The sequence below is a fragment of the Hyphomonas polymorpha PS728 genome, assembly GCF_000685315.1.
In the GTDB taxonomy this organism is placed as follows: Bacteria; Pseudomonadota; Alphaproteobacteria; order Caulobacterales; family Hyphomonadaceae; genus Hyphomonas; species Hyphomonas polymorpha.
In genome coordinates this window covers 1-55353 of record NZ_ARYM01000010.1, presented here as the reverse complement: position 1 = coordinate 55353, position 55353 = coordinate 1, and the positions used below count along the sequence as shown (strand labels likewise).

Below are 55353 nucleotides of genomic sequence, written 5' to 3'. Positions count from 1 at the left end.
AATGGCCCCCCAGAGCACAAGTTCGGGAAGAGACACCGAAGACGCCAGCGTCGAGGCGATTGGAATGGCCAGCCCCCCGATGGCCCCGGCCAGCGCCACACCGGCGGACGCATTGCCATCCTTGACGAGGGCAAGTTCCTTCCACGGCGTGAGCAGAACATAGACAGTCGACGCGATCAGCAGCATCACCCCGGCCATGCCCGTTGACATCAGGAAGCGCGGAAAGGCGGCATCAAAAGCGCTCAATTCTCCCAGTATCACCCTTGTTTATCCTCGCTTGCGGGTCTACGCCCGGCTTCTGGAACCACCGGTTCGACCCTATCGAGTGCGCCCCCCAGCCTCAAGGAGAGAGGAACATGCTCGCCGGAAAAACTGCCCTCATTACAGGCTCAACCAGCGGCATCGGTAAGGCCATCGCGCTGCAGCTTGCAGCCGGCGGGGCTAACATCGTGCTGAACGGTTTCGGTGACGCAAAGGAGATCGAGACACTTCGCGCCGGCATCGAAAAGGATCATAAAGTAAAAGCCACCTTCTCCGGCGCAGACCTGACAAAACCAGACGCCATTGAGGCAATGATGCGGGAAGCCGCCGATACGTTTGGCGGCGTCGACATTCTCGTGAACAATGCCGGCACGCAATTCGTCGCCCCGATTGACGAGTTCCCGGTCGACAAGTGGAACCTGATCATCGCGCTGAACCTGTCAGCCGCCTTCCACACTACCCGGCTCGCCCTGCCCTACATGAAATCGAAAAAGTGGGGCCGCATCCTCAATATGGGCTCGGCCCATGCCAAGGTCGCCTCCCCCTTCAAATCGGCCTATGTCGCGGCCAAGCACGGCCTTTCCGGGCTCACCAAGACGACGGCGCTGGAAGGCGCTATCCATGGCGTCCGCTGCAACACCATCTGCCCCGGCTATGTCTTCACCCCCCTGGTCGAAGGCCAGATCGCCGACACCGCCAAGGCCCGCGGCATGACCGAGGAACAGGTCAAGAATGATGTCCTTCTCGCCGCCCAGCCGACCAAGGAATTCGTCACCGCCGAGGAAGTCGCCGCCTTTGCCCGCTTCCTCTGCTCCCCCGCCGCCGCTCAGATCAACGGGGCAGACCTCTCCATCGATGGCGGCTGGACCGCACAATAAGTTTATTTGACGCTTCGGGCAGACCACGGCACTTTCCTCTGCGATGCTGGCACGCATTCTCCTTCTCTCCCTCAGCCTATGGCTGATGATCGCCGGTGGCCTTGCCGCCCATGCGAGCCCCTGCCATGTGCAGGATGGGATGAAGTCCATGACGGCCAGCGCGCCCGTGGAAGCAGGCGCCTCCCATGATCATTGCGACATGATGGCCGAAGCCGCGCCAGAACACCCTTCTGGTGATATGCCAGGCAAGGCGCCTGCGGCTGACGGCATCTGCTGCTGCCCGGCCGTGCTTGCCGCGCTGCCGGCCCCCGCCTTGCCGCAAGCCGCCGCCCCCGCCTTCTCCCTTCCCGCCAGCTTCCCGCTGGACGCCCGTGCCCCCTCGCGCACGCTGATCCCCGAGCCGCCCCCCCCGAAAGCCTGACCTGTCGATCATCCGCCACCGGATCAATCAACAGACAGGACAAACGGCTCATGCCACCTAAACTCATTGTTGCGGGGCTTGCCCTCGCAGCGCTAGCCGCGCCTGCCAGCGCGCGCCCCGTCTCCTATGCAGGCGGCTGGACGGTAATGCAGGACAATAACGGGATGTATTCCTCCTTGCTTGTCCACTATTCGCCCACGGCCACCGACTCCCTCGGTCTCCTGGCCGAGCAGAATTGGTCGATGGACGCCACCTTCACCGGCCTGCAATACACGCGCTTGGCCAAGCGTTGGAACGCGCCCCAAAGCCAGGGCAATCTCTACATCAAGCTCGGCGCTGGCGCGGCCGACGCGTTCGATGGCGGCCAGAAAGCCGCCGGCTTTGCCGGCCTTTCGGCTGACTGGGAAACCCGGCGCCTCTTCGTCTCCTATGACGTGCGGGCCCGGGACTATGGCTTCGATCAGTCGGTCTCTCATGCCGCACGGATCGGCGTTGCGCCCTATGTGGCCGAATTCGGGAAACTCCATACCTGGGCCATGCTCCAGGTGGAAAATCATCCCGAGGCGGATAATCCCGTCCAGGTCACACCCCTCCTGCGCTTGTTCGAAGGCCCCCTCCTCGTGGAGGCAGGATACACCCTCGAAGAAGACCGCTTTCTCCTCAACTGGATCTATCGTTTCTAAAGGATACCCATCATGAAAACCTTCAAAACACTCACCCTCGCCGCCCTCCTTGGTCTTTCTGCCGCGCCCGCGCTCGCCGCTCCGGATGCGCCCGCCGCAGCCGCCCAGCAGGCCAAGGGGGAATTCGTCACCGCCCATGTGAACGGGCTTGTGTGCGACTTCTGCGCCCAATCCATCCAGAAAGTCTTCAAGAAGGAAGCCGCCGTGAAGGGCGTGCATGTAGACCTCGACAGCGGCGAAATCCACATCTCGATGAAGCCTGGCCAGAGCATGGATGACGCTGCCATTGAAAAGCTCATCCGCAAATCGGGCTATTCCCTGACCTCAATCGAGCGGGAGGCTGCCGAATGACGGATACGGACGAAATCCGCCCCCCAAGCACCCTGCCGGCTTTCCTGTCACTGTTCACCTCGACCGGAACGCTCATCTGCTGCGCCCTGCCCGCCCTGCTCGTCAGCCTTGGCGCCGGCGCGGTGATGGCCGGGTTGATCGAGGCTGTGCCGCAGATCACATGGCTTGGCAGAAACAAGGAACTTGTCTTCGGTATTGCCGCCGCCATGCTGGCTATCTCCGGCCTCTGGCAATGGCATGCCCGCAGCCTGCCCTGCCCGGTAGAGCGGGCGAAGGCAGCGGCCTGCGCGCGAGCGCGAAAAGTCAGCTGGATTGTCTGGGGGCTGAGTGTCGCCTTTCTGGTGATCGGCGCATTCTTCGCCTTCTTCGCAGCCGCCATCTTCTACTGAGACGACCACTTTAAGAACGGCAAAGCCCCCTCGGCGCTCCGCTGAGGGGGCTTTTCCTTCTTGCCTATTCGGCTGCCTTCATGATCGCTTCCATCCGCGCGATCCATATCAGCCACGCCTTGCGGCCCGTGTCCGTCAGGAACACGCGCGTCTGGGGCTTCTTGCCCACAAACCGCTTTTCCTGTTGCACATAACCTGCCTCTTCCAGCTTCTTCAGATGAGTAGACAGGTTGCCATCCGTCGCGCCCACCTTGTCTCTCAATTCCCCGAACACCGCCGGGCTGACAGAGGAAAGATATGCCATCACACCCAGGCGCAGCCGCCCATGGATCACATCGTCAATGTCATTATGGTCGAAGGGGTTGTCCTCGCTCATGGCGCGCCCCCCTTCAGACCGTTTCAGAGGGCTCAGCCCGCATCATCATGATCCCGGGAATGAAAACCGCCAGGAAGGCCGCTGCCGCGCCAACCAGCCAGACATAATGTGTCCCGGACAATACACCTGCCAAGGCAGCCGCGAGAAGCGCGGCCACTCCAGCAAATTTTAGCGTGCCGCGCTGCGTCATGAGGCCGGTGACGAGCTGTCCAATACCATAGAGCCCGATCACCATGGGAACAGACCACACAAATCCTTCCAACCCGGTGCCGAAAATAACGATCCGGCCGATCACCCCGGCAAAGTAAGCGAAGAGGAAGAAGCCCGACACTGTCCAGAGATCTGCCTGGATACGGTTTCCGGTCGAGGCTGCACCCGGCTTTGCTGGAAACTTCAGTGAAAGCACAATCTGTCCCAGCACCCCAATCCCGGCAACGCCGCACCAAAGCATCCAGAATGCATCAGGCCCGAGACCAGCCATCTCCGCCGCGATCAGAAAATGCCCGGTATAGGCCAACGTTATCAGCGCGCCCCACATCACCAGAAACCGCCCCCCCAGAAGCGGCGCATTCTGCCCGGCTTCAGCAAGGTCTCGAATATAGCTCAGGTCTTCGGCCAGGCTGTGCGAACGGGTCATGACATCATTTTCCTCAATAACTTTGATTTGCAAAGTACTTATATTCTCAAGACCGTCAAACCCCTCTCCAAACAAAGCTGGCAGTAAGCCCCCCACTGTGGGACAAACCCCCGCCCTATCCAACACGCCCCGCGCCCCTCGTATCATCCCGGCCAAGGCCGCGCAGCGGCCGCAGAAGCGGGACCTTCTCACGGATTGCAGGGCGCCTCCCACAGGAGCCGCACCGGTGCCGTTTTTTTTGGGGGGGGGGCGGTTGAGAATCCCGGCTGGCCCGCCTTCTGTGAAAGCAGGAGGGTCACGAGCGTGAGGGGCTCCGAGGATCAGCAATCGCACTGCGATTGCCCGAGGGGCGGTCAAGGCCCCGCAACGCCGAACTCATCCTGAAAACTGCCCGAAACTCCGGTTGGCAGTGCGCGGCGGGCGAAAGCGCCCACTTCGCAACACAAAACCAAACCAACCGGGCGCCGCGGCGCCCGCCGCGCAGGCTCCACGTCAAGAGCCCCCCGAACTGATCCGCCCCCGGATGGCGCTGCCAGTCTGGCCAAAGGCACAGGAACACAGGGTCTGCCAGACATCCGACAACGGACTATCCGGCGAACACGCGCACCGGTTCGAACCGGCCGGCACGAACCTCGCCCAGCGCGATTGCCTCCTCCCCTACAAGGGCAAGGGCAACCCGGTCGTCCTCATCGCTGCGGCCGGCGCGCCAGCCTTCCACCACATGCGGCAGGAGGACAATCGAGCGCCCCTGGCGGATGTTGGCGGCGTCATGCGGGCTGATCTGCACCTGCGGCATGCCAGAAAGCACCGAATGCAATGGCTGCAGCTTCGCCATCAGGGCGGGCTTGTCCTCCTTCAGGGCCTCAAGGTCGGCGATGGAAACGGCCGATTGCGCCCCGAAGGCGCCCACGCGGTTGCGCCGCAGCTGGGTGATATGACCCTCCGCGCCGAGATCGTTGGCGAGATCCCGCGCCAGGGCGCGGACATAGAAACCCTTGCCCGAGACGACGTGGATCACCGTATGATCCGCGTCCGGCATACCGATCACACTGGCGGCGTGCACATCCACCTCGCGCGCTTCCAGCTCGAACGCTTCGCCTTCCCGCGCCAGGTCATAGGCGCGTTCGCCCGCCACCTTGATGGCGGAATATTTCGGCGGCACCTGCTGGATGGTCCCGATATAGCGCTTCAGCGCAGCTTCGATGGCTGCCCGGTCCGGGCGCACATCGGAGGTGGCCACCACATCGGCTTCGGCGTCCTGGCTGGCAGTCGAGATGCCCCAGCGAATGGTGAAGACATATTCCTTATGCGCGTCCATCGCCCATTGGACAGTCTTCGTCGCCTGGCCGAGCGCGATGGGAAGGATACCGTCCGCCAGCGGATCAAGCGTGCCGCCATGGCCCACCTTGTCGGCATTGTAGAGCCGCTTGATGATTGCCACCGCCTGGGTCGAGGTCATGTCCACAGGCTTGAAAAGATTGATCCAGCCCGTGATGGGCTCGCCTTTGCGCTTACGTTGGCGGGACACTGGTATTCTCCGGGCTGGCCAGTCTGGCGGTTCGAACGCGCAGCCGGCAAAGGGCTCATGTTGCGGGCGGGCTTATGCGCGCTGGCACCGCCGCGTCAACGGGGCTGGCTGCAGCGCACGGCAAAAAGGCTCAGAAAGTGATGCGCGGGCCTTCAAAAACGTCGTCTTCCTGGGCAGGCTCCGGCTTGGTCGGCGCCGCGGCCCCCAGCCCAGCGCCCTTGGGCAAACGCAGGTTTACGACATCAAGGTTGAGATCGAAATCGCCGGTGATGGTCGTATCCCCCGTATCCATCTTGTGGCGTACCACATCGCGGATCTTCACCAGAACATCGCGATTATTGTCCACCAGCGGGATCTGCCGGGCGTCGGAGGTGCCAATCAGCAGGCGGTAGTAAGGCTCACGCTTCTTCAGCATCACGGCAATCATGGCCGCCCGAATACCCAGCAGAACGCCGAGAAACAGCATGCCGATGCCGGCAAAGAGACCGATCACTCCATCGCCCTGCGCCGGGCGCAGAGCCCACCAACCCAGGCCCAACAGGCCGAAGAACAGGAGAGAGACACACAAGGTGGCATAGACGCTCTGCGTCTTGCGATTGCGCGGGGTATCCCAGGGGGCAAACTCGTGGCGCTCGACAGACATGGTCGCAATCCGGCGGATCGCGATTGTATCGTCGCCCATCTGCAGCGATGCGGCGGACACCTCGCCCTGGCGGGCGCCTTCCATGTCGAGTGTCTGTCGGTCCATTCTGAGCCCCGATTGCCCAATATGAAGGGCTGGCAGGGCCACCCCTCCTTGTCAAATGACAAAGCAAAAAGGCAGAAAGACGGCGGCCGCCTGCCTTCAGTCCTGGCTGTCCACATCGCGGCGCACGCGTGGATCGGCCAGCAGCCTGTCTATTGCGGTTGCCTCATCATAAGAAGCGTCCGCGATGAAATGCAGCTCGGGCGTGAACTTCATGTCGATCTCGCGCCCCAGCCGCGCCCGCAGGAATCCCTTCGCGCGGGTCAGCGCTTCGGTGAGACGCTTGCGCCCCTCCTCCGACTCGTCGCCCAGCGGCGTGACAAAGATATTGGCATGCTTGAGATCGGGCGAGCAGCGGACCTCGCCGACCGTGACAATCACATTGGCCAGATCGGGATCGCGGAAGTCCTCGCGCGAGATGATCTCGGCGAGGGCGTGACGGATAATCTCCCCAGCGCGCAACTGGCGCTGGGAAGGTAAACCGGGAGGTGTCGGGCGGCGAGCCATATCGAAGGGTTACGCAAGCGTTCTTGCGATTTCCTCGACCTGGAAGCACTCGATCTTGTCGCCGACGCGGATATCGTCATAGCGCTCGAACGCCATACCGCATTCCATACCGGCATTGACCTCGGACACTTCGTCCTTGAAGCGCTTGAGCGTCTTGAGCTTGCCTTCGTGGATAACGACGTTGTCGCGCAGCAGGCGCACGCCGCAGCCCCGCATGACCTTGCCTTCGGAAATCCGGCAGCCGGCAACCTTGCCAACCTTGGTGATGTTGAACACTTCCAGAATATCGGCATAGCCGAGGAAGGTCTCCCGCTTCTCCGGGGCGAGCATGCCCGACAGCGTCGATTTCACATCGTCGAGCAGATCGTAGATCACCGAATAGTAGCGGATCTCGACGCCTTCACGCTCGGCCAGGTCACGCGCCTGTTTGTTGGCGCGGACGTTGAACGCGAAGATCGGCGCACCCGACGAACGGGCGAGCAGAACATCGGATTCGGAGATACCGCCGACAGCGCCGTGGATGACCTTGGCGCGGACTTCTTCGGTCGAAATCTTGTCGAGCGACATGGTGATCGCCTCGACAGACCCCTGCACGTCGCCCTTGAGAACGATCGGCAGTTCGCTGGTCTCGACGGCACCATCCTTGAGACGGTTCATCAGCTGGTCAAGCGATGCACGGGCTGCGACAGATGCGTTGCCGGCAATCTGGCGCTTCGTCCGGACACGGTATTCCGTGATCTCGCGGGCGCGGGACTCGTTCTCGACCACGACAAACACGTCACCAGGATCAGGCGCCCCGTCCAGACCGAGCACTTCCACCGGAAGCGACGGACCGGCATCGGCAAGCTGTTGGCCACGCTCATCGACGAGCGCGCGCACCTTGCCCCAATTGCCGCCTGCAACGACGATGTCGCCGCGCTTGAGCGTACCGCGTTTGACCAGAACCGTAGCGACCGGGCCGCGGCCCTTGTCGAGCTTGCTCTCGATCACCACGCCATCGGCGGGGCGGTTGGGGTTGGCTTTCAGTTCGAGCACTTCGGCCTGCAGCGAAATCGCATCGGTCAGTTCATCAAGACCAAAGCCGGTCTTGGCCGACACTTTCACGGCCTGCGTCGTGCCCCCCATGGATTCGACCTGAATGTCATGTTGCAGAAGGTCGGTGATGACCTTGTCCGGGTTGGCGTCATGCAGGTCAGACTTGGTGATTGCCACAACGATGGGCACACCGGCCGCCTTGGCATGGCTGATGGACTCAATCGTCTGCGGCTTGATGGAATCGTCCGCCGCAACCACCAGAACGGCGATATCGGTGGCGTTGGCACCGCGGGCGCGCATCGCCGTGAAGGCGGCGTGGCCAGGAGTATCCAGGAACGTGATCCGCTCGCCGGATTTCAGCTGAACCTGATAGGCGCCGATATGCTGGGTGATGCCGCCAGCCTCTCCGCCAGCCACGTCCGTCTTGCGGAGCGCGTCGAGCAGCGAGGTCTTGCCGTGGTCGACGTGGCCCATGATGGTGACGATCGGCGCGCGCGGCTGCAGATCTTCCTCACGGTCGTCCGCGCCCTCAAGGCCGATTTCAACGTCGGCTTCAGAGACGCGCTTCACGGTGTGGCCGAATTCGCCAGCGATCAGCTCTGCCATGTCGGCGTCGATGATATCGTTGCCGCGCAGCATTTCGCCTTGCTTGAACATGAATTTCACGACGTCAGCGACGCGCTCGTTCATACGCTGGGCGAGATCCTGGAGGGTGATCGTTTCCGGCAGCGTGACTTCGATCGAAACCTTGTCGCGGTGATCGGCGCCGCCAATACGGCGTTCGCGCTCCCGCTCGCGCGCCCGGCGGACCGAGGCGAGCGACCGCTGACGGTCTGCATCGTCCCCCAGGGCCGAAGCAATCGTCAGCTTGCCACGGCGGCGTTCACCGGCATCGCGCGACGCCTTGGTGGCCACTTCCCGGGCACGCTCGGCGCGATCGTCGCGCGCTGGCTTGCTGGGGCTTCCGCCGCCCCGCTTGGGACGCCCGGCATCGGCTTCTTCTGCTCCGGCGGCCGGAGGGGTCTGAACGGCAGGTGCGGGGCGAGCCGACTTCGTAGGACGTTCCACGCGCTGCTCACGGGCAGCTGCCTCGGCGGCTATCTTGGCAGCCTCCTCCTCAGCCCGGCGGCGCGCCTCGGCCTCTTCGCGTTCCCGCGCTTCTTGCTGCTTGCGTTCCTGTTCGTTGCGCAGGCGATCCTGGGCGGCCTTCTCGCGCTCATTATCCTTTGCGCGCGCGGCCTCTTCGGCCTTGCGCTGCTCGAGCACCTTCTGCCGGGCTTTGAGTTCGGCAACCGTGATCCCGAGCTTGGCAGCGAGCGCGACCAGCTTTGCTTCCATTGCGTCGGCAGCAGACGGCGTTGCCGGGCCAGCGTCGCCGCCACCCTGCCCGCCCCCGGCAGACACCGGGCGGCGCTTCTTGGTCTCGACGACCACCTGTTTGGAGCGCCCATGGCTGAAGCTCTGCTTGACCGTGCCGGAGGTCTTCCGCACCACAGTCAACGGCTTGCGCCCGCCGGAATTGCCTTGATCGTTCGTATCGCTCATTCGTCCTACATATCACACATTACACCGAAACACCTCTGTGTTCCGGCAGTTTCCGTTATCGGCCCGTTTCCTGGAACCAGGTCAGCTCTGGTGCCTCCCGAAATCCGGTGAGGCGCCGATAGGCGATCTCCCAGGAATCCGCGATGGGCCCCCTACGGACGAGCCCGTGTATCACACGGTCGCGTCCAAATGCCATGCCCAATTCCGGTGCGCTGAGCGCTCCGGCGACTTTCACGTCGCTATATAGGGCTTTTGCGAGAAAATATACCTTCGAGCGGCCATCTTCCGCACCATCGGCCGCTTCAAGCAGGAAGGCCGGGAATCCATCCCGCAGCGCATCGCGCACCTGATCATATCCGCATATGGCCTGCCCGGCCTTGCGCGCAAGGCCCAGCGTGTCGACACAGCGCTTGAGCAACAGGCGCTCGACCAGATCGGCGAGCCCCTCAGGCACCGTGACCTGAGATTTGAACCCGCGCGCGAAAGCCCCCTTCTTGGTGGCAATCTCAACCGCGCCCCGGTCAGCCTTCACCCAGACGCCCCTGCCCGGCAGGCGCTCCTGAATGTCCGGCGTCACAACACCATCAGGCGAGAGCACAAAGCGCAGCATGGCCGCCTTCGGCAGCCGCTCGCGAGTAACCGCGCACTGGCGCTCGGGCGAGGAGGCATCCTCCTCGCCCGGACCATCTTCCGAATTGTCTGCGATCAGGCGCGGATCACTCTCGGGATGCGGCTTCGTCATCGCCGCCCTCCGATTCAAGCTCGGAGAGATCAATGCCGAGTTCCTCGGCAAGGGCCTCTTCCTCTTCATCATCATCGCCCGAATTGCCCAGCTCACCGAGGGCAAGGAGCGCACGCTCCTCTTCGGTCAGCTCAGGGGCTGCTTCAGTCGACTGTTGCTGCGCCAGCATTTCCTCGATGGCTTCCGGCTCGATCCAGCCAGCTGCAACGCGCGCCTTCATCACGAACAGATTGGCGTCGTCCTTGCGCATTTCGCCTTTCTTGAGGATGCCCTCGACCCAGACGGGTTTCCCGTCCGGACCCGGCTCGCGATAGCCGGTGATGTCATCGGGCACGAGACCGGCGACATCCTCAACCCTCGTCACGCCTTCCTGGCCGAGCTTCACGGCAAAGGACGGCGTCATGCCTTCCAGCGCCATGACTTCGTCCGTCACGCCGAGTTCCCGGCGCTTGGCATCGTTTTCGGCGGCGACGCGCTCAAGATATTCGCGGGCGCGCTCCTGCAGCTCTTCGGCCACATCGGTGTCGAAACCCTCGATCGTGATGAAATCATCCGGGGCGACATAGGCGATCTCTTCAACCGACTCGAAACCTTCAGAGGCCAGCAGCTGGGCAAGCGTTTCATCCGCATCCAGAGCTTTCATGAAGAGTTCGGTACGCTCCTGGAATTCCTTCTGGAAGCGCTCGGAATCTGCCGACTCGGTAATCAGGTCGATTTGCCAGCCGGTAAGCTGGGAGGCCAGACGCACGTTCTGACCGCGGCGGCCGATGGCGAGCGGGAACTGGTCGTCGGCCACGACAACCTCAACCCGGCGCTCATCTTCATCGAGCACAACCTTTGAGACTTCTGCCGGCTGCAGCGCGTTCACGATGAACGTTGCCGCGTCGAAGCTCCACGGGATGATGTCGATCTTCTCGCCCGAAAGCTCGCCGACAACCGCCTGGACACGCGCGCCGCGCATACCGACACAGGCGCCGACCGGATCGATCGAACTGTCATTGGAGATCACGCCGATCTTGGCGCGGCTACCCGGATCGCGGGCACAAGCCTTGATCTGAATGACACCTTCATAGACTTCCGGCACTTCTTGGGCGAACAGCTTGCGCATGAAGTCCGGCGCTGCGCGCGACAGGAATATCTGAGGGCCCTTCACTTCGCGGCTCACCTTGTAGAGGTAAGCCCGGACGCGGTCGTTCGGCTGGAAGTTCTCGCGCGGGATACCGTCATTGCGGCGGATGATGCCTTCGGCGCGGCCGAGATCGACGATCACATGGCCATACTCGACGCGCTTGACGATGCCGGAGACAATCTCGCCAACACGGTCCTTGTATTCATTATACTGGCGCTCACGCTCGGCATCGCGCACTTTCTGCGTGATCACCTGCTTGGCGGTCTGGGCCGCCACGCGGCCGAAATCGAACGGCGGCAGTTCTTCCTTCAGCTCGCTGCCCGGCTCCAGCGAGGAGTCGATCCGCTTGGCTTCAGAGAGGCGCAGCTGCTTGGCTTCGTCTTCGAACTCTTCATCGGCCACAACCGTCTGCACGCGCCACAGCGTCTGTTCGCCGGTCGCCGCATCGATCCGGGCCCGGATGTCATGCTCCTGGCCGTACTTGGCCTTGGCGGCCTTTTCGATTGCCTCCTGCATCGCCTCGATGACGATACGCTGGTCAATCGACTTCTCCTCGGCAACCGCCTTGGCGATCTGCAGGATTTCAAGCCGGTTGGCTGAAACGCCGATGGCGCTCATTGGACATCTCCTGTCTCTTCATCTTCGTCTTCGGACTCGTCGATCTCGAAATCGGCGAGGGATTCTTCATCATCTTCCGGCTGCGGCGGCAGGTTCCCGGCAGCGCGTGCGGCTTCAATCAATTCGTCCGTGAGCACGAGGCTCGCCCGGCTCATTTCGTGAATGCCCGCAACGAGTTCGGTCTCATCGTCAAGCTCGATATGGGCGCCGTCCTGGTCTTCGCCGGTGATGACGCCGGTGAAGCGGCGGCGGCCATCAATCGGGCGCGCCAGTTCAATCTTCACGGCATGGCCGATCCAGCGGGCAAAGTCGCCGGGGCGCGTCAGCGGCCGGTCGATGCCCGGCGTTGATACTTCCAGCGTATAGGCTTCGGAAATCGGGTCTGCGGCGTCCAGCGTGGGCGAAAGCGCCCGCGAAAGCCGTGCGCAATCTTCCACATCCGTGGGCGCGCCCCCTGCCCGTTCGGCCATGATCTGCAGGTGCGGGCGGCGCCCTCCCTGGACGCGCAGGCGCACGATTTCCATCCCGATGCCCTCAGCCACAGGCTGGACCAGCGAAAGAAGACGGCGTTCCTGTTCGGTCAGAACGATCATGAGTAGGGGGCAGGCTCCGGGCTAACGAAAAGCGGCGGACCCGTTTCCGGACCCGCCGCCGATATATTTCGACTTGGCGGCTAGATAGTCGCAATTGATAGGGATGTCGAGGGGGTGTGTGCCGGGTCTGCAGAGAAACCCAAAAGCAAACGGCGGCTTCCTTCCGGAAGCCGCCGCGATCTGTTCCCGAGGAGGTCAGATAAAGACTTAGAGGACTTTCAGGTCCACAGCCGAGGTCTTGCCGCGGCGCTCGTCTTTGTAGAGCTCGTAGGAGATCGACTGGTTCTCAGCGAGGGTTTTGAGGCCCGAGCGCTCGACAGCAGAAATGTGGACGAAAACGTCCGAGCCGCCATCATCCGGCTTGATGAAGCCGAAGCCCTTCTGATCGTTGAACCATTTTACTTTGCCGGTTGCCATAATGGCTTTCCTTTGCCGTTCCGTCGGCCGCGCAGACGCGGAATTACGCCTTGCGGTGCCTGTCGAAACTCGGAGGAGGGAAAGTCATTGCCGTCGGTCTGACGGGGTCTTGATATTCAGACCGACCGGTTTCGATAGCCTAGATTTGCGCATGTACGGGGGTTTTCGTCAAGAACCACCGTCAGATCAGCGAATCCGGAAGTCGAACCAGACCGGCCGGCAATCCCCCAGCTGCTTGGATTCGTAGCGGGTCGTCACATGATCAGCCGGGGAAACGCGCCAGTCATCGGCGGCCTGCGCCAGCCATTCAAAGCGGCCATCGGTGAGGAAAGTCAGCAACGCTTCATCGGCATAGCTTTTCACATCCGTGGCAAAGCGGAGATGGCCGCCGGGCTTCAGTTTCGGGTAGAGCGCGTCCAGGAATGCCGGCTGCACCAGCCTGCGCTTATGCTGGCGACGCTTGGGCCATGGGTCCGGAAAAAGGATGAAGGTCCGGTCAAGGCTCTGATCCGGCAGGCGCGCGATCAGCGGGCGCGCGTCATCCGGCCAGAGGCGAATATTGCCGGCGCCCGTATCCTCAATCCCGGCAAGGGCCTTGGCCACCCCTTCGAGAAAGGGTTCGCAGCCGACGATGCCGGTGTCCGGACTGCGGCCTGCCTGAGCGATCATATGCTCGGCGCCGCCAAAACCGATTTCCAGCCAAAAGGCCGTCATTCCCGGGAAAATCCCAGCAAGATCAATGGGGTCTTCGCCCTCAAGGATACGCCAGGCATCCAGCGTCTCAGCCATCAGCGTTTTCTGCCGGGGAGAGAGAGGGCGCCCGCCTGTCCGGCCAAAACTGCGCAGCGGCCGGTCCCGGAACTGGCTGTCTTCTGCGCTACTGCTCATACTGTTCCTGCTGCGTTGCGCGGGTTTCAAAGGCCGAGGCGGCCGCCTGAATGGTGGCCAGCAGGGAGCGGCGCAAGGAGGCGTCATTGATCTTTTGGAAAGCGTCGATCAGTTGAAGCACCTCATCGGACAAAATCGCGATGCGGGGCTCCTCGGTGTCCTCGGCCAATCCCGGTGCTTCCCGGAAGGAGGGCGCACCGGCCCCTTCGAAGAAGAAGCCGACGGGAACTTCCAGCACGTTCGCAATCTCATACAAGCGGCCGGCGGAAACCCGGTTCACGCCCTTTTCGTACTTTTGCACCTGCTGAAAGGTCAGACCCAGCAATTCGCCCAGTCTTTCCTGTGTGAGTTTCAGCCTGCGGCGCTGGCGGTAGATGTTTTCTCCGACGATGCGGTCAATATCACTCGGCAATTTGCTTTCTGACATGACCTGATCCTGGGCGCGCCGCGCATTTCCGCAAAGAGATGCCCTTACCGTCTCCAGGTCGCGAAGGCCAGTAGCGCGAACAAGCAGAGCGAAATCCAGAACAGTGCCGCGCCAATCCGGCTCTGGAACAGGGTCACTTCGGCGGCCACGGGCAGCCGCGCCCGGCCATATGATGTCGACCAGCCCTCCGGCGCCGTTTCAGCCGGAATGGTCCGCATGATCTCGCGGCCATAGCCGTCCACAATGCCGGACGTGCCCCGATTAGCCGCCCGAACCAGGGGCAGGCCCGTCTCGATCGAGCGGTAGCGGTTCTGGGCGTAATGCTGCGCTGGCCCCATCCCGCGCCCGAACCAGGCATCATTGGAGATCAGGACCATCCACTGCGCCCGGTCAGTCAGGTTCACGCCGCGCGAGATTTCCGGGAACAGGCCTTCATAACAGATCAGCGCGACAAAGGCCGGCAGGCCGCCCGTATCGATCGCGGTGGCCCCGGCCCCTGGCCGGAACCCATCTGCGGCAAGCCGCTGGACCGTCGGCGGCAGCATCCCGCTGAGCTGGGGCCCATAGGGAATGAAATTGATGGCAGCGAGTTCGCCGAACGGGACAAGCCGGTGCTTGTCATAAAGCGCCAGCGGCCCGGTCTGATTGACGGTCTCATCCATCACCGCGAGGCTGTTATAATATGTCCGGCTGTCAGTGGTCGTCAGCTCATAGCGCGTCGTGCCTGCGATCAGCTTGCGCTGGCCGATATAGGCTGCAATCGCGTCCAGCGCGTTGGCGTCCTGCAGCAAATAGGCTGGCACCGCCGCTTCGGGCCAGACGACGATGTCGCCCGGACGGCTGTCAGGATAGGTCAGCATACGCAGGTATTCATAAAGAACCGGATCAGGCCCCAGCGTGTCCCATTTGTCCTGCGGAACGCCCGCGTCCATCACCACAACCGCCTGATCGGTGAGCGGAGAGGTTTCTTCGGTGCGGTTTGCCCCCCAGGCCCAGCCGAGCGCAAGCGCCACGACAGAAACCAGCGCGGGCGCGACCCGAACCGGAATACCGCGCGCGTCGCGCGTATCAACCAGCGCAGCCGGCGAAGCCATGATGAACACGGTCATCAGGGTCAGCCAGTAAACGCCGCCCAGGGACGCGGCCTGCGAAAGCGCACCGCCCGGAATCCAGGTCGTGCCCGGAAGATTCCAGGGGAAGCCGCCGAAGAGATGGCCCCGGGTAAACTCCGCAAGGGCGAAGAAGAGGGAGAAGATGAAAACGCGCGAGGGTGAGGCCGACCAGAATGCGCCTGCCATGGCGGTGAAGACGCCCCAGATGATCGCCATGCCTGCCGGCAGCAGAATCAGCGGCATCCAGATGAACCAGATCGTCCGCGCCGGATCGACCAGGAAAGGCATGGCCGTCCAGTGAAGGCTGATCAGGAAGAAACCCGTTCCGAAGGCCCATCCGCGCAGAAACACCGCCCTGCCCCAGCGGGCCTGGGCGCGCGCGCCGTCAATCATCCAGACAATGCCGGTGAAGGAAATGACCAGCACGGCGCTGAAATGAAAGGGCGCGAAGGCGACCGCAGACAGCGCGCCGAGCGCAAACGCAGCAGCCAGAGCCGGCAGCCCCGAAAGGCGCGCGAAGGCCTCATGCAAAGGCCCAAGCGCAGTGAATCCATGGCTGCGCACAGCTTTGCTCATTTAACTCTACTCCTCGGCAGCAGGCTGCGGCGGGGGCTCTGGCAGACGCAGACGCAGGCGGCGAACGCGCCGCGAGTCCGCATCAACGATTTCAATCTCTGTTCCGCCCGGATGGCGCAGAACTTCCCCCCTGGCCGGAACCTTCCCGGCAAGGGCAAAGGCCACGCCGCCCAGCGTATCAATGTCCGCATCCAGATCATCCAGGCTGAGGTCCACCCCGGACTCTTCCTGGAAATCCTCGATCTCCATGCGTGCATCAGCCTCCCACAAACGGGGGCTGCGGCGCACGAACATCGCCTCTTCATCATCGTGTTCGTCTTCGATGTCACCGACGATAACTTCAACGAGATCTTCCAGCGTCAGCAAACCATCGGTGCCGCCATACTCGTCCACAACCAACGCCAGATGAATGCGGGTCGCCTGCATCTTCACCAGAAGATCGGTCAGCTTCATCGAGGGGGGAACGTAGAGCACTTCCCGGTGCATTCGCTCCAGCGGGCGGCGGGGCGGCGTTCCGCCTTTGGCCAGTTCGGTCACAAGATCCTTGATGTGAACAAAGCCGATCGGATCATCCAGCGTTTCCCGGAAGACCGGGAGGCGCGAGTGGGTAACTTCTGCGAAGACCTCCAGAAGTTCCTGGAAGTCGATCCCCGCTTCCACAGCCTTGATGTCGGCCCGGGGCACCATCACGTCGTCAACGCGCAATTCTTCGAACTCGGCAAGCCGTAGCCGCATGACCTGTGGCGCATCGGTTGGCTCGGCATCCCTGCCGGTATTCACAGGTTCTGCCGCCTTCTTCCGGAATCCGAAGAAGCTACGCAATCGGCCAGAAGGGGCCGCGTCGGAGGGGTCTGAATCGCTCATTTCCGGTCAGTCAGTCTGGTATGGATTAGCTATGCCGAGGGTTGCAAGCGCCTTTATTTCCAACGCTTCCATTTCTGAGGCTTCTTCATCCGTCTCGTGATCGAATCCGAGGAGGTGCAGGTATCCATGGATCAGCAGATGAACAAGGTGGTCTGCCAGCTTCTTCCCCTGAATTTCGGCGTCATTTGCCGAAACGCCCAGGGCGACAGCGATGTCACCGAGGAAAGGCCGGTCCATTGGCAGCGAGGGGAAGGAAAGCACATCGGTCGGCTTGTCCTTCCCGCGAAACTCGCGGTTGAGCTGGTGAAGGGTGTCGTCCCCGGTCAGCAGAAGCGCCAGATTGCCCTCGTCCACAGGGGCAACCGCGCGGGCAGCGTCAAAGGCTTTGCGGCAAAGCGCGTCGAGATCTCCCAGCGCGCTCCAACTGTCATCCTCGACAATAAGGTCGAAATTGATCATGGCGGTCTCAGCCCTGCCCCGCGGCGGCGTAGGCGTCGATGATCCGGCTGACCAACCCATGGCGGACCACATCAGCAGCCGTCAGCCGTTGAACCGAGATGCCCTCAACCCGCTCCAGGATCCGCAATGCCTGTTTGAGGCCGGACTCCTGATTGCCCGGAAGGTCCACCTGATCGGGATCGCCGGTAATGACCATGCGGCTGTCGCGGCCCAGACGGGTCAGCACCATTTTCATCTGAGCAGCCGTTGTATTCTGCGCTTCGTCAACGATCACGAACGCATTCTTCAGGGTGCGGCCGCGCATGAAGGCGATCGGGGCCACTTCGATTTCCCCGCGCGCCATCCGGCGCTCCATCTGCTCCTGCCCCATCAGTTCGCGCAGGCTGTCCCAGATGGGCAGCATGTAGGGGTCGACCTTCTCTTCCAGCGTGCCGGGCAGGAAGCCGAGCTTTTCGCCTGCTTCAACGGCCGGCCGCGTGACGATGAGGCGCTGGCGGATGCCGGCATTGAGTTCGGCAACGCCGGTGGCCACGGCAAGGTATGTCTTGCCTGTACCGGCAGGGCCGACGCCAAAAACCAGCGCATTGTCAGGGTTCGCCAGCACATCCAGATATTTCGCCTGGCCGCGGGTCATCGCGGTGACAGACTTCTTCAGGCCGCGCAGGGCAGAGAAGGATTGGGTGGGCGACTGGGCCGCCTGCAGAGCGCCGTCCAGCTCCATTTCACTGGGCTCGCCGCCGCCACGCAGGCGGCGCTCAAAATCCGCGAGCGCGGCTTCAGCGATGGATACGCCCTCATCCGTGCCGCTCAGCCGGATGCCGCCGCCCTGGCTTTCGGCCTGCAGCCCGTAGGCTTTGAGCCGGGTTTCCAGAAGGGTCAGATGCCGGTGATGCGGCCCACAGAGATCGCGCAGACGTTCGGCCTCGCGCACCTCATAGAGACGGCTGACGGTTTTCGCTTCGGGCTCTGAAGGGGATCGGCGTTTCCCGGTCACAGGACCGCCTCACGCACGCGCATCAGTTCACCGGTAAGCGAATTGAGGCTGGCGCCGACAACTTTCACGTCCACGATCTTCCCATTGAGGCTTTCCGGTCCCTCGAAATGCACCGCTTGCAGATAAGGCGAGCGGCCATGCATCTGCCCCGGGTTGCGGCCTTTGCCGGTTACCAGAACAGGCAGCGATTTGCCGATCTGCGACGCATTGAACTCGGTCTGCTGCTCCCGCAGCAGACCCTGCAGGGCTTGAAGCCGCTCGTCCTTTACCACTTCGGAGAGATGCCCATGCATTTCGGCGGCCGGTGTGCCGGGGCGAGAGGAGTATTTGAAGGAATAGGCAATGGCGTAGCCAATATCCCGGACAAGCTGCATCGTCGCCTCGAAGTCTGCGTCGCTCTCGCCTGGGAAGCCGATGATGAAATCTGAGGCGATGGCGATGTCGGGCCGCGCCTGGCGCACACGGGCAATGATGTCCCGGTAGTGGTCGGCGGTGTGCCCTCGGTTCATGGCCTTGAGAATGCGGTCAGAGCCTGACTGAACCGGCAGATGCAGGAACGGCATCAGCGCCGGTGTATCTCCATGAGCGGAGATCAGGTCATCATCCATGTCGCGCGGATGGCTGGTGGTGTAGCGGATGCGCTCAATGCCGCCGATTTTGGACAAATGCCGGCAAAGCTGGCCAAGCGTCCAATCATCCCCGCCCTCGATCACCGGTGCCGGGCCATGGAACGCATTCACGTTCTGGCCAAGCAGGGTGATCTCACGCACGCCCTGCGAGGCAAGGCTGCGGGTTTCGAAGACGATATCGTCCACGCGGCGGGAGATTTCAGCGCCGCGCGTATAGGGCACCACACAGAAGGTGCAGAACTTGTCACAGCCTTCCTGCACCGAGACGAACGCTGTGGGCCCATCGGCCTCACGGGTCTTGGGCAGGGCATCGAACTTCTCGATGGTGTCGAATTCGGTTTCCAGACGGTCGCCGATGGCGCGGCTGGCGCGGGCGATCATTTCCGGCAGCTTGTGATAGGCCTGCGGGCCAAGCACCAGGTCCACGGCGGGCTGGCGGCGGATAAGCTCCTCGCCTTCGGCCTGGGCAACGCATCCGGCCACGGCAATCGTCATGCGCCCGCCGGAGGCTTCCTTCATGCGCTTGAGCTGGCCAAGTTCGGAATAGACCTTCTCGGTCGCCTTCTCGCGGATATGGCAGGTGTTAACGACCACGAGATCGGCCGCTTCCGGGGCTTCCACGGGCGCATAGCCCAAGGGCCGCAGCACATCGCGGATGCGCTCGGAATCATACACATTCATCTGGCAGCCATAGGTCCTGATAAACAGGCCCTTCAGGCTCTTTTCTTCGGGGGTGCCGGTCATCTGGCGGCTTATGCCTCAAAAGCGGGCAAGCTGAAAGAACCTTCCTCCACGCGGCACGACCTACAGCAGCTTTAGGCTTCACAGGTGAGAGAAGCGGGCTAGTGTGCCCCCAAATTGACACCTTTGGCGCCGGGGAGGCCCTCTGTTCATGTTCGAAAATTTCTATGCCAGCCTAGAGACTGGCGTACACAATGTCAGCGGCTTCATCTGGGGCGGAGAATGGGGCGGGGAACAGGTTCTGCCTGTCGGCCCTATCGCCGTTATTCTGCTCGGGACTGGCCTTTATTTCATGCTTCGCCTTGGCGGCCGGCCCCTGCTCCGGTTTATCCCAGCCCTCGTTGAGGTCTGGAAAGGCCGCAAGGGCAATGGCGATCCTGCCGCCATCACGCCCTTCCAGGCACTCTCCACAGCTCTTTCCGGCCAGGTTGGCACAGGTAACATCGTTGGCGTGGCCACCGCCCTGACGCTGGGCGGCCCCGGGGCAATCTTCTGGATGTGGGTAACGGCAATCTTCGGCATGGCGCTCGCCTTCGCCGAAAGCTCGCTGGCAATCAAATACCGCGAGATTGATGAATACGGCCGCATCAATGGCGGCCCGATGTATTACATCAAGAAAGGCCTCGGAAAGAACTGGACCTGGCTGGCCGCGATTTTCTGCGTCGGCACATTGTTCTCCACTACGGCCACCGGCGGCATGATCCAGGCCAACAGCCTGACAGCGAACATTCATTCGGCGTTTTCGGATGGCGGTATCGGCATTCCGCTCTGGGTGCTGGGCCTCATTCTGGCGGGCCTGGTCTTCGCCGTGATCGTGGGCGGCATCAAATCCATTGGCCGCGTGGCGGGCAGCCTCGTGCCGACGATGGCCGCCCTCTACATTATCGCCTGTATCGTTATCCTGCTTCTCAACTTGCAATACATTCCCGGCGCTTTCGGGATGATCTTCTCTTCCGCCTTTGGCCTGAACCAGGCCGCCGGCGGCCTCGCAGGCTACGCCGTTCTCTCTGCGATTCGCTTTGGTGTGGCGCGCGGCCTGTTCTCGAACGAAGCCGGCCAGGGCTCCGCCCCGATCGCGCACGCTGCCTCGCAGATGAAAAACCCCGCCAAGCAGGGCGAGATCGCCATGATCGGTGTCTTCATTGATACGATGGTCCTCTGCACCATGACCGCGCTCGTCATCCTGACCGCCGAGGGCAGCTGGGCCACGGCGGCGCAGTTCAAGGAATGGGCAGGTGAAACCACGACCCATATGTGGATGGCGGAGGGCCACAACCCGGCGACGCTGACCAATCAGGCCTTCACCGACGCCGTTCCCGGACCGGTCGGCGGATGGCTCGTGACCCTGTGTCTTGCCCTCTTTGCATTCACCACGATCATCGGATGGTCCTACTATGCCGAACAGGCCGTGACTTTTCTCGTCGGCGAATGGGCGACGAAGCCCTTCCGCTACATCTGGGTGATCATCATTTTCATCGGCGCGATGGCCGAGGTGAACATCGTCTGGTTGTTTGGCGATATTGCCAACGCCTCCATGGCCCTGCCCAATCTGCTTGCCATCCTGCTGCTGTCGGGTGTGGTGTATGGCATCCACAAGGCAAACGGGGATCCCGAAACCGCAGACGGTGACAGCCTCATTGAGGACCTGCGCATAAAAGAAACGCCCGCCGAATAGGCGGGCGTTCTGCGCGTCACGTTTTCGCTGAAGGTCAGATCGTCAGGACGATCTTGCCGAAATGCTTCTGGCTTGCCTGATGGGCAAAGGCGGCGGCGATCTGATCCAGCGGGAACTTGCTGTCGATAATTGGACGCATGTTCGAGGCTTCGATGGCATCCACCATGTCTTCCTGATGGCGGCGTGAACCGACCGTGATGCCGGACACCGTGATGTTGCGGGAGAACAGAGCGGCGGTTGGCACCTCCCCCGACACGCCGGTGAGCACACCGATCAGCGAGATATGCCCGCCCGGACGGCACGCATTGATGGACTGGGCCATGGTGCCCGGTCCGCCGATCTCGACCACTTCGTCAACGCCGCGGCCACCGGTCAACTCGAAGGCCTTGCGGCCCCATTCCGGGGTTTCCTTGTAATTGATGACGTGATCGGCGCCGAGCGCTTTCAGACGTTCCATCTTCTCATTGGACGAGGACGTCGCAATTACGCGGGCCCCGGCCATCTTGGCAAATTGCAGCGCGAAGATGGAAACCCCGCCCGTGCCCTGAACCAGCACCCAGTCACCTGGCTTGGTCTTGGTCTCCACGAACATGCCGCGCCAGGCGGTCAGCGCCGCGCAGGGAAGTGTGGCTGCTTCCTCAAAGCTCCAGCCAGCCGGCATGCGCGTGAACGCGGTCTCAGGCGCGGCGACGAGTTCGGCGCCAAAGCCGTCAGCGCCGTCGCCAGGAACGCTGGCAAATCCCGCTGCTTCGATCTGGCCTGACTGCCAGCCGGGGAAGAAAAGCGAGATGACCTTGTCACCCACTTTCCATTTGGTGACACCTTCGCCAACAGCGACGACTTCGCAGGCGCCATCCGACATCGGAATGCGGCCATCCGGCGTCGGGATGCCGCCCAGCACGACGGCGAAGTCGTGATAGTTGAGTGAGCTCGCGCGTACGCGGACCAGAACTTCTCCAGCCTTCGGCTTCGGGTCGTCCCGCGTCTCGATCACGAGGTTCTGAAGCCCGCCGGGCTTCTTTACGGCTGCTACTTTCATGTCTTGTCCTCCCTGGATGTGGCAGGACGGGACCTATAGCGCCCTTGGGGAAGTCAAGAGGAAGCGGCGAGCCTTGCCTCGCGTAAAGCCTTGCGGCGGACCTTGCCGGCATCATCCCGCACCGCTTCGGCGGTGTATTCGAAGCTTTTCGGGATCTTGTAACGGACCAGGCGCTCGGCGAGATGCGCAAGCATGACGACCTCCTCCACCGGCCCCTCCGGCCGGTCGATCACGGCGTGGAGCCGCGCGCCCATGTCCTCATCCGGCAATCCGATGACGGCTGACGATCTGACCCCGGGATAAGCCTCGATCGCGGCTTCCACCTCTGCCGGATAGATATTGGCGCCGCCAACGATCACCATGTCAGACAGCCGGTCGGAGAGGTAAAGGTAGCCGTCCTCGTCCATCCAGCCGAGGTCTCCCAGGCTTTCCCAGCCACCATCGATGGCCTTCGCGTCCGCGCCGATATAGCGATAGGTGGTGCCGGCGCCCGCTAGCGGGCGAATGAATACCTCGCCCACCTCGCGTGGCGGTAAGGTCTGGCCATCCTCGCCGACGATCTTCATCTCGCAGGTCTCCACCGGCTTGCCGACCGACCCTTTATGCTTCAGCCATTCCGTACCCTGAATGGTTGTCGACCCCTGCCCTTCCGTGCCGCCATAGAGTTCCCAGATCACCTCCGCACCGAGCCATTCGATGAAGCATTCCTTCAGCCAGGCCGGGCACGGGGCCGCCAGATGCCAAAGGGATTTCAGACTGGAAAGATCATAGGCCGACCGCACGTCCTCGGGCAGGGCCCAGATGCGGCGCATCATGGTCGGCACGGTGTAGACGACATCGATCTTGTGCTTCTCGATCAGCCTCAGGGTTTCTTCGGCATCAAACCGCGTGGTGACGACAATCGTGCATCCCTTGAACAGGGCCGTCATGGCCCAGAGGAACGGGCCGTTATGATAGAGCGGTCCGGGGATCAGCATGCTGCCCTGCTGGGGGATCTCCAGCAGGGGTACGTCTGGATCGGATGCGGCAGGCTGTTTGGAGACGATCAGCTTTGGGCGTCCGGTCGAGCCGCCCGACGTCATCGCCTTGAAGCTGGCAGCGGTCACTTCCGGCAGCGGCGCGTCTGACAAGTCTGCATCGGGCTGATAGCCCTGCAGAACACATGCCGTCTGCGGATATTCCCCATCGGGAACACCAACCACGAGGCTTGGCGCGCCAATCTCCACGATCTGATCGCGTTCCAGTTTCGGAAGGCGCGCGGATATCGGCTGAGGTGTTGCGCCGGCTTTCCATGTTGCAAAACAAGCCTCGAAGAACTCGATCCCGTTCGGCAGGGAAATCGTGACGAAATCATCCTGCTTCACACCGAGCTTCTGATAGGCGCGGGCAAGCCGATTGGTGCGCGCCTCAAATTCGGACCAGCTGACCTCTCTGCCCTCATGGCTGAGAATTGTTCTGGCCGGCTGCTGGGCGGCCCAGTGAGCAATGATGCGCGACAGTGAAATGATCGCCATGAATGTTTCCTCCCATTATCTTTTTCTTGCGCCAAGTCAGATGCCCGCGCGTTTCAATAGTCTCTGAAAGCCGGCCCAGAACTCCGCCCTGCGATCATCCGTTTCCATCAGGATTTCGTGCATGGCGCCCTCCACGGTAATGTGTTCGCAGTCCTTGAGCCGCGCCGCGATGCGCGCATGAGCGGCATTGTCGATCAGCTTTTCGTCGCCCGCCGAGGCAACGAAAACAGGCACCGTCACCGTCGCCAGTGTCTTGGGTTTGGAGAAGGTCGAGAAGATGTCGAGCGACGCGCCAAGCCATCCCCAGGTGATCGGGCCAAGCTCGAGATCTGGATGCGCATCAATCAACGCCCGTTGCAGATCCCAGCGGCGCTTGTCATGGGTCACGATGTTTGTCTCAAACCGCTCGGGCGGGCCGGGCTGCATGGCATAGTCGCCAGACCGGCCGGTCGCCCGCATGGCCCAGACAAGGTAGCGCATTCCAAGGAACGGTGATTTCAGTCCCCACATGGGGGCGCAGAAGGCGGCGGCCTCCACCTTCACCAAGCCTTTGGCAATCGCGGCCAGCGCAATCGCCCCGCCCATCGAATGGGCGAGCGATACGTAAGGCCGGGGAAGCCGGCTTTCGAGCGCCTCAAGGCCCTTTGCCAACGCCGTCATGAAAGTTTCGAACCGGTCAATATGACCCTTCTTGCTGTCCGGCAGCAGGCGGTCAGACAGGCCCTGCCCCGGCCAATCCAGAATGACGAGCGCAAAGCCCATCTGCTGCAGTTCTCGGCCAACCTCGAAATACTTCTCGATGAACTCGGTCCGCCCCGGACAGACGATAACCGTGCCGCGCACCTTGGTCGGCGCAAGCGCCGGGGCAATGCAGGCCCTCAGCCGCCGGCCTTCTGACCCTTCAAACCAGACGATCTCCGCGCCCTGGGGCGCCGGGTTCCCCGGCACTTCGACAAACCGACGGCTTCTGTCGCTTGAGGATGTCACCATGCCACGGTCTCCAGGGGCCATAAAAATGAGCCGCCCGCAGGTCTCCCCGGGGCGGCCCAATGCGTCAAGCGATCTCGATCAGATGGCTCAGCCAGCGAGCTTCTTCATAAGGGACTGGAGCTGCATGGCGACGGACATGTCACCGGCAACTTTCAGTTTGCCCTGCATGAAGGCCATGGTCGGGTCCAGCGCGCCGGCGGCGAGCTTGGTGAAATCATCCCAGCTGACCGAGATGGTAGCGTCAGCTGCGCTGTCGGAATTGTCGGCCACGCCTGCGGCGCCGTCGATGAACAGCTTGCCGGCGCCGCCGAAGTCGAATTTAACTTTTTTCTTGAAATCGCTGCCGCCAGCAACCGCTGCTGCTGCGCGCTCAGTAAGTTGGGCGAGATCCATCAGGCTTCCTCCTTGGATTGATACCTGTAGCGGATAAAGCAAACCGGGCGGGACGCGGCAAGAAGAATCCCTTGACGCGCCTTGCGGCACATCGATCAACTGGCATGCATGAGTTGGCAAAAAGCGATTGAAGAGCTCCGCCGCCGGGAACGCCTGGCCGAGGAGATGGGGGGAGAGGAGCCGGTTTCGCGCCAGCGCGGACGCGGCAAACTCACGGTTCGGGAGCGGGTCGCCTTCCTGGCAGACCCCGGCAGCTTCCATGAAATCGGCAAGATCGCCGGAAAGGCGAGTTACGGCGCGGATGAAGAGTTGGCAGGCTTCATGCCCTCGAATTCCGTCATGGGGCGGGCGCGGCTGGATGGTCGTCCAACGGTTATTCTGGCTGATGACTTCACCGTGCGGGGCGGCGCGGCGGACGCCTCCATCTGGCAAAAGATGGTTCAGGCGATCAAGATGGCCGCCGAATACCGGATGCCGCTTGTCCAGATGATCGATGGCACCGGCGGGGGCGGCTCGGTCAAGATGCTGGAGAAAGATCCCCGCACCTACATTCCCGAAACACCCGGCTGGAACGAGATCGTTCACGGCCTGACGCAGGTGCCGTTCGTTTCCCTGGCCCTCGGCCCTTGTGCGGGCATGGGCGCCGGCCGGGTCGCCGCCAGCCACTTCAGCGTCATGGTAAAGGAACTCAGCCAGGTTTTCGTAGCCGGTCCGCCCGTCGCCATCGCGCTGGGAGAAAATGTCGCCAAGGAGGAACTCGGCGGCTGGAAGATTCAAGGGCAGAACGGCACGGTCGACAATGTCGTCGATACCGAAGCTGATGCTTTCATCGCGGCCCGGAAATTCCTGTCCTACCTCCCGCCTTCGGTGCATCACCTGCCTGAACGTATTCAGCCAGCAGACGATCCCAAGCGGAAGGAAGAAAGCCTTCTTTCCATCGTCCCGGACGATGGCCGCACACCCTACAAGCCGCGCCGCATCGTCGAGGCCGTGGTCGATAAGGGCAGCTTTTTCGAGATGGGTTCCTATTGGGGCCGGGGCATCGTGACCGGACTTGCCCGAATTGACGGTCACGCCGTTGGCATCATGGCGGGCGATCCCTTCTTCCTCGACGGCGCCTGGACGGCAGATGTGTGTGACAAGGTCACCCGTCACATTGACCTCTGCTCCACCTTCCACCTTCCTGTTATTCACTTTGTGGACTGCCCCGGCTTTGCCGTCGGCGTGAAGGCGGAGACCGCCGGCGTCACCCGCGCAGGCGTGCGCGCGATGACAGCCGTTTATCAAGCCACCGTACCTGTCTGCTCGGTGGTCATCCGCAAGGCTTACGGGCTCGCCGGGTCAGCCATGATGAACCAGTCCCGGACCAAATGGCGCTATTGCTGGCCAAGCGGCGATTGGGGCTCCCTGCCTATGGCGGGCGGCATTGAAGCTGCCTTCCGTAAGGAACTGTCAGAAGCTGAGGATCCCGAAGCCCTGAAGGCTCAGCTTTACAGGAAGTTCGACGCCATCCGGTCTCCCTTCCGGACGGCGGAAAGTTTCTTTGCGGAGGAAATCATCGATCCGCGCGAGACCCGACCCCTGCTGGTTGACTTCATGCAGCATGCCCAGCGCGTTCTGGAAGCCGGCGAGACCCGGACCGGTTTCCGCCCCTGAACCTACCCTGCTTCGGGCATGCTCTTGCCATTTTCGGGGAGATGATGCCTCCTGACGCCCGATGATCGGGGAGGGACATCACTCATGCTTTGGAAATCTGCTTTGGCGGCATTGCCGCTTGCCATGATGGCCGCGTGCGGCGCGCCCGGGGATAGAAGTTATTCTTCGCCCGGCGCGCCCGCACCAGCCGAAATGATGATGAAAATGGCGGAGCCGTCTTATGAGGCCGCTCAAGACACGGCCGGCGGCGGCGCGCCGGTGGCCGAGCAGTATATCGCCTACGCCCACAGCGTCGGGATGCGCCTGCCGGTGAAAGCCATTGAACCCACCATGCAAGGCCACATCGCCGCCTGCAACGCGGCCGGGCCTTCCGTCTGTATCGTGACCAATTCCTGGCTCAATGCCTATTCGGAAGATTCAGCCTCCGCTTCGCTGAACCTTCGGGCGACGCCCGCCTGGATCGACACATTCCTTTCCGGCGTGGAGGCCGAGGCGACCGCCGCAAAAGGCGAGATCACCAATCGCCAGACAACCGCCGAGGACCTGACCGTCTCGATCATAGATACCGGCGCGCGTCTTAAGGCACAGCAAACCCTTCAGGAGCGGCTCCAGAAACTTCTGGCTGACCGCCCTGGTGAGTTGGGAGATCTTCTGGAAACCGAACGGGAACTTGCCCGCGTCAATGGCGAGATCGACTCGCTCAAATCCACCCTCGCCGCGCTACGCCAGCGGGTAGACATGAGTCAGCTTTCCGTCAGCTATGAGACAAAGATCAATCCTGTGTCCCAAGGCGCGCTTCAGCCGCTGGGCGAGGCTTTCGGTAGCTTCTTCTACAATCTCGCCAGCGCCGTTGCCGCTGTGGTGACAGCCTTTGCCATCGGCCTGCCCTGGCTTTTGCTGCTGGGCGCATTGCTCTGGATCTGGCTGCGGCTCATCTGGCCCCGCATCCGCAAGAAGAAACCGGTTACCTGATCCGCCTCCGAATCAGGCAATCCTTCAGGCTCTTTCCGGCTGCTTGCGCTTGGCGCTGTCACCCTTGCGGGCCAGGAGGATGCCAGCCACTTCCTTGGGGACGATCATCAGCATCTGGCTGAGGGTCGTCTCCCAGGTGTCGAGCAATTCCTTGCCCCGCACCGAGCCCGTCCGGCGCACATGCTCCTCAAGCAGAGCTTTCGTTTCGCCGACATATTCCTCCGGCATATCGGCCAGCGGATACCAGTCGATCGAGTCCGGATTGGCCACGCGCTCGAACCGTTGTTGCGGGTCCCAGATAAAGGCGGCCCCTCCGGTCATCCCGGCGCCGAAATTGTCGCCAACCGGCCCGAGGATGACAGCGCGCCCGCCAGTCATGTATTCGCAGCCATTGGCGCCGCACCCTTCAACCACCGCTTTGGCGCCCGAGTTGCGCACGGCGAAACGTACGCCGGCGGTGCCCGCCGCAAACAGCTTGCCGGAGGTTGCCCCATAAAGGCAGGTGTTGCCAATGATCGCATCGCCCACGGCCGAGCGGCGGTCCCTCGGGCGCGGCGTCACAACGATGCTCGCCCCCGAAAGCCCTTTGCCGACATAGTCGTTCGCATCGCCGAGGACTTCCAGAAGAAGCCCCTGTACGCTGAACGCTCCGAGCGACTGACCGGCCGATCCTTCCAGGCGGATATGCAGACGGCCTTCAGGAAGGGCATGCATCCCGAACTTGCGGGTGATGCGGGAACTGGCGCGCGAACCAATGGCTCGCATCGTGTTCTGCACGCCATATTCCAGCTGCATCTTCTCGCCGCGCTCGAAGAACGGCTCAGCGTCGCGCAGGATCTGAGCGTCGAGCGTATCGGGCACCGCTTCACGGCGGTTTGGTTTGTAGACGATGGGGCTATCAGTATCGACCTGAACCAGAAGCGGGTTGAGATCGAGGTCATCAAGATGCGTTGCACCGCGGCTGACTTGCTTGAGCAGGTCGGTGCGGCCGATGGCTTCGTCCAGAGATTTCAGGCCGAGCGAGGCGAGGATTTCGCGCACATCTTCGGCAATGAAGCTCATCAGGTTGACGACCTTATCCGGATTGCCGGTGAAGTGCGCGCGCAGTGCTTCGTCCTGCGTACACACACCGACGGGGCATGTGTTGGAATGGCACTGGCGCACCATGATGCACCCCATCGCGACGAGCGACGCCGTACCGATGCCATACTCTTCAGCGCCGAGCATAGCCGCAATCACGATATCCCGCCCCGTGCGCAGCCCGCCATCCGTCCGGAGGGTAATCTTTTCACGGAGGTTATTCAGCGAGAGCACCTGATGGGCTTCAGCCAGACCGATCTCCCAGGGGAGGCCCGCATACTTGATCGAAGTTTGCGGCGAGGCGCCTGTGCCGCCCACGCCGCCTGCGATCAGGATGATGTCCGCCTTGGCCTTGGCAACGCCAGCGGCCACCGTGCCGACGCCGGATTGCGCCACAAGTTTCACGCAAACGCGCGCATCCGGATTGATCTGCTTCAGGTCATAGATCAGCTGCGCAAGGTCTTCGATCGAGTAGATGTCATGGTGGGGCGGCGGTGAGATCAATGTTACGCCAGGCGTCGCATGACGCAGCTTCGCGATCAGCTCGGTCACCTTGAAGCCCGGCAGCTGGCCGCCTTCCCCGGGCTTGGCGCCTTGGGCTACCTTGATCTCGATTTCCCGGCATTCGTTGAGATACTCCGCCGTCACACCGAACCGGCCCGACGCGATCTGCTTGACGGCCGAATTCATGTTGTCGCCGTTCGGCAGTGGCCGGTAGCGGGCACGGTCTTCCCCGCCCTCCCCGGATACGGACTTTGCCCCGATCCGGTTCATTGCCACATTCAGCGTGCCGTGGGCTTCCGGCGACAGCGCGCCGAGCGACATGCCGGGCGTGACGAACCGCTTGCGGATCTCGTTGATCGACTGGACCTGGCTGAGCGGAACCTTCGGCCCCGCGGCCTTGAAGTCGAGCAGATCACGCAGTTGCAGCGGGTCGCGCGCGTGCACGGCGTCAACATATTTTCGGTAGATCGAATAATCGCCGCGGTCACAGGCCGCCTGAAGCGTGTGGATCAGATTGCCATCAAGGGCGTGGGGCTCATCCGAAGCGCGCAGGCGATAGAAGCCGCCCACCGGAAGCGAGATGACATCTTCATCAAATGCCTTCTGATGACGGACGAGGGCATTCTCCTCCAGGCCAGCAAGACCAAGACCCGAAATCCGGCTCGACATGCCAGGAAAATAGTCCGCGACGAGCGCGCGGGAGAGGCCCAGCGCCTCGAAATTGTAACCGCCCCGATAGGAGGAGATCACCGAGATACCCATCTTGGAGATGATCTTCAGGAGGCCTGCTTCAACGGCTTCCTTGAAATTCTGCACCGCCTTGCCGAGGGAAATGTCGCCCAGCAGGCCGCGCGCATGGCGATCTGCGATGGCGTCCTGCGCCAGATAAGCGTTGACGCAGGTAGCGCCGACACCAACCAGAACGGCAAAATAATGCGTATCGAGACATTCGGCCGAACGCACGGTGATCGAACAGAAGGTGCGCAGGCCCTGGGCCACGAGATGCGAGTGAACCGCGCCGGTTGCCAGAACCATCGGTACTGCGATGCGGCTTGCCGACTGATGTTCATCAGTGAGGATGATGTGCTCGCGGCCCGCGCGCACTGCCTCTTCGGCTTCGCGGCGGATACGCTCGAGCGCGTCCTTGAGCGCGGCGCCTTCGGATGTCACATCAGCGGCATCAAACGTACAGTCGATGATCTCGGTGCCAAGGCCAAGGCGCTCGATCAGGCGCTCATACATGCCCGTGGTCAGCACAGGGCTTTCCAGCACGAACACTTCCTGCTGCGATTTGTCCGTATCCAGCACGTTGCCCAGGTTCTTGAACCGTGTGCGCAGGCTCATCACCCGGCCTTCGCGCAGCGGGTCGATCGGCGGATTGGTAACCTGACTGAAGTTCTGGCGGAAGAAATGGCTCATCGGCCGGTAGGCCATCGTCAGAACGGCGGGCGCGGTATCGTCACCCATCGAACCGATGGCTTCCTTGCCGCCTTCCGCCATCGGCGCAAGGATCAGCTCCAGCGTTTCGAGCGTATAACCGGCCGCCGTTTCCCGCCGCAGCAACTCTTCCTTGTTGAACAGCACAGGCTCCGCACCAGGGCCGATTTCCGGCTCCAGCTCTGTCACAGCCTGCAGCCATTCCTCATAAGGCGCCTGGGCGGCGAGGAAATCGACAATCTCGCGGTGATCGTAGAATTTTCCGGTGCCGAGATCAGCGGCAATCATGCCGCCTGCCGGGATGGACCCCCTCCGGGTGATCTCGTGATTGCCAAGCGGGCACATACCCGTTTCGGAGCCAACCGCAAGAATTCCGTCCGTTGTCAGGGCATAACGCAGCGGGCGCAGGCCGTTCCGGTCAAGGCCGGCCACGGCCCAGCGGCCATCATAGGCGGCAATGGCAGCCGGCCCGTCCCATGGCTCCATAACGGAGTTGCAGTAGTCATAAAGCGCGCGGTGGGCCATAGGCATCACCGAATCCCGCTTCGACCAGGCTTCCGGGATCAGCATCGCTTTGGCCATCGGCGCGGGCCGCCCCGATTTGCAGAGCAGCTCCCACACCGCGTCCAGCGCGCCTGAGTCCGATGTGCCATCCGGGATCACCGGTTTCACATCCTGCGTATGGTCGCCGAAAGTTTCGGACACCATGCGGATCTCGTGGCTTTTCATCCAGTTGCGATTGCCGCGCAGCGTGTTGATCTCGCCATTGTGCGCAATCGTACGGAAGGGCTGGGCCAGCGCCCATTGCGGGAACGTGTTGGTGGAATAGCGCTGGTGATAGATTGCGAAGGCCGAGACAAAACGCTCATCGCGCAGATCAAGGAAGAAATTGTCGATGTCTTGGGCGAGGAACATACCCTTGTAGATCAGCGATTTATGACTGAGCGAGCAGATATAGAAAGACGGGATCGCCGCTTCCCGGGCCCGCCGCTCAATCCGCCGGCGGCAGATGTACAGGGCGCGCTCAAGCTCCTCCGGTGAGCGGCCACGCGCATCGCGGAACATGATCTGCTCAATGGCGGGGCGCGTATCCTTTGCCTTTTGTCCGATCACGGACACATCAACCGGCGGCTGGCGCCAGCCATAGATGTAGAACCCGAAATGCAGCACTTCCCGTTCAACCAGGGTCCGCGCCGCTTCCTGCGCGCCAAAGTCCGTGCGCGGCATGAAGATCTGGCCAACGCAAATCCGGTCATCGGTCGGGCTGTGGCCGGTGCGGCTCACATGCTCGCGGAAAAAGTCCTGCGGCACATCAAGGCGGATGCCGGCTCCATCGCCGGTCTTGCCGTCCGCATCGACGGCACCGCGGTGCCACACATTCTTTAGCGCGCTGATGCCCATTTCGACGATTTCGCGGCGCGGCTTGCCATCAAGCGCCACAACGAGACCGACGCCGCAGGCATCGCGTTCATCCTCAGGGTTATAAGCCCCCGCATCAATGAGACGCTGGCGGTTCTGCTCATACTTTGTCACATAATCCGACATCTGATTTACTCCGCCGCCACTTTTGCGGCCTGCTCAGCCGCTCTCATTGCCTTATGCATTGCTTCTGCCGCGTCGCGGCCATCCTTGATTGCCCACACAACCAGCGAAGCGCCGCGCACGATATCGCCCGCCGCATAAACGCCCGGCAGGCTGGTTTCCATGGTTGCATAATCCACCCGCACCGCGCCCCAGCGGTTCACGGTCAGCGATGGCTCATTGAACAGCGCCGGCAGGTCTTCCGGATCAAAGCCCAGCGCCTTGATCACCATGTCTGCCTTCACATCAAAGGTCTCGCCGGTCTTCACCGGAGACTGACGCCCCGAAGCGTCAGGCTCACCCAGCTTCATGCGGCTGGCCCGAACGGCTTTGACCTTACCACCCTTGGTGTCGATGATCGCTTCGGGATTGGCGAGCCATTCGAAGACGACGCCCTCCTCTTCCGCATTCTGAACTTCGCGCTGAGAACCCGGCATATTAGCACGGTCGCGGCGATAAAGGCATGTAACGGATTTTGCGCCCTGACGGATCGCCGTCCGCACACAATCCATCGCCGTATCGCCGCCCCCGATAACGACCACGCGCTTGCCCTCGGCGTTAAGCGCGCCACTTTCATAGGCCTCAACCTTATCCCCCAGGCTGACCTTGTTGGATGCGGTGAGATAGTCGAGGGCCGGCAGAACGCCTTCCGAGCCGCTGCCGGGACATTTGAGATCCTTGGCGGCATAAACGCCGGTGGCAATCAGCACAGTGTCATGCGCGCTGCGCAGGTCGCCCAGCGACACATCGCTGCCAACGCGCGTGTTGAAGCGGAAGGCAACCCCCGAAGCTTCCAGATGGCGGATACGGCGCTCCACCACATCCTTTTCCAGCTTGAAGCCCGGAATGCCATAGATCAGCAGGCCGCCGCCGCGATCATAAGCGTCATAGACGGTGACCTGGTATCCCTTGCGGCGCAGCTGTTCGGCGGCGGCAAGACCGCCGGGGCCTGCGCCGATAATGCCGGCTGACTGGCTGCGTTCACGCGGCGGCTTGATCGGCTGGATCCAGCCTTCGGCCCAGGCGGTGTCGGTGATGTATTTCTCGACTGAGCCGATCGTCACGGTGCCGTGGCCGGACTGTTCGATCGTGCAGATACCTTCACAGAGGCGGTCCTGCGGGCAGATGCGCCCACAGATTTCGGGCATGTTGTTGGTGGCCGAGGAAACGCGCCAGGCTTCTTCCAGCCGGCCCTCGGCGGCCAGCTTCAGCCAGTCGGGAATGTTGTTCTGCAACGGACAGCCCTGCTGGCAGAACGGCACGCCGCATTGCGAGCAGCGGCTGGCCTGCGCCTGGGCAGCATCGGGCGAAAACTCGCCATAAATCTCACGAAAGTCTGCGGCGCGCTCCTTGGCGCTCCGCTTCTGGGGCATTGCCCGCGAAACCTTGGTGAATTGCAGCATACGCTCGGCCATAGGCTTATCCCAAAATTACTCGAGCGATCTCTATAAGCGGCGTTTTTGCGGGAGCAAGTGGCACTTCGGCACATATATATCATTATGATAGACATGATCTGAGATTTCTTGCCCCCAGTCCTTGTTTGAGAATCGTTCTGCGCCGTAATGTATCTTTTCGATATATATTTTTCTCCTCTCCTTCCCTTTGAAACAACGGTAGCAATGTCTCAAGGGTTTGATGGTACCGGACGGCATGTCGTTTCTTCAGCTTTTTCTGATCGCAGTCGTCCAGGGCCTCACCGAATGGCTGCCGATCTCTTCCTCGGCGCACGTCCTCCTGGCATCAGACTTCATGGGCCTGGTGGGCCGGGATGAAGTGCTGATCAATGCCGCCTCAAACACCGGCACCCTGATCGCCATGCTGCTCTATTTCCGGAAGGATGTCGGCGCTGCGATCCTCGGCGGTTTCGAGTTGGCCGCCACCCCGGTTACGAAACGGCCCTTGTCTGCAGGCGCGCGCCTTGCCCGGTGCATCATAGTCGCCACACCGTTCGCCCTGATCGGCGCTGTGATCTATGAGAGCATAGCGCCCGAGACGCTCTGGACAGCCTTGCGCAGCGTTTACGCCGTTGCTGCTTCCACCATCCTGTTCGGCGCCCTGCTCTGGTGGGCGGATGCGCGCGGGGGCCAGTCCCGCTCGGAAGGCGACATGACCCTTCGCGACGCGTTCCTGATCGGCGCCAGCCAGCTCGTCGCCGTCATCATCCCCGGCACCAGCCGCTCTGGCATCACCATGACCGCGGCCCGCGCGCTGGGATATGAACGTGTCGAGGCGGCCCGCTTTGCCATGCTGATCGGCGCGCCCATCCTTGCTGCCGTCAGCCTTTATGGACTCATGGGCCTCGCCGGCGCGCCCGCAGGCGGCGAAGGCGCGACTATTGCCGACGGCCTGATTGTTGCGGCAATCGCCTTTGTCTCAGGCTATGCGTCCATCGGCCTTCTGATGACGCTGGTCCGCAAGATGAGCTTCCTGCCCTTCGTGCTCTATCGCTTTGCCCTGGGGATAGCGCTGCTGGCGACCTCCCCTATCGTGGCAGGAGCAATCGGCTAAGCCTCAGGCTTCGCGCGCCTTGTGGAACTCGCCATAGGGACGGAAGCGCCATAGATAGGATGGCACAATTGCTTCGACCGATTCCAGCTGCGTGATGCCCAGATCCCCCATCCCAAGGGCGCCTTCGGCCACGACATTGTCTTTCGTCAGCATCTCGACCTGTGAGCCAGTCAGCGGCGGATCACCGAAGAAGTTCCAGGAAAACGGCGGCACGAACCGCCACACAGCGCCTGTGATGTAGGCAACAGGACGGACAATGAAGAAAGGCAGCGGGATCTTGAAGCGCGGGCGGTCCACCGTCTTCAGGATGAAGTCGTAAAGCTCGTTGAAACTGTAGCTGCGCGGGCCGCCCAGTTCGAAGGTCTTGCCGGCAGCGTCTTCGCGCTCCACCGCTTCTGCAATCGCCGCGGCCACGTCCCCGGCATAGACCGGCTGGAACTTCGTCTTGCCGCCACCAATCGCAGGCATCATCGGGGCAAACCGGGCCATGTTGGCAAAGCGGTTGAAGAACTTGTCTTCAGGGCCAAACACGATGGAAGGCCGCAGGATCACCGCCGTTGGAATGGCGTCGCGCACGGCCTCTTCGGCGGCAGCCTTGCTGCGGCCATAAGGGGAGCGCGAATTGATATCCGCCCCGATGGCCGAGACCTGAACAAAACGCGTGATACCTTTTTCCCTGGCGATTTCCGCCAGCAGCCCGGCGCCATCGGCCTGCTCGCCCTGGAATGTCTGGCGGGCATGTTCGAAGAGAATACCAACAAGGTTCACCACCGCATCGGCGCCATCGAGCGCCCGCTCCAGCGAGGCCCGGTCGCGGATATTGGCCTGGACAACATCAACCCAGCCCGGAGGGCCGGCAAGGCGCACATCAATCGCGGTATGCACCCGGCGGCAGGCAACGCGGACACGCCAGCCCTTCTCCACCAGCGCGCGCGCGGCATAGCGCCCGATGAAGCCTGAGCCGCCAACCAGAGTCACCAAGCCTTTGCTCATTGTCCTGTCTTCCTGTTTGGGCGCCGATGCCGCCCGATTCAGCTGTTCCTCGCGCCTTTCACCATTTTGCGGCGCTGATGTCCATGCGGCCTTGACGCTCGACGCGTTTCTGGTGGGCCCGCGCCTACCAGATGACCGTCATGGTGACAGCGTCGCTATAGGCACCGGCGTTCACCTGCTGGTTTGCCGGAATGGTGGCGCTGATGGGATGAACCCGGCTGCGCGTCAGCAGACCGAGCAGAAAGGATCCCTGCAGCACCGAGCCCTGGACCCCATTGCCCCAGACCTGACCTGATTGGGTATAAACCTGATAGCCAAGCTCGCTGCCGCTGCTGGCCTGGCGCATTTTCCGGGAGGGGATGCTGCCGGATTGGCCCCCGCCCAGGCGCACGTCATACGACGCGCCGACAAATAACAGGCCCGTGCAGGTGACGGTGACATCTGCCGTGGCTGTCGCCGTATTGCCGGAGAAGGCGTGGTAGGCCGGAAAGCTGAGCGGCGTGGAGACGACCGAGCAGGACTGCGCCAAAGCCGGACAAATCGGGACAAACAGGGACAAGGAAAGGACAATCAGGCGCCACATTCAGTCAATTCCTGCCATCTTGACCCGGCCTTCGGGCCGGAGCTGCATCTCTCCCCGCGAGCGGACGGAAGAAACGACGTCCACAAAGCGGCCCACCGGAGTGGTCACCGCAACAGTATCGCCGTCTTCGGCGACCGAACAGTAAACGCGCCCCTCCAGCCCCACCGGACAGACCAGCCCGGACCTGAGCAGCTCCACCCGGCTTCCCGGCGGCAGATGCTCTCCAGTGGGGAACACAGCCGTGAAGGCGAGCGCAGTTTCGCGGCGGACATCGAAGCGGACCTCCGACAGCCCCCGCCGGGGGATGAACCGGGTGGTGAAATCGGCCACGTCATAATCGAGGGGCACGTCTTCGGGGCGAAGGCTCAGCGTGTTGATCTCGTAGGGGCGCACATCCGGAATGACGGCGAGACCGTTTTCTCCGGTTACCGCGATGATGCGATTGTCCTTGTAGATCGGCATCCCCTTGAGATCGGGCATCCGCACGATGGCTGTTGCCCCAGTGGTCTGCCGCTGAAGCGCAGCGGCCCCAGGCATCACAGCGAAGCCCCCGCGCAGGCCGGCCGTAATCTGGTTGGTCTCGCCATAGACGCCGCCATTGAGGAAAAGATCAGCAGCGCCCAGATCAGCCGTCAGATCGCCTTGATAAACGGCCCCTGCCCCGCCCTCCGCAGCGCCGAGCGACCATTGCACCCGCTCGCCCGGCATTCGCGATCGGCTGACCTGGACGCTGGACGCCTCCCGCCCGCCTGCCGATTGATAGCCGCCCCCCGCATTGTAAGGGCCAAAACTCGCGCGCAGGCCGATGGCAAATCCCGTCTCGTCGCGGGCGAAATCCTGATAAGCGCTCGCCGAGAAAGACACCCGGTCACCCCGCAGGGGCTTTTCCCAGCCAAACGACAGGAAGCGCCGGTCACGGAGCACCTTGTCCTCTTCCTCGATATAGGCTGCGCGGAAGGAGCCGGCGGGCGTGAATATGCCGGCGCTGGCGCGGATGGACCGGTCTGGAAACTCCAGGCCCAGTGTGGAGACGGTGTCGGAATAGCGCGGATCTGCAAAGCGCGCCTGCAGCTGCAGCGAACCGCGCCGGGTATCGCGCTCGAAACCAGCGGAAATGATGTGGCCGGTATGGCCATCCTCTGCCCGGCTCACCCCGCCCGAAAGGCTCACGATACCGAGTTTCCCGGCGGTGACCTGACCGCCCCCGCCCAGCACGCCACCGCCCGCGCCAAACTCCGAATAGGCCTCGGCTGTCAGCGCATTGGTGAGCCCGCGCCGCACCCGGCCATTGGCAATCAGCGTGTCGTCATATTCAGATGCGATTCCGCTGAAACGGCGCGGCAGGCCAAGGCTCACCGAATAATCCATCACGCCTTCGGCCAGGGATTCCTCCGAGGCAAAGAAGCTGTAGTCTTCGATCCGGGTGAGGCCGCTCGCTTCGCGGATGATGACCTCCACCTCATTGAGGCCGGTTTCCGGCGTAATCTCGAAATGGCTGAAACCGGGGTCTACGCTCTGCTTCTGCCGGACAACGCCGTTCACCCTCACATCAACTTCCGACCGCTCGCGCAGCAGAGCCTGAAAGGCGCTGTAGGGGCGCCAGCTATCGCGCGGATCCATGGAGAAATCGGTGCCATACTGGACGCCGGCGAAGGGTGTGATCCGCCCCCAGCGAGGTGCGGCGGTAAAGCTGTCGCCGATACTCAGGCGTGTGAATGTATCGGGAAAATCCTGCTCGTAGACCGTCTGCAGGCGCCGCGCCTGTCCTTCGTTCGCTGTATAGGAGGCGACCATGTTATTCTGCAGGCGGCCATAGGGCGTATGCAGCGTAAGAGAAAGATCGCCAAAGGCATTGATCAGCTCATCGGTACCATCATGGACACGCTGGCCCGACAGGCCATATCCACCGATCAGACCGGAAAGCGGCTTTGCAAAACTCTGTTGCACGCGCGCCGCCGGGCGCCGCGGCGGTGTGGCGGCAAAAAGGTCAAGCTGGGCCGCGCTCTGATCCAGCCGGTATTGCAGGCCGGCCATCGACTGGAGGCAGACAGCCTCTGCGCTGCCGGCATAAAGACCCGCTGCGGCAAGCGGCGCCGTCTCTATCCGCGTACAGTCTTCAGCAAGCACATCGAGCTGGGCCAGCCCGTCTACCAGCGTTCCATTGATGCGAACCTCCACCAGCAGCGAGATCGCTCCGGGTGCTTCGGCCGCGGGCACGGCCCGGGCCGTCATCGCGCCGCCCTGCACGAAAGCAAGCGCCGCGAGAGCGTATCTCAACCAGCTCCTCACCTGCCTGATGTAAGCTGAGCGGAGAAGGATTGGCCGTTGACGGAGTAGTTCAGGGTCTGGACGCGCGCCTCTTCCGGTGGCGGCAGAAGGATCTCGGCCCCGGGAAGCAGATAGACAACGCCAGGCCCGGCGGACACCGCATCGCCGGCATCGGTTTGAAGCGAAAGATCATGCAGGCGCAGCCAGCCCGGCCCCGGATTGCGCAGGGCGAGCACGTCCTGGCGTAGATTTGCTTGCAGATCCTCCGGCGCCGCCGGAGCGCCGGCAAACATCGCCAGCACATAGCGCAGCCGGATGGCCAGCTGCGAGGCCTGCTTTTCCGGTGCCTGCCCCGGGGTGGGCAATTCGTCGACAATCACCCGCCAGGCGCCCGCGCCGCCCGTATCGGGCACCGACATGCGGACAATCTGCGAGGTGCCGGGACGAAGCGTGAAAATCTCCGGCGCAAAACGGAGCCCCCTGGCCGGTTGCAGAACATCCTCGCCGTTCTGCTGGCTCCAGTCATAGATGCGGACCTGAACGGTGACATCCTGCTTGAGACCGGAGCTTATGGTGAGCGAGGCCGCCCCGCCCTGCGCTGGCGCGTCGATCATGATCGGCGCGATCGCCAGCCCTTGCGGATGTGCGGGCAACAGGAACCATACAGCTCCCAGAAGGAGCAGGGCCAGGGGTCTCATCTCTACTTACCTCAGTAGGTGACCGTCACCTGAACTTCATCAGAGTAGGCGCCGGCCGTGTCGGGTGTGCTGGTTGTGCGGCCATAGACGGTGAGGGTCTGGGAGGGCCCTGCCCCGTTGGCGACAGAACCGGTGACACCATCTCCCCAGACAGTCGTAAGTCCTGGATTGGTATAGAGCTGATAAGTGAAACTCGCCGGCAAGCTCGCATGGCTCAGCGTCCGCGCGCTGATATCGCCTGCCTCACCGCCATCCAGAGCCACCGTGAACGCGCTTGAGTTCGTGCAGTTGACGGTGATGGAGCCGTTAGCCGTAGCTTCATCGAGACCGACAGAAGCAAACACCACCGGCGTTGTCTGCACAACGCAGGTGTTCACCACGGTTGCCTGAACATCGAGGGTTCCGTTCGCCGTGGCCGCATAGGCCGCTTGAGAACAGGCAGTCAGCGCCGCTGCCGCCATGAGTTTCCTGATCATTATTCCACCTATCCAGTCTTGTGATTGCCGTTTTTTCATTTTCTTGGATTCCACCCTAGCGCAACTTCGTTGCTCGAAGCTTTCAGAAGAGTCTCTGATTGGTTTACGCGGATTATGTTTTTGTACGGATCATAATCCGGCCGATTTCAAAAACGGCTGTTCGGTTTGTTGCGGCGCATTATCAGGGGATTTGCCGGATGATCAGTTTTTATCTTGGGGAGTCGCCGGTCAGCCTTGGCGCTGCTTCCGATATTTTCCGCTGACAGATCATCGGCTGAAACGGGAGGCGCGCGGCACAAGCTACATTCTATCTTTGTGCGATTTTCCCGCAAGACGGGTAGCGGCCCGGCATATGAACGCGCGTGCGCCAGCGCGCGCGGCGCGGGGTATGATGTCTTACGGTTGATTGAAGGCGGTCCTTCAGCCTTTCATCAGGCCTGAGGCCTTCAGCAGCTTGCCCGCGCGCAGAACCCGGTCGAGCTTATGCTCGCTGGAGCGGTCGCCCTTATTGGAATCGGGATGGAACCGGCGCACATATTCGGCATAGCGCGCGCGGATCTGCGCCGGCGTCGCGTCCGTCTCCAGGTCGAGTTCCCGGAGCGCGCGGATCTGCAGGCTTGAGCGATGGCTGTGCATCCGCTCCTCGGCCGCGGGCGTGTCGTCCATATCGAAGAAGCTGCGGCCGGCCCACCGGCGCGGATCATGCGGATCGGTGGCCTTGCGCCCGCCCAGCGGCCCTGCGCCCATGCGCCAGGTGCGCTTGTGGCCATACTGCTCGGCGCGCAGGAAAGCAGCCGCTTCGGCATCGGTCATGCCTTCAAAGAAATTGAAGCTGCGATTATAGGCGGCCGCATGTGCCTCGCAGAACCAGTGGCGTCCCTTGCCGCCCGGGCGCGGCGCCGGATGAGACCCTTCCAGATCACAACCAGGCTCCTCGCACACGCGCGTACGCTTTGCCCGTGCGCGCGACGTCTCGTCGGCGGGGGGCTTCACGCGTATATCCGTGAACTTGACTCGGTATCTGAACGGTTCGCCGTCTGACATGGGGCCATATAATAGGGAGCGCCGGTTAAACATGCCACAACCAAACGACAGACAGACGCGGATTGAAGCAGCGCTTGCGGCAGCATTTGAGCCCGTCTCGCTCAGCGTGATCGACGATAGCCACAAGCATGCGGGCCATGCCGGCGCTGCGCCGGGCGGCGAGACGCATTATTCTGTTGAAATTGTTGCCGAGGCTTTTGCCGGGCTCTCCCGCGTGCAGGTTCAGCGCGCCGTGATGATGGTGCTGCAACGGGAATTCGACACCGGCCTGCATGCCCTCGCCCTGAAGGCGCGGGCGCCCGAGGCGAGTTAGTCCGGGCGTTCAATCCGCTTCTATTTCGGCCACAGCGCGCGACACGTTCACCCCGGTCACCTGATTGCGCTGGCGGCGCAGCACATTGAACCGGTAGCCATGGAACACAAAGCTCTGGCCAGGCTCGGGGATAGTCTGGGACTCATGGATCACCAGGCCCGCGACCGTGACAGCCTCCTCATCAGGAAGGTCCCAGCCGGTGGCGCGGTTGAGATCGCGGATCGGCACCCAGCCATCGACATTGACCGAGCCATCGGGCTGCGGGCGCACGCCCTGCACCTGCACGTCATGCTCGTCATGGATCGCGCCAACGATCTCCTCGAGAATATCTTCCAGCGTGATCAGGCCCTGCAACTCGCCATACTCGTCAATAACGAGGGCAAAATGCTGGCCTCGTGAGAGGAACTGGTTGAGCTGCTCCTGCACCGGCGTGGTCTCCGGAACGAACCAGGGTTTGCGCAGAATCGAATCCAGATCGAGCTTGGAAACATCGCCGCCCAGCGGCAGCGCAGCCCGCAGCAGGTCCTTGGCATGCAGAATACCGATGATCTCTTCTTTCTCACCGCGATAGAGCGGCAGGCGCGTATGCGGGCTCGACAACGCCTTCATGATCAGCTGGCGGGGCTCGAGATCCGCATCCAGCATATAGATGTTCTTGCGGTGGATCATCACGTCTTCGACGGTGAGATCTTTCAGGTCCAGCGCTCCAACAAGGCGCAGGTGATCATCCTTGCCCACGCCGCCTTCTGCCGCATGCAGATCAATTGCACCCCGAATTTCCTCTTCAGCCGAAAGCGGGCTCGCCGGCGCACCGACGCCGACAAGGCGAAGCACGCCGTTCACGATCAGCTGGATGACCCTGATGATCCAGGAAGTGGATTTCACTACCAGGGAGATCGGGCCGGCCACGACCAGCGCTACGGAATCTGGCCGCGTGATGGCATAGGTCTTCGGCATGACCTCTGAGAAGATCAGAACGAGCACGGTCATGACCGCCGTCGCCGCAGCAAGCGCAAGGCCGCCTTGCCCGAAAAGAGCCGTGAACATCGAAGTCGCCAGGACCGATGCCAGAATATTGACGACATTGTTGCCGAGCAGGATGGCGCCGATGAAATTCTCGCGATTGGCGAGCAGCTTGTTCACCGTCCGGGCCCGCTTGTCGCCGTCTTTCTCCAGCGCATGCATCCGAGCGCGGGACGCGGCTGTGAGGGATGTCTCCGATCCTGAGAAGAATGCAGATATCATCAGCAAAATGACGATCGCAAATGCATATCCGGCAATCATGGCAAGACCCAGCTCCTGTCAGGTGAATTCGGCAAGTTCGGTGGCAAGAAAGCGTTCAACCGAGGCAAGGTCAGCATCCGGATGAACATAGGCTGCCCCGATACCGCGCGCGAGGATCAGCGGCACGCGCCCGGCGCGTGCCTTCTTGTCCTGCTGCATCAGCGTTGCAAGGCGGTTTGCGGTGAAGCGTTCCCGGTCAAAGCCTTCCAGCGAAACGGGGAGCCCCGAAGCGCCAAGCACATCCTTCACGCGCGCAGCGTCTGCCGCTGGCGTGATGCCGCTTGCGGCGCCATAGCGGAAGGCCAGCGCCATGCCGAGCGCAACGGCTTCGCCGTGCAGCAGGTCTTCACGGTATTCATTGGCAGCCTCGAAGGCGTGCCCGAATGTGTGGCCAAGATTGAGCAGCTGACGCACACCCGTTTCAGTTTCGTCCTCAACCACAATGGCCGCCTTCGCAGCGCAGGAACGCGCAACCGCATAGCGAGCCGCTTCCGGTTCCAGCGCCAGAACCTTCTGGCTATGCTCTGCCAGCCAGTTGAAGAAAGGCGCGTCATTGATGAGGCCGTATTTCACGATCTCCGCATAGCCGGCTTTCAGCTCCCGCTCCGGCAGGGTCGCCAGCAGCGCCGTATCGGCGATCACGAGGCGCGGCTGATAGAAAGCGCCGATGAGGTTCTTGCCGCGCGGGGTGTTCACCGCCGTCTTTCCGCCCACAGACGAATCCACTTGCGCCAGCAGCGTGGTGGGCACCTGCACGAACCCCATGCCGCGTTTCATCAGGCTGGCGGCCAACCCGCCCATGTCTCCGATCACGCCGCCGCCGAAAGCGATCAGCGTATCGCCCCGGTCTGCCCCGCCCGCCAACAGCCAGTCGAGCACGCCTTCGAGATTGGAAAAGCTCTTGGTCTTCTCGCCCGGCGGCAGACTGTACCAGTCAAGCTGGATGCCGGCAGTCTTCACTGCCGCCTCCAGCGCGGTCTTGTGGTGACGCATCACCGTTTCATCTGTCAGCACAAAGGCGCGGGGGCGCTTGAGCATGACCGACAGGCGCGGGCCGAGCTCCGCCAGCGCGCCATGCCCCACCAGAATATCATACGCCCGCGCGCCCAGATCGACGCGCACCGTTTCCAGCGAAGAGATAGTGTTCATTTCGGTTTCCAAGTCTGAAGAGCTTTCAGGATCGCATTGACTGTATGCGTGTGAGGGCCGTCCTTGGAATGGACCACCAGATCGGCCTGCGAATAGAAAGGCTGGCGCTCCATCACGAGATGGGCGAGGTGTTCCTTGGCGTCGGCCCGCTGCAGCAACGGGCGGGTGTCGCGCTTCTGCACCCGCCGCCAGAGCGTTTCGATATCTGCATTCAGCCAGACCGTGATCGCCCGCTCGCGCAGGATCGCGCGAGTGTCAGGATCAAGGTAGGCCCCTCCCCCGGTCGCAAGCACATGCGGGGGCATATCCAGCAGGCGGCGGATCACCTGTTTCTCGCCGCGCCGGAAATCGGCCTCGCCATGTTTGGCAAAGATGTCGGAAATCGACAGGCCGGCGGCCTTCTCGATTTCATGGTCGCTGTCGTAAAAATCCCGGCCCAGCTTGTCGGCCAGCCGCCGCCCAACCGTCGATTTGCCCGCGCCCATAAGACCGACAAGCGCAATCGTGCGCCCGTGGAAGGGCAGCTGCGTACTTGAAGGGTCTGAGTCGGAAGGCATCTGTTCGTATTACCCGGCGTTGCGCATATGTCCTAGTGGTGCCACATAGACGGCGCAATCGGCAGGCAGATTCGCCCTGCCACACTCGTTTTCTGGGCCGGTTTCATGCGCAAATATCTCATCCTGTTCGTTATTCTCGCGGTCGCCATTGCCGGGGGTATGTGGTGGTTAGGCCAGCGTGCCGTCAAGAACGCGCCGCCAGAAGGCGAAATCCGCATACCTGTTGAAGGCGCTCTCGAATAGGCTGAAACGCCCCCTTAACCGCGTTTCCCTAGCGTTGGCGGATGGATGACCGTTCGCGTATTGGCGCCTTTCTTGAAATGATGTCGGCCGAGCGGGGCGCAAGCCCCAATACGCTCGACGCCTATGGGCGCGACCTGCTGGACGCCTCCGAATTCTGCGGCCTGCGTCTGGTGACTGCCTCCTCGGCAGACCTGTCTAACTGGCTGGCAGACCTGGCCGCGCGCGGCATGGCGCCCTCCACCCAGGCCCGGAAACTGTCCGCCGTGCGGCGTTTCTTCCGGTTCCTCTTTCAGGAAGGCGACCGGAAGGACGACCCGACCGCCCGCCTGGACGGCCCCTCCCCCGAACGCGAAGTACCCGATGTGCTCTCCCGCGAGGAAGTATCCCGGCTGATCGCCGCCTGCGAACCGGACAAACGCCTGAAATGTCTGGTGGAGCTGCTCTATGGCGCGGGCCTGCGGGCCTCGGAACTGGTGACGCTGCGGGTGGGCAACCTGCCCCGCCGCAAGGCCGGGCAATGGATGAGCGCCGACATCATCATCCGCGGCAAGGGCGGCAAGGACCGGCTGTGCCCACTTGGCCGGGCAGCCCTGATCGCGCTGGCCGAATGGCTGGACGTGCGCGAGCAAAGCCTGCCGGACAACCCGCTGCTGCGCGGCAAGGCGGAAGGGTTCGTCTTTCCTTCGCGCGGCAAGGAAGGCCACCTCACGCGCCGGCGTCTGGGGCAGATGCTGGAAGACCTCGCCATGAAAGCGGGGATCAGGTCAGAGCGGGTCTACCCACATGCTCTCAGGCATGCCTACGCGACCCACCTTCTGCAAGGCGGGGCGGACCTCCGGGTTGTGCAGACCCTTCTCGGTCACGCCGACATCGCCACGACGCAGATCTACACCCACGTCCTGACTGATGAACTCGCCGAACTGCTGGAAACAGCCCACCCCCTGGCGTTGGCAGGCCGCAGCCGCCGCTAATCTCAGGCGATCGCCGAGCCGCGGCTATTGACCCAGAAAGCGTGAACAACGCCGGGCAGCCAGCCGATCAGCGTCAGCAGCACGTTGAGCAGGAATTGCAGGCCAAGACCTTCCTTGATCAACACCGCGACCGGCGGCAGGAAAATCGTCAGCAGGATCATCAATAGCGACATGGGAGTCCCTTTCCGTCTCGTCTGTGAGGAAAACGCATCAGAGTGCCGGGCGTTCCGTCACACCCTGCCGGTTTGACGCGGTGCAGCACCGCCCTTAATCCTTCCCCGGCAAGAGGGAGCCCCAGATGAGCCAGAAAACGCCGCGCAATTTCTTCAAGCCGCTCGCCATCGGCGCGCCTGAGCCCTATCGCGAACTGCCGGTGAAGCTGGAGCGCATGATCCATTTCGTGCCGCCGCATCTGGAGAAAGTGCGCGCCAAGGTGCCCGAAATGGCCCCGACGGTGGACGTGATGCTGGCAAACTTGGAAGACGCGATCCCTGCAGACGCCAAGGACGCCGCCCGCGCCGGCGCCATCGAGATGGCCAACATGTACGACTGGCAGGCCAAGGGCACCGGCTTCTGGAGCCGCGTGAACTGTCTCAACTCCCCCTGGTTTCAGGAGGACGTATCGGAGCTGGTGTTGAAAGCCGGCCACCAGCTCGACGTGATCATGCTGCCCAAGGTCGAGGGACCGTGGGACATTCACTTTGCCGATCAATATGTCGCCCAGCTGGAAGCCAAGGCCGGCCTCAAGCGCCCCATCCTCTTCCACGCCATCCTGGAGACGGCCGAGGGCGTGGCCCGTGTCGAGGAGATCGCCCTCGCCTCCCCGAGAATGCAGGGTATCAGCCTTGGCCCGGCAGACCTTGCCGCCAGCCGCAAGATGAAGACCACCCGCGTTGGCGGCGGCCACCCCTTCTACCGCGTGATCGAAGACCCGAAATCCGATGGCAGTCCGCGCGCCAGCGCCCAGCAGGACCCGTGGCACTACACCATCGCCCGCCTGGTCGATGCGTGCCGCATGGCCGGCATCAACGCCTTCTACGGCCCCTTCGGCGACATTGCCGACCTTGACGCCTGCGAGCAGCAGTTCCGCAACGCCTTCCTGCTCGGCTGCGCGGGCACCTGGAGCCTGCACCCCAACCAGATCGCGATTGCCAAGCGCGTCTTCTCGCCCGATCCGGATGAGGTGAAGTTTGCCCGCAAGATTCTCGCCGCCATGCCCGATGGCTCCGGCGTCGCCATGATCGATGGCAAGATGCAGGACGACGCCACCTGGAAACAGGCAAAGGTGATTTCCGATCTGGCAGACCTCGTCGCCTCGAAAGATCCCGATCTTGCCGCCGCCTATGCCGGTTGAATTGGCCCTCGCCAAAATCCCGAGACAGGCCTAGCCTGCGCCGGTCAGGAACCGGCAGGAGCTAGCCATGTTGAGGACAATCGCAGGACTATTCGGGACAATTCTGGCCATTTCCGGCCACGCAGCGGCAGATGAAGTGTGGACCACAAATGTGGGCGAGATCGTCTACGAGGCGGATCTCGAATCTGGCGAGGCGATCCTCTCCTTTCCCGGCGAGACCGGCCAGCGCCTGATCGGCATCTTTCCGGGCCTTGCCGGGGTGAGCGAGGGGCGCGGCTTCTACGCCGGCGTCTGGGTTGATCCTGACACCGCCACGGACGGCCTCTGCCCCGCCGCGATGACCGATCCGCTGGGCGGGGGCAAAGCCTATACCTGGGGCCGGATGGACATCATCTTCACCAAGCCGGACTTTCCGGGCGGCTTCGTGGTGATGAAGGGAACCTGCTTCGATCAGGCCACCGACTATCTGATCGCCGAACCGGTGGTGGGCGAATAACCCCTCCCCCGCCTGCGCTCATCGCCCTCCTCTTTTCAAGGAAACCCCATGGCAAAGCATCTGATCCCCGAAACCGGGCACAGCCCGAACCTGCAGGCCTGGTTCGACTGGATGACCCGTGACCACTCCGCCGAGGGCCTGTCCGCTATCCTCGCCGAAAACGTCGTGTTCAAGAGCCCCGTCGTTCACACCCCGCAGGAAGGCAAGGCAATCACCATGGCCTATCTGCTGGCTGCCGGTGAGACGCTCGGCAATGACGATTTCCGCTACACCCGCGTATTCGATTGCGGCGACCGCGCCGTTCTGGAATTCGAGACGATGATGGACGGCATCCTCGTCAACGGCGTGGACATGATGGAATGGAACGCGGATGGTCAGATCACGGATTTCAAGGTGATGGTCCGTCCCCTGAAAGCCATCCAGACGGTTCACGCCGCCATGGGCGCGATGCTGGCGAAAATGAAGGCTGGTGCGTGAAGGCGCCGGTTCTGGAAACCGAACGCCTGGTTCTGCGGGCCGCCGAACCCCGAGACATTGACGCGTCAGCGGCCATGTGGGGCTCTGATGAAGTCACCCGTTTCATCGGCGGCAAACCGCGCTCGCGCCAGGATGCCTGGTTTGGCCTTTTGCGCGGCATCGGCCTCTGGGAAATGAAGGGGTTCGGCTATTGGGTGGTCACCGACAAAGCGAACGGCGCCTATCTCGGCGAAGCCGGCTTTGCTGACTTCGAAAGGGGCCTGCCCAAGGAGCTGATCTGGGGCCCCGAAGCGGGCTGGGCCTTTGGCCCACAGGCCTGGGGCAAGGGCTATGGCACAGAAGCCGTGCGCGCGATCCATGACTGGCTGGATGGAACAGAGTTCGCCAGCAGCTGCTGCGTGATCGAGCCGGAAAATTCCGGATCACGGCGCGTCGCCGAAAAGCTCGGCTACAGTCATACCGGCGAAACACTGCTGGGCGGCGTGCCCGTCTACACTTACCGGCGCGGGGCCTGATAGGCTTCCGGACTTCCGGTCTCATCATTGGCGCCGAGCGGTCTCCACGCGCGCAGAAGTTCCAGGAACGCCTGATCCGGCAAGCCGGGGCTGTAAAGAAAACCCTGCGCCATGGTGCATCCCCGGCGGCGCAGGAAATCTGCCTGCTTGGTGGTCTCCACCCCTTCGGCAACCGTCTTCAGGCCAAGGGTTTCGGCCATGGCGAGGATCATCTCGACAATGGCCGGGGCCTGACGATCTGTCTCCAGCGCAGAGACAAACTGCCGGTCGATCTTGAATACATCGAAGGGCCGCTGGGTGAGGGTCGCAAGGTTTGAATGGCCCGTTCCGAAATCGTCGATGGCAAGCTTGGTGCCCATCGCCCGCAGCGGCGAGATGAACTCGGCCACGCGCCCCGGATCCGACACCGCCATGCTTTCGGTGATCTCCAGCTCCAGCCGGCGCGGATGAAGGCCGGAGCGGCGCAGAGCGCCCATCACCGTTTCGGTCAGATCATTGCGCTGGAACTGGCTGGGGGAGACGTTGACGGCAACAGTCACGTCATGGCCTTCAAGTTCCCAGGTGCGCGCAGCCTCACAGGCCGCTTCCAGGATCTGCTTGCCTATCTCCTCAATCAGGCCAGCTTCCTCCGCCACCGGAATAAACGCCGCTGGTGAGATCAGCTTGCCGTTGGAGCGGCGCCAGCGCGCCAGCGCCTCGGCGCCGACGATACGGCCCGTGGCAAAATCGATCTTCGGCTGGAACACGGCCTTGAACTCGCGGTTCTCCACCGCGTCGCGCAGCTCTGCCTCAAACCGGTAACGCCCCTGCACGATGCGCGTCAGACGCGGGGTGAAGAAGCGGAAGCCGGACTGGGATTCGTTCCGTACAAGGCGCAATGCCAGCTTGGCATTCTGCATCAGCTTCTGCGGCGAATCGGCGTCTTCCGGCGCCATCACGATGCCGCCCGACAGCGACATCGTCACTGGCCGGCCAAGGATGGTGAACGGCTCGTTGAAAGCATTCCGGATAGCCCGGGCGATCGCGATCACATGTTCCCGGCTGCCGGCGTTCGGCATGAACAGGGTGAACTGATCCGCCGTCAATGCCGCCAGCATGGAGCCCCGCAGCGCCGAGGCCGAGGGGTCGGGCACATCGCTCAGCGCTTTTGAAATCCGCTGGGCGGCGGCATGGATCATCATGTCGCCATGCCCTGCCCCCACCTGCTCAACCAGATGCGCAAACCGGTCGATGTCGAGCAGGATAAAGGCGGCGGGGCGCTCAAAGCTGGCGCTGGGAAGGATCTCGAAGATGCGCTTCTCGGCAGCAATGGCATTGGGCAGGCCGGTGCGGCTGTCACGATAGGCGATCTTGCGGAGGTGATCATTCTCCCGTTTCAGCTTTCGCACGGTGCGCGTGGTGGCCACGCGCAGGCGCCGCAGCTCCGGAAACTGCAGGGAGTAAAGGTCCGCGTCCACGTCCCCGCGGGTCGACATCATGTAAGTGGTAAAGCGCAGGAACACGTCCTGCAGCGGGCGCGCCAGCAGGTAGCAGACGGTGGCGGAGGTGATGATCGTGAACAGCAACATGCCCACGATCACCGGCAGGGGAACGGAAAACCCGATCGGCGCATTCTGGCTGTTGGTGCGGAAAATCACCTCGGCGGCAACGATCAGGGCAAACAGGAAAATTGATAAAAGCCCGCCGGAGATCCCGGCAAATGCCGGAATGGTGAGGCTGCCGGTCAGACGGCCGATAAGGCTTCCCTGTTTCAATCCATTGCCCACCACGGGTGCCCAACTAAGTAATTCCCGCAGAAACTGCCCTATAGATGTTTAGGAATCCGTGAACACAGATGCGCTAGCTGTAGCGCCTCCGGCAGTTTATATGGCCTCTCATGACAAAGAACCGCACCGCAGACGTCACCCGCAAGACAAAGGAAACCGAAATCTTGGTTTCCGTTAACCTGGATGGCACCGGCAAAGCCGACATTGAGACGGGAATCGGCTTTTTCGATCACATGCTGGACAGTCTGGCCCGCCATTCGCTGATCGACCTGAAAGTGAGCTGCAAGGGCGACACCCATATCGACTTCCACCATTCGGTCGAAGATACCGGCATCGTGATCGGCCAGGCGATTGCCCAGGCGCTGGGCGATTTTGGCGGCATCACGCGCTTTGGCCATGCCTATATCCCGATGGACGAAACGCTGACCCGCGCCTCCATCGACCTTTGCAAGCGCCCCTATCTGATCTGGAAAGTGGAATTCCGCCGCGACAAGATCGGCGAGATGGACACCGAACTCTTCAAGGAGTTCTTCCATGCCCTCGCGGGCAATGGCGGCATGTGCCTGCATGTCGAGAACATCTATGGCGAGAACAACCACCACATCGCCGAAAGCTGTTTCAAGGCCACCGCCCGCGCCCTGCGCACGGCCATCACCGTAGACCCGCGCCTCGGCGGCAAGCCTGCCAGCACCAAGGGCAGCCTCTGATCCGGCCCAAAGCCCGCGCCTAAATGGCGTGGGCGTCGATCACCGCATCGATCAGTGCCGGCTCGGCGGGCACCTGCCCGTCCAGCATCAGCATGGCGAGGCCATGCACCAGCGCCCAGGATTTCAGCCGCCGCGCCTCCCGCAGCCCGGCAGGCATATCCCGCCCATAGAGATCATCCAGCGCCCGCACCAGCAGGGTCATGCCATCCTCCGGCCTGTCTTCGGCGCAGGGCTGCGGCGCGTGGGCAGGGCCTGCGCCCGGCTGCGCCATCATCAGCCGGAACAGCGCCGGATGAGCGAGGGCAAACTGAACATAGGCCCGGCCCATGGAGATGAAGGCGGCCATACGGTCCCCCTTCCCCGCCATGGCCTTCTCAAAAGCAGCCGCCATCATGGCGTGACCTTCGGTGCACAGCGCGCTGAGCAGCGCCGCCTTGTCCGGAAAGTGGCGGTAGACCGCCGTGGCCGACACCCCGGCATTGCGCGCAATCTCTCGCAGGCTCAGCGTCTCTGCCGGGCCTGAGCCGATGAGCTTCAGCCCCTCCGCGATCAAAGCCGCGCGCAGGTCGCCATGATGATAGCGGTTTTTCTCCCCGCCCATGTTGACAGTGTTATCATTCTCGATCATGTTATCACCGTAAACATTGTTCTCATCCTCCGCAACCTGGCTGCTTCAAAGGACCCCACCATGCCCAGCCCCGTCGAAACTGCCATTCGCAGCGTTGTTACCAAAGGCATCATGGGTGTGGCGGGCTTCAACCGCGCGCACCGCAAGTCCAGCGCGCCCAATCCTTACCTCACCGGCATCCATCAGCCGATGGAAGCTGAATACACCCTGACGGACCTGAAAGTGACCGGCACCATCCCGCCTGCGCTGAATGGTCTCTACCTGCGCAACGGCCCCAACCCCTTCAGCCCGCCCAACCCCGCCACCCATCACTGGTTCGTCGGCGACGGGATGCTGCATGGTGTGCGCCTGGAGGGCGGCAAGGCGCTCTGGTATCGCAACCGCTGGGTCCGCTCGCCGCAGATCAGCCAGGCCCTGGGCGAGCCCCCCGCCCCCGGCCCGCGCACTCCGGCGGGGTCGGAAAGTCCGAACACGAATGTTGTCGCCATGGCCGGGCGTATATGGGCGTTGGTCGAGGCGGGCGGCCTGCCGGTGGAAGTTTCCGATACGCTGGAAACCCGCGCCCGCAGCGATTTCGGCGGCCTCCTGCGCCAGGGCTATACCGCGCACCCCCACCTTGATCCGCTGACCGGCGAGACCCACGCCATCTGCTATACCGGCCAGAACCAGACCACCATCTGGCACACCGTGATCACCGCCGAGGGCGCCGTGCGCCGCCACGAGCCCATCGCCGTGCAGAACGGCCCCTCCATCCATGACTGCATGATCACCCGCAACTATGTGATCGTGATGGATCTGCCCGTCACCTTCTCCATGGCCGCGCTGATCGGCGGGGCATCCTTCCCCTATCGCTGGAACCCGAAACACACCGCCCGCATCGGCCTCCTCCCCCGTGAGGGCAAGGGCAGCGACATCCTCTGGTGCGATGTCGAGCCCTGCTACATCTTCCACCCCGCCAATGCCTATGAAACCGAAGACGGCAAGGTGATCATGGATGCCTGCGTGCATCAGGACATGTTCGTGGACGGAAACACGGGCCCCAATGGCAGCATCTGCGCCTTCGAGAGCCTGGAGATAGACCCCGCCGCCCGCGCCGTGACCCGCCGCATCATCGACGACGCCCCACAGGAATTTCCGCGTCCGGACGAACGCCGCATCGGCCAACCCTACCGCTATGCCTACACCGTGGCCCTGCCCGCGCAGGGAGACCCGAGCTTCCTGGGCGACCCGCGCCTCTTCAAGCATGACCTCGGCGCCGGCACGCGCCAGGTGCACGATTTCGGCCCCGGCCGCATGCCCGGCGAGTTTGTCTTCGTGCCGGCCCATGAAACCGCCGCCGAGGATGAAGGCTGGCTGATCGGCTATGTCATCGACACAGCCTCCGACACCACCGGCCTCGTGATCCTCAATGCGCAGGATTTCACCGGCCCGCCGGTGGCCAGCATCGCCCTGCCCCACCGGATTCCGCCCGGCTTCCATGGCAACTGGGTGCCGCTCGGCTGACAGGGCCCGGCGCCTGTGTCGCAAACGCGCTTGATTGCCATGGCCCCGCGCCCCCGCTAAGAGCGCGGCCATGACCCGCGTGGCCCTCATCGATTACGGTTCCGGCAACCTGCATTCCTGCGCGCGCGCCCTCGCCGCCGCGGCAGGGGACGCCGCCGCCATCCACGTCACCGCGCGCCCTGAAGACATCCTCGCGGCCGGGCGCATCGTGCTGCCGGGCGTGGGCCACTTTGCCGACTGCGCCGGCGCCCTGCGCGCCATTCCCGGCATGGTCGACGCCCTCGAAGAGGCCGTGCTGCGCAAGGGCCGGCCTTTCCTGGGCATCTGCGTGGGCATGCAGCTGATGGCAGACATCGGGCTGGAAGACGGCGAAACCCCCGGCCTTGGCTGGGTGCATGGCATCGTCGAAGCGCTCGTCCCTGCCCCCGGCCTGCCCGTGCCACATGTCGGCTGGAACGAGCTGATGATCCCCGCGCCCCATCCCGTTCTGGCGGGCCTCGGCGACAAGCCCCACGCCTATTTCACCCATTCCTACGCCTTCCGCCCGGAAGACCAGGGCGAGGTTTCCGCCTGGACCGATTATGGCGCTCCGCTGGCCGCCGCCATCGCCCGCGACAACCTCTTCGGCACGCAATTCCACCCCGAAAAAAGCCAGCGCCTCGGCCTCACCCTGCTCGCCAACTTCCTGGAGTGGACCCCTTGACCTTCTAGCCCCCTCTCCCCTGGGAGAGGGGGTTGGGGGTGAGGGAGCGCAACACCTCCCCGCCGCCCCCGGCCAGACTGTACCACCCCCTCACCCCTGCCCCTCTCCCGAGGGAGAGGGGTTCAAACAAAAGACGACACCATGACCTTCACCCTCTACCCCGCCATTGACCTGAAAGACGGCGCCTGCGTGCGCCTGCTGCGCGGGGAGATGGACGCAGCCACCGTGTTCAACACCGATCCCGGCGCCCAGGCCCGCGCCTTCCACGAGATGGGCTTCACCCATCTGCATGTGGTGGACCTGAACGGCGCCTTCGCCGGCGAACCGGTGAACAAGGCCGCCGTGGAAAGCATCCTCAAATCCACCCCCGCCCCGGTTCAGCTCGGCGGCGGCATCCGCACGCGCGCCCAGATTGATGCCTGGCTGGAGGCCGGCATCTCCCGCGTCATCCTCGGCACGATTGCCCTGCGCGATCCTCAACTGGTGAAAGACGCTGCCCGCGCCCTGCCCGGCCGCATCGTGGTGGGCATCGACGCGAAGGACGGCATGGTCGCCGTGGAAGGCTGGGCCGAAACCAGCGACATGCGCGCCACAGAGCTCGCCAAGGCTTTCGAAGGCTGCGGCGTCGCCGCCATCGTGGCGACAGACATCGGCCGCGACGGCCTCAAAACCGGCGTCAATGTTCCGTTCACGGCAGACCTGGCCAACACTGTCTCCATCCCCGTCATCGCGTCGGGCGGCGTCAAAAGCGTAGACGACATCCGTGCCCTGAAGGCCAGCGGCGCCCCCATCGCCGGCACAATCCTGGGCCGCGCGCTCTATGACGGGGATATTGTGGCGAGTGAGGCGATTGGGGTGGCGGGCTAGGCTCTTTCCAAAACTACAGAATCGGCATTCTATTTTTGATTTCAGGCAGTTGGTTGCCTTGGAATCGGAGATTGAATGAGCATCGATCTAGTTTCGCTTGTCCGAATTGTACCAGCTATCGTCGCTATAATAGCGGCAGTAGGCTTAGTCGTTGGAATTGCTTCGGGCTTGATCCCTGTTCTTCTCAGATTGGGGCGAGGTCTTAATGCCAGAAAGGTCGCGATCTTTGCAACAGGCCCCAACCTGGCTGCCTTGGAGAACGTTCTAACGGATTCTCGACTATTCAAAGCCAAAAATATCGTTGTCGTAAACAGCCGAAGCGAATTAGGTCGCGCTGAAACTGCATCAGTCTTCGTTGTATATTGGGCTGCCTGGAAAGATCATATAGACGATATAATCCGTCTAAAGAAGGATAGCACCGCTCTACTGATATACGCCCCACAGGTTGATGGCTATATCCCCAAGGAGGCCATTGAGAAGCTAGAGCTCGAAAGAAATGTTGTCATTTCTAATTTCCGGGGACGGATGTTAAACGATTTAATCGTCGCAATGATGGCAACAGCATATGAAAAAAAATGAGCTCAACATAGCGCTACGCAATTATTCACGCGACAGTCTTTCGCCAACAGCAGATGATCGATCGCTAGTATCCAATCTCTACAATTCGATCAGAGACGTACTTGGGTCACAGTCAACAATTCAGATCGGATCATTTGCTAGATTTACGGCGATTCGGCCACTGCACGATTTAGACGTGTTGTATATTTCTGGCGACTATCAGAACACTGATCCTGACCCCAATGACGAACTCAATCAATTGAAGAACCGTTTGGATTCGAACTGAACCACGCCGGGTTTGCCGGA

General features: G+C 62.4%; 57 protein-coding genes (1 of these 57 only partly in view). 21 read left to right on the top strand and 36 right to left on the bottom strand.

Features of this window, described 5'->3' with window-relative positions:
• Positions 1–246, bottom strand: partial view of a DUF350 domain-containing protein gene (locus tag HPO_RS09780; RefSeq protein ID WP_233349199.1) — the 5' portion only. The gene continues 174 nt to the left of window position 1, outside the view; 246 of the gene's 420 nt are visible here — the first part of the coding sequence; the start codon lies at positions 244–246; the stop codon falls past the left edge of the window.
• Between the two features lie 110 nt (positions 247–356).
• On the opposite strand from HPO_RS09780, the gene HPO_RS09775 reads away from it, so the two are divergent.
• Genes HPO_RS09775 through HPO_RS09755 form a run of 5 tightly spaced genes read left to right on the top strand, consistent with a single transcriptional unit; the run spans position 357 to position 2983 of the window.
• Positions 357–1139: a 3-hydroxybutyrate dehydrogenase gene (locus tag HPO_RS09775; protein WP_035597786.1), complete on the top strand. Its 783-nt coding sequence runs from the start codon at positions 357–359 to the stop codon at positions 1137–1139.
• Between the two features lie 43 nt (positions 1140–1182).
• Positions 1183–1560, top strand: a complete 378-nt coding sequence (locus HPO_RS09770) for a hypothetical protein (RefSeq protein ID WP_035597783.1) — start codon at positions 1183–1185, stop codon at positions 1558–1560.
• 50 nt (positions 1561–1610) lie between these two features.
• On the top strand, positions 1611–2243 hold the full coding sequence (locus HPO_RS09765) for a hypothetical protein (protein ID WP_035597780.1): 633 nt from the start codon (positions 1611–1613) through the stop codon (positions 2241–2243).
• Positions 2244–2255: 12 nt separating this feature from the next.
• A complete protein-coding gene (locus HPO_RS09760) occupies positions 2256–2594 on the top strand; it encodes a heavy-metal-associated domain-containing protein (protein WP_051612496.1) in 339 nt (112 codons plus the stop codon).
• Positions 2591–2983 (top strand): hypothetical protein, encoded by a 393-nt coding sequence (locus HPO_RS09755; protein ID WP_035597778.1) that lies wholly within the window; start codon positions 2591–2593, stop codon positions 2981–2983. The genes HPO_RS09760 and HPO_RS09755 overlap by 4 nt, the downstream gene beginning before the upstream one ends.
• A gap of 64 nt (positions 2984–3047) precedes the next feature.
• Here HPO_RS09755 and HPO_RS09750 read toward each other — a convergent pair whose 3' ends face one another.
• The 17 genes from HPO_RS09750 to miaB form a co-directional block, all read right to left on the bottom strand.
• Positions 3048–3359, bottom strand: a complete 312-nt coding sequence (locus tag HPO_RS09750; RefSeq protein WP_035597776.1) for a winged helix-turn-helix domain-containing protein — start codon at positions 3357–3359, stop codon at positions 3048–3050.
• 13 nt (positions 3360–3372) lie between these two features.
• Positions 3373–3996, bottom strand: a complete 624-nt coding sequence (locus HPO_RS09745; RefSeq protein ID WP_114106741.1) for a hypothetical protein — start codon at positions 3994–3996, stop codon at positions 3373–3375.
• A 586-nt stretch (positions 3997–4582) separates the two neighbouring features.
• Entirely contained in the window at positions 4583–5524 is a 942-nt protein-coding gene (gene truB / locus HPO_RS09740; RefSeq protein ID WP_035597772.1) for a tRNA pseudouridine(55) synthase TruB, read from the bottom strand.
• Between the two features lie 130 nt (positions 5525–5654).
• Positions 5655–6272 carry a hypothetical protein gene (locus tag HPO_RS09735; protein ID WP_157532760.1) on the bottom strand — a complete coding sequence of 206 codons (618 nt, stop codon included), beginning with the start codon at positions 6270–6272 and terminating at the stop codon, positions 5655–5657.
• A gap of 96 nt (positions 6273–6368) precedes the next feature.
• A complete protein-coding gene (rbfA, locus tag HPO_RS09730) occupies positions 6369–6776 on the bottom strand; it encodes a 30S ribosome-binding factor RbfA (protein ID WP_035597764.1) in 408 nt (135 codons plus the stop codon).
• A gap of 9 nt (positions 6777–6785) precedes the next feature.
• Positions 6786–9356, bottom strand: a complete 2571-nt coding sequence (infB, locus tag HPO_RS09725) for a translation initiation factor IF-2 (RefSeq protein ID WP_035597762.1) — start codon at positions 9354–9356, stop codon at positions 6786–6788.
• Between the two features lie 55 nt (positions 9357–9411).
• Positions 9412–10098, bottom strand: a complete 687-nt coding sequence (locus HPO_RS09720; protein WP_035597759.1) for an RNA-binding protein — start codon at positions 10096–10098, stop codon at positions 9412–9414.
• Entirely contained in the window at positions 10073–11845 is a 1773-nt protein-coding gene (gene nusA / locus HPO_RS09715) for a transcription termination factor NusA (protein ID WP_035597756.1), read from the bottom strand. Before nusA ends, HPO_RS09720 begins: the two co-directional genes overlap by 26 nt.
• Complete coding sequence (gene rimP, locus HPO_RS09710; protein WP_035597754.1) at positions 11842–12438, bottom strand: ribosome maturation factor RimP; 597 nt, start codon at positions 12436–12438, stop codon at positions 11842–11844. Before rimP ends, nusA begins: the two co-directional genes overlap by 4 nt.
• Before the next feature lie 207 nt (positions 12439–12645).
• Positions 12646–12855, bottom strand: a complete 210-nt coding sequence (locus HPO_RS09705; RefSeq protein WP_035597751.1) for a cold-shock protein — start codon at positions 12853–12855, stop codon at positions 12646–12648.
• A 186-nt stretch (positions 12856–13041) separates the two neighbouring features.
• Entirely contained in the window at positions 13042–13743 is a 702-nt protein-coding gene (gene trmB, locus HPO_RS09700; RefSeq protein WP_051612495.1) for a tRNA (guanosine(46)-N7)-methyltransferase TrmB, read from the bottom strand.
• The gene (locus tag HPO_RS09695; protein WP_035597749.1) at positions 13733–14170 is read right to left on the bottom strand and encodes a helix-turn-helix domain-containing protein; all 438 of its coding nucleotides are present in this window, start codon (positions 14168–14170) and stop codon (positions 13733–13735) included. The genes trmB and HPO_RS09695 overlap by 11 nt, the downstream gene beginning before the upstream one ends.
• A gap of 44 nt (positions 14171–14214) precedes the next feature.
• Positions 14215–15858, bottom strand: coding sequence for an apolipoprotein N-acyltransferase (gene lnt / locus HPO_RS09690; RefSeq protein ID WP_035597746.1), 1644 nt, complete (start codon positions 15856–15858; stop codon positions 14215–14217).
• A 6-nt stretch (positions 15859–15864) separates the two neighbouring features.
• Positions 15865–16722, bottom strand: a complete 858-nt coding sequence (locus HPO_RS09685; protein ID WP_035597743.1) for a CBS domain-containing protein — start codon at positions 16720–16722, stop codon at positions 15865–15867.
• A gap of 6 nt (positions 16723–16728) precedes the next feature.
• A complete protein-coding gene (ybeY, locus tag HPO_RS09680; protein ID WP_035597740.1) occupies positions 16729–17181 on the bottom strand; it encodes an rRNA maturation RNase YbeY in 453 nt (150 codons plus the stop codon).
• A 7-nt stretch (positions 17182–17188) separates the two neighbouring features.
• A complete protein-coding gene (locus HPO_RS09675) occupies positions 17189–18175 on the bottom strand; it encodes a PhoH family protein (protein ID WP_233349200.1) in 987 nt (328 codons plus the stop codon).
• Positions 18172–19548: a tRNA (N6-isopentenyl adenosine(37)-C2)-methylthiotransferase MiaB gene (gene miaB, locus HPO_RS09670; protein WP_035597738.1), complete on the bottom strand. Its 1377-nt coding sequence runs from the start codon at positions 19546–19548 to the stop codon at positions 18172–18174. Before miaB ends, HPO_RS09675 begins: the two co-directional genes overlap by 4 nt.
• 148 nt (positions 19549–19696) lie before the next feature.
• Here miaB and HPO_RS09665 point away from each other — a divergent pair, with 148 nt between their 5' ends.
• Positions 19697–21220, top strand: coding sequence for an alanine/glycine:cation symporter family protein (locus HPO_RS09665; protein WP_035597735.1), 1524 nt, complete (start codon positions 19697–19699; stop codon positions 21218–21220).
• Positions 21221–21254: 34 nt separating this feature from the next.
• Here the strand turns inward: HPO_RS09665 and HPO_RS09660 are convergent, their stop codons facing one another.
• The 4 genes from HPO_RS09660 to HPO_RS09645 all read right to left on the bottom strand — a co-directional run bounded on the left by HPO_RS09660 (position 21255) and on the right by HPO_RS09645 (position 25156).
• Positions 21255–22259: a zinc-dependent alcohol dehydrogenase family protein gene (locus HPO_RS09660; RefSeq protein ID WP_035597732.1), complete on the bottom strand. Its 1005-nt coding sequence runs from the start codon at positions 22257–22259 to the stop codon at positions 21255–21257.
• A gap of 53 nt (positions 22260–22312) precedes the next feature.
• Positions 22313–23773 carry an AMP-binding protein gene (locus HPO_RS09655; RefSeq protein WP_035597729.1) on the bottom strand — a complete coding sequence of 487 codons (1461 nt, stop codon included), beginning with the start codon at positions 23771–23773 and terminating at the stop codon, positions 22313–22315.
• Positions 23774–23809: 36 nt separating this feature from the next.
• On the bottom strand, positions 23810–24763 hold the full coding sequence (locus HPO_RS09650) for an alpha/beta fold hydrolase (RefSeq protein ID WP_035597728.1): 954 nt from the start codon (positions 24761–24763) through the stop codon (positions 23810–23812).
• Positions 24764–24850: 87 nt separating this feature from the next.
• Complete coding sequence (locus HPO_RS09645; RefSeq protein WP_035597726.1) at positions 24851–25156, bottom strand: SCP2 sterol-binding domain-containing protein; 306 nt, start codon at positions 25154–25156, stop codon at positions 24851–24853.
• 108 nt (positions 25157–25264) lie between these two features.
• Here HPO_RS09645 and HPO_RS09640 point away from each other — a divergent pair, with 108 nt between their 5' ends.
• Entirely contained in the window at positions 25265–26812 is a 1548-nt protein-coding gene (locus HPO_RS09640; protein WP_035597724.1) for an acyl-CoA carboxylase subunit beta, read from the top strand.
• A gap of 84 nt (positions 26813–26896) precedes the next feature.
• A complete protein-coding gene (locus tag HPO_RS09635) occupies positions 26897–27784 on the top strand; it encodes a DUF4349 domain-containing protein (protein WP_035597720.1) in 888 nt (295 codons plus the stop codon).
• A gap of 24 nt (positions 27785–27808) precedes the next feature.
• On the opposite strand, the gene gltB is transcribed toward HPO_RS09635, so the two are convergent.
• Both gltB and HPO_RS09625 read right to left on the bottom strand, forming a co-directional pair.
• A complete protein-coding gene (gene gltB / locus HPO_RS09630; RefSeq protein ID WP_035597718.1) occupies positions 27809–32350 on the bottom strand; it encodes a glutamate synthase large subunit in 4542 nt (1513 codons plus the stop codon).
• 5 nt (positions 32351–32355) lie between these two features.
• Positions 32356–33801, bottom strand: a complete 1446-nt coding sequence (locus HPO_RS09625; RefSeq protein WP_035597715.1) for an NAD(P)-dependent oxidoreductase — start codon at positions 33799–33801, stop codon at positions 32356–32358.
• A 235-nt stretch (positions 33802–34036) separates the two neighbouring features.
• Between HPO_RS09625 and HPO_RS09620 the strand changes: the two genes are divergently transcribed.
• Entirely contained in the window at positions 34037–34894 is an 858-nt protein-coding gene (locus tag HPO_RS09620; RefSeq protein ID WP_035598004.1) for an undecaprenyl-diphosphate phosphatase, read from the top strand.
• Between the two features lie 3 nt (positions 34895–34897).
• Here HPO_RS09620 and HPO_RS09615 read toward each other — a convergent pair whose 3' ends face one another.
• The 6 genes from HPO_RS09615 to HPO_RS09590 form a co-directional block, all read right to left on the bottom strand.
• On the bottom strand, positions 34898–35887 hold the full coding sequence (locus HPO_RS09615) for a complex I NDUFA9 subunit family protein (RefSeq protein WP_035597713.1): 990 nt from the start codon (positions 35885–35887) through the stop codon (positions 34898–34900).
• Between the two features lie 124 nt (positions 35888–36011).
• Complete coding sequence (locus tag HPO_RS09610) at positions 36012–36470, bottom strand: Csu type fimbrial protein (protein WP_035597711.1); 459 nt, start codon at positions 36468–36470, stop codon at positions 36012–36014.
• Complete coding sequence (locus HPO_RS09605; RefSeq protein WP_035597710.1) at positions 36471–38747, bottom strand: fimbria/pilus outer membrane usher protein; 2277 nt, start codon at positions 38745–38747, stop codon at positions 36471–36473.
• An 8-nt stretch (positions 38748–38755) separates the two neighbouring features.
• Positions 38756–39436 carry a fimbrial biogenesis chaperone gene (locus HPO_RS09600; RefSeq protein ID WP_035597709.1) on the bottom strand — a complete coding sequence of 227 codons (681 nt, stop codon included), beginning with the start codon at positions 39434–39436 and terminating at the stop codon, positions 38756–38758.
• Positions 39437–39447: 11 nt separating this feature from the next.
• Positions 39448–39912 carry a Csu type fimbrial protein gene (locus HPO_RS09595; RefSeq protein ID WP_162174034.1) on the bottom strand — a complete coding sequence of 155 codons (465 nt, stop codon included), beginning with the start codon at positions 39910–39912 and terminating at the stop codon, positions 39448–39450.
• Between the two features lie 420 nt (positions 39913–40332).
• Positions 40333–40905 (bottom strand): J domain-containing protein, encoded by a 573-nt coding sequence (locus HPO_RS09590; RefSeq protein WP_233349202.1) that lies wholly within the window; start codon positions 40903–40905, stop codon positions 40333–40335.
• A gap of 82 nt (positions 40906–40987) precedes the next feature.
• Between HPO_RS09590 and HPO_RS09585 the strand changes: the two genes are divergently transcribed.
• Positions 40988–41269: a BolA family protein gene (locus HPO_RS09585; RefSeq protein ID WP_035597704.1), complete on the top strand. Its 282-nt coding sequence runs from the start codon at positions 40988–40990 to the stop codon at positions 41267–41269.
• Positions 41270–41278: 9 nt separating this feature from the next.
• Here HPO_RS09585 and HPO_RS09580 read toward each other — a convergent pair whose 3' ends face one another.
• From HPO_RS09580 to HPO_RS09570, 3 genes are read right to left on the bottom strand one after another with little or no spacing between them, the layout of a single operon-like run.
• Positions 41279–42553, bottom strand: a complete 1275-nt coding sequence (locus tag HPO_RS09580; protein WP_035597701.1) for an HlyC/CorC family transporter — start codon at positions 42551–42553, stop codon at positions 41279–41281.
• A gap of 18 nt (positions 42554–42571) precedes the next feature.
• Positions 42572–43702 (bottom strand): 3-dehydroquinate synthase, encoded by a 1131-nt coding sequence (gene aroB / locus HPO_RS09575; protein ID WP_035597698.1) that lies wholly within the window; start codon positions 43700–43702, stop codon positions 42572–42574.
• Complete coding sequence (locus tag HPO_RS09570; RefSeq protein WP_035597695.1) at positions 43699–44259, bottom strand: shikimate kinase; 561 nt, start codon at positions 44257–44259, stop codon at positions 43699–43701. Before HPO_RS09570 ends, aroB begins: the two co-directional genes overlap by 4 nt.
• Before the next feature lie 105 nt (positions 44260–44364).
• Here HPO_RS09570 and HPO_RS20515 point away from each other — a divergent pair, with 105 nt between their 5' ends.
• Complete coding sequence (locus HPO_RS20515) at positions 44365–44502, top strand: hypothetical protein (RefSeq protein WP_157532757.1); 138 nt, start codon at positions 44365–44367, stop codon at positions 44500–44502.
• Positions 44503–44543: 41 nt separating this feature from the next.
• On the top strand, positions 44544–45473 hold the full coding sequence (locus tag HPO_RS09565; RefSeq protein ID WP_035597692.1) for a tyrosine recombinase: 930 nt from the start codon (positions 44544–44546) through the stop codon (positions 45471–45473).
• Between the two features lie 2 nt (positions 45474–45475).
• Here HPO_RS09565 and HPO_RS20265 read toward each other — a convergent pair whose 3' ends face one another.
• Positions 45476–45646 carry a YqaE/Pmp3 family membrane protein gene (locus tag HPO_RS20265; protein WP_035597689.1) on the bottom strand — a complete coding sequence of 57 codons (171 nt, stop codon included), beginning with the start codon at positions 45644–45646 and terminating at the stop codon, positions 45476–45478.
• Positions 45647–45771: 125 nt separating this feature from the next.
• Between HPO_RS20265 and HPO_RS09555 the strand changes: the two genes are divergently transcribed.
• The 4 genes from HPO_RS09555 to HPO_RS09540 all read left to right on the top strand — a co-directional run bounded on the left by HPO_RS09555 (position 45772) and on the right by HPO_RS09540 (position 48315).
• Complete coding sequence (locus tag HPO_RS09555) at positions 45772–46827, top strand: HpcH/HpaI aldolase/citrate lyase family protein (protein WP_035597686.1); 1056 nt, start codon at positions 45772–45774, stop codon at positions 46825–46827.
• Between the two features lie 67 nt (positions 46828–46894).
• A complete protein-coding gene (locus HPO_RS09550; RefSeq protein ID WP_051612493.1) occupies positions 46895–47323 on the top strand; it encodes a hypothetical protein in 429 nt (142 codons plus the stop codon).
• Between the two features lie 48 nt (positions 47324–47371).
• Complete coding sequence (locus HPO_RS09545) at positions 47372–47800, top strand: nuclear transport factor 2 family protein (RefSeq protein ID WP_035597684.1); 429 nt, start codon at positions 47372–47374, stop codon at positions 47798–47800.
• Positions 47797–48315, top strand: coding sequence for a GNAT family N-acetyltransferase (locus tag HPO_RS09540; protein ID WP_035597682.1), 519 nt, complete (start codon positions 47797–47799; stop codon positions 48313–48315). The genes HPO_RS09545 and HPO_RS09540 overlap by 4 nt, the downstream gene beginning before the upstream one ends.
• On the opposite strand, the gene HPO_RS09535 is transcribed toward HPO_RS09540, so the two are convergent.
• A complete protein-coding gene (locus HPO_RS09535; RefSeq protein ID WP_051612492.1) occupies positions 48297–50069 on the bottom strand; it encodes a putative bifunctional diguanylate cyclase/phosphodiesterase in 1773 nt (590 codons plus the stop codon). The genes HPO_RS09540 and HPO_RS09535 overlap by 19 nt on opposite strands.
• A 122-nt stretch (positions 50070–50191) precedes the next feature.
• Here HPO_RS09535 and hisB point away from each other — a divergent pair, with 122 nt between their 5' ends.
• The gene (gene hisB / locus HPO_RS09530; RefSeq protein ID WP_035597679.1) at positions 50192–50788 is read left to right on the top strand and encodes an imidazoleglycerol-phosphate dehydratase HisB; all 597 of its coding nucleotides are present in this window, start codon (positions 50192–50194) and stop codon (positions 50786–50788) included.
• A 19-nt stretch (positions 50789–50807) separates the two neighbouring features.
• Here the strand turns inward: hisB and HPO_RS09525 are convergent, their stop codons facing one another.
• Positions 50808–51416 (bottom strand): TetR/AcrR family transcriptional regulator, encoded by a 609-nt coding sequence (locus tag HPO_RS09525; protein WP_051612491.1) that lies wholly within the window; start codon positions 51414–51416, stop codon positions 50808–50810.
• A gap of 60 nt (positions 51417–51476) precedes the next feature.
• Between HPO_RS09525 and HPO_RS09520 the strand changes: the two genes are divergently transcribed.
• The 4 genes from HPO_RS09520 (at position 51477) to HPO_RS09505 (ending at position 55068) form a co-directional block, all read left to right on the top strand.
• Positions 51477–52919 carry an 8'-apo-carotenoid 13,14-cleaving dioxygenase gene (locus HPO_RS09520; protein ID WP_035597992.1) on the top strand — a complete coding sequence of 481 codons (1443 nt, stop codon included), beginning with the start codon at positions 51477–51479 and terminating at the stop codon, positions 52917–52919.
• Between the two features lie 70 nt (positions 52920–52989).
• Positions 52990–53622, top strand: a complete 633-nt coding sequence (hisH, locus tag HPO_RS09515) for an imidazole glycerol phosphate synthase subunit HisH (protein ID WP_035597674.1) — start codon at positions 52990–52992, stop codon at positions 53620–53622.
• 141 nt (positions 53623–53763) lie between these two features.
• Positions 53764–54489 (top strand): 1-(5-phosphoribosyl)-5-[(5-phosphoribosylamino)methylideneamino]imidazole-4-carboxamide isomerase, encoded by a 726-nt coding sequence (gene hisA, locus HPO_RS09510; RefSeq protein WP_035597672.1) that lies wholly within the window; start codon positions 53764–53766, stop codon positions 54487–54489.
• Between the two features lie 75 nt (positions 54490–54564).
• Entirely contained in the window at positions 54565–55068 is a 504-nt protein-coding gene (locus HPO_RS09505) for a hypothetical protein (RefSeq protein ID WP_035597669.1), read from the top strand.
• Positions 55069–55353: the final 285 nt, after the last annotated feature.

Excerpts from the sequence above, each read along its gene's own strand:
- HPO_RS09760 (WP_051612496.1), top strand. The coding sequence starts at position 2,256 with ATGAAAACCTTCAAAACACTCACCCTCGCCGCCCTCCTTGGTCTTTCT.
- gltB (WP_035597718.1), bottom strand. The coding sequence starts at position 32,350 with ATGTCGGATTATGTGACAAAGTATGAGCAGAACCGCCAGCGTCTCATT.
- HPO_RS09550 (WP_051612493.1), top strand. The coding sequence starts at position 46,895 with ATGTTGAGGACAATCGCAGGACTATTCGGGACAATTCTGGCCATTTCC.
- HPO_RS09745 (WP_114106741.1), bottom strand. The coding sequence starts at position 3,996 with ATGACCCGTTCGCACAGCCTGGCCGAAGACCTGAGCTATATTCGAGAC.
- hisB (WP_035597679.1), top strand. The coding sequence starts at position 50,192 with ATGACAAAGAACCGCACCGCAGACGTCACCCGCAAGACAAAGGAAACC.
- rimP (WP_035597754.1), bottom strand. The coding sequence starts at position 12,438 with ATGATCGTTCTGACCGAACAGGAACGCCGTCTTCTTTCGCTGGTCCAG.
- HPO_RS09775 (WP_035597786.1), top strand. The coding sequence starts at position 357 with ATGCTCGCCGGAAAAACTGCCCTCATTACAGGCTCAACCAGCGGCATC.
- HPO_RS09735 (WP_157532760.1), bottom strand. The coding sequence starts at position 6,272 with ATGGACCGACAGACACTCGACATGGAAGGCGCCCGCCAGGGCGAGGTG.
- infB (WP_035597762.1), bottom strand. The coding sequence starts at position 9,356 with ATGAGCGATACGAACGATCAAGGCAATTCCGGCGGGCGCAAGCCGTTG.
- lnt (WP_035597746.1), bottom strand. The coding sequence starts at position 15,858 with ATGAGCAAAGCTGTGCGCAGCCATGGATTCACTGCGCTTGGGCCTTTG.
- HPO_RS20265 (WP_035597689.1), bottom strand. The coding sequence starts at position 45,646 with ATGTCGCTATTGATGATCCTGCTGACGATTTTCCTGCCGCCGGTCGCG.
- HPO_RS09755 (WP_035597778.1), top strand. The coding sequence starts at position 2,591 with ATGACGGATACGGACGAAATCCGCCCCCCAAGCACCCTGCCGGCTTTC.
- hisA (WP_035597672.1), top strand. The coding sequence starts at position 53,764 with ATGACCTTCACCCTCTACCCCGCCATTGACCTGAAAGACGGCGCCTGC.
- nusA (WP_035597756.1), bottom strand. The coding sequence starts at position 11,845 with ATGAGCGCCATCGGCGTTTCAGCCAACCGGCTTGAAATCCTGCAGATC.
- HPO_RS09610 (WP_035597711.1), bottom strand. The coding sequence starts at position 36,470 with ATGTGGCGCCTGATTGTCCTTTCCTTGTCCCTGTTTGTCCCGATTTGT.
- HPO_RS09525 (WP_051612491.1), bottom strand. The coding sequence starts at position 51,416 with ATGATCGAGAATGATAACACTGTCAACATGGGCGGGGAGAAAAACCGC.
- HPO_RS09585 (WP_035597704.1), top strand. The coding sequence starts at position 40,988 with ATGCCACAACCAAACGACAGACAGACGCGGATTGAAGCAGCGCTTGCG.
- HPO_RS09705 (WP_035597751.1), bottom strand. The coding sequence starts at position 12,855 with ATGGCAACCGGCAAAGTAAAATGGTTCAACGATCAGAAGGGCTTCGGC.
- HPO_RS09765 (WP_035597780.1), top strand. The coding sequence starts at position 1,611 with ATGCCACCTAAACTCATTGTTGCGGGGCTTGCCCTCGCAGCGCTAGCC.
- HPO_RS09545 (WP_035597684.1), top strand. The coding sequence starts at position 47,372 with ATGGCAAAGCATCTGATCCCCGAAACCGGGCACAGCCCGAACCTGCAG.
- HPO_RS09520 (WP_035597992.1), top strand. The coding sequence starts at position 51,477 with ATGCCCAGCCCCGTCGAAACTGCCATTCGCAGCGTTGTTACCAAAGGC.
- trmB (WP_051612495.1), bottom strand. The coding sequence starts at position 13,743 with ATGAGCAGTAGCGCAGAAGACAGCCAGTTCCGGGACCGGCCGCTGCGC.
- HPO_RS09595 (WP_162174034.1), bottom strand. The coding sequence starts at position 39,912 with ATGATCAGGAAACTCATGGCGGCAGCGGCGCTGACTGCCTGTTCTCAA.
- HPO_RS20515 (WP_157532757.1), top strand. The coding sequence starts at position 44,365 with ATGCGCAAATATCTCATCCTGTTCGTTATTCTCGCGGTCGCCATTGCC.
- HPO_RS09720 (WP_035597759.1), bottom strand. The coding sequence starts at position 10,098 with ATGACGAAGCCGCATCCCGAGAGTGATCCGCGCCTGATCGCAGACAAT.
- HPO_RS09695 (WP_035597749.1), bottom strand. The coding sequence starts at position 14,170 with ATGTCAGAAAGCAAATTGCCGAGTGATATTGACCGCATCGTCGGAGAA.
- rbfA (WP_035597764.1), bottom strand. The coding sequence starts at position 6,776 with ATGGCTCGCCGCCCGACACCTCCCGGTTTACCTTCCCAGCGCCAGTTG.
- HPO_RS09620 (WP_035598004.1), top strand. The coding sequence starts at position 34,037 with ATGTCGTTTCTTCAGCTTTTTCTGATCGCAGTCGTCCAGGGCCTCACC.
- HPO_RS09615 (WP_035597713.1), bottom strand. The coding sequence starts at position 35,887 with ATGAGCAAAGGCTTGGTGACTCTGGTTGGCGGCTCAGGCTTCATCGGG.
- aroB (WP_035597698.1), bottom strand. The coding sequence starts at position 43,702 with ATGAACACTATCTCTTCGCTGGAAACGGTGCGCGTCGATCTGGGCGCG.
- HPO_RS09505 (WP_035597669.1), top strand. The coding sequence starts at position 54,565 with ATGAGCATCGATCTAGTTTCGCTTGTCCGAATTGTACCAGCTATCGTC.
- HPO_RS09570 (WP_035597695.1), bottom strand. The coding sequence starts at position 44,259 with ATGCCTTCCGACTCAGACCCTTCAAGTACGCAGCTGCCCTTCCACGGG.
- HPO_RS09555 (WP_035597686.1), top strand. The coding sequence starts at position 45,772 with ATGAGCCAGAAAACGCCGCGCAATTTCTTCAAGCCGCTCGCCATCGGC.
- HPO_RS09685 (WP_035597743.1), bottom strand. The coding sequence starts at position 16,722 with ATGAGCGATTCAGACCCCTCCGACGCGGCCCCTTCTGGCCGATTGCGT.
- HPO_RS09565 (WP_035597692.1), top strand. The coding sequence starts at position 44,544 with ATGGATGACCGTTCGCGTATTGGCGCCTTTCTTGAAATGATGTCGGCC.
- hisH (WP_035597674.1), top strand. The coding sequence starts at position 52,990 with ATGACCCGCGTGGCCCTCATCGATTACGGTTCCGGCAACCTGCATTCC.
- HPO_RS09635 (WP_035597720.1), top strand. The coding sequence starts at position 26,897 with ATGCTTTGGAAATCTGCTTTGGCGGCATTGCCGCTTGCCATGATGGCC.
- HPO_RS09650 (WP_035597728.1), bottom strand. The coding sequence starts at position 24,763 with ATGGTGACATCCTCAAGCGACAGAAGCCGTCGGTTTGTCGAAGTGCCG.
- HPO_RS09640 (WP_035597724.1), top strand. The coding sequence starts at position 25,265 with ATGAGTTGGCAAAAAGCGATTGAAGAGCTCCGCCGCCGGGAACGCCTG.
- HPO_RS09655 (WP_035597729.1), bottom strand. The coding sequence starts at position 23,773 with ATGGCGATCATTTCACTGTCGCGCATCATTGCTCACTGGGCCGCCCAG.
- HPO_RS09645 (WP_035597726.1), bottom strand. The coding sequence starts at position 25,156 with ATGGATCTCGCCCAACTTACTGAGCGCGCAGCAGCAGCGGTTGCTGGC.
- HPO_RS09750 (WP_035597776.1), bottom strand. The coding sequence starts at position 3,359 with ATGAGCGAGGACAACCCCTTCGACCATAATGACATTGACGATGTGATC.
- miaB (WP_035597738.1), bottom strand. The coding sequence starts at position 19,548 with ATGACCGGCACCCCCGAAGAAAAGAGCCTGAAGGGCCTGTTTATCAGG.
- HPO_RS09625 (WP_035597715.1), bottom strand. The coding sequence starts at position 33,801 with ATGGCCGAGCGTATGCTGCAATTCACCAAGGTTTCGCGGGCAATGCCC.
- HPO_RS09660 (WP_035597732.1), bottom strand. The coding sequence starts at position 22,259 with ATGAAAGTAGCAGCCGTAAAGAAGCCCGGCGGGCTTCAGAACCTCGTG.
- HPO_RS09665 (WP_035597735.1), top strand. The coding sequence starts at position 19,697 with ATGTTCGAAAATTTCTATGCCAGCCTAGAGACTGGCGTACACAATGTC.
- HPO_RS09600 (WP_035597709.1), bottom strand. The coding sequence starts at position 39,436 with ATGAGACCCCTGGCCCTGCTCCTTCTGGGAGCTGTATGGTTCCTGTTG.
- HPO_RS09580 (WP_035597701.1), bottom strand. The coding sequence starts at position 42,553 with ATGATTGCCGGATATGCATTTGCGATCGTCATTTTGCTGATGATATCT.
- HPO_RS09770 (WP_035597783.1), top strand. The coding sequence starts at position 1,183 with ATGCTGGCACGCATTCTCCTTCTCTCCCTCAGCCTATGGCTGATGATC.
- ybeY (WP_035597740.1), bottom strand. The coding sequence starts at position 17,181 with ATGATCAATTTCGACCTTATTGTCGAGGATGACAGTTGGAGCGCGCTG.